The 57671-nt window shown below is 45.7% G+C and carries 44 protein-coding genes (2 of these 44 running past the window's edge); 36 read left to right on the top strand and 8 right to left on the bottom strand.

From position 1 onward, the window contains the following. The 3 genes from NAF29_RS16475 to NAF29_RS16465 form a co-directional block, all read left to right on the top strand. Positions 1-310, top strand: partial view of an AAA family ATPase gene (locus NAF29_RS16475; RefSeq protein WP_251262727.1) — the end only. Its footprint begins 2747 nt before the window's first position; the window shows 310 of its 3057 coding nt (coding positions 2748-3057); the start codon falls outside the window, past its left edge; the stop codon is at positions 308-310. A gap of 268 nt (positions 311-578) precedes the next feature. Further along, positions 579-872, top strand: coding sequence for a hypothetical protein (locus NAF29_RS16470; RefSeq protein WP_251262726.1), 294 nt, complete (start codon positions 579-581; stop codon positions 870-872). 13 nt (positions 873-885) lie between these two features. Beyond that, on the top strand, positions 886-1230 hold the full coding sequence (locus NAF29_RS16465) for a DUF6508 domain-containing protein (RefSeq protein ID WP_251262725.1): 345 nt from the start codon (positions 886-888) through the stop codon (positions 1228-1230). Positions 1231-1275: 45 nt separating this feature from the next. Here NAF29_RS16465 and NAF29_RS16460 read toward each other — a convergent pair whose 3' ends face one another. Further along, a complete protein-coding gene (locus NAF29_RS16460) occupies positions 1276-2223 on the bottom strand; it encodes a C-terminal binding protein (protein WP_251262724.1) in 948 nt (315 codons plus the stop codon). A gap of 346 nt (positions 2224-2569) precedes the next feature. Between NAF29_RS16460 and NAF29_RS16455 the strand changes: the two genes are divergently transcribed. From NAF29_RS16455 to NAF29_RS16430, 6 genes are all read left to right on the top strand, one after another. After that, on the top strand, positions 2570-3415 hold the full coding sequence (locus tag NAF29_RS16455) for an SDR family oxidoreductase (protein ID WP_251262723.1): 846 nt from the start codon (positions 2570-2572) through the stop codon (positions 3413-3415). A gap of 2 nt (positions 3416-3417) precedes the next feature. Next, positions 3418-4365, top strand: coding sequence for an SMP-30/gluconolactonase/LRE family protein (locus NAF29_RS16450; RefSeq protein ID WP_251262722.1), 948 nt, complete (start codon positions 3418-3420; stop codon positions 4363-4365). A 27-nt stretch (positions 4366-4392) separates the two neighbouring features. After that, positions 4393-5568, top strand: coding sequence for a fumarylacetoacetate hydrolase family protein (locus NAF29_RS16445; RefSeq protein ID WP_251262721.1), 1176 nt, complete (start codon positions 4393-4395; stop codon positions 5566-5568). 107 nt (positions 5569-5675) lie between these two features. Then, positions 5676-7277, top strand: coding sequence for an aldehyde dehydrogenase (NADP(+)) (locus NAF29_RS16440; RefSeq protein ID WP_251262720.1), 1602 nt, complete (start codon positions 5676-5678; stop codon positions 7275-7277). A gap of 70 nt (positions 7278-7347) precedes the next feature. Further along, positions 7348-8952 carry a glycoside hydrolase family 43 protein gene (locus NAF29_RS16435; RefSeq protein ID WP_251262719.1) on the top strand — a complete coding sequence of 535 codons (1605 nt, stop codon included), beginning with the start codon at positions 7348-7350 and terminating at the stop codon, positions 8950-8952. A gap of 101 nt (positions 8953-9053) precedes the next feature. Beyond that, positions 9054-10418, top strand: coding sequence for an MFS transporter (locus NAF29_RS16430; RefSeq protein WP_251262718.1), 1365 nt, complete (start codon positions 9054-9056; stop codon positions 10416-10418). 63 nt (positions 10419-10481) lie between these two features. Here NAF29_RS16430 and NAF29_RS16425 read toward each other — a convergent pair whose 3' ends face one another. After that, complete coding sequence (locus NAF29_RS16425) at positions 10482-10904, bottom strand: hypothetical protein (RefSeq protein ID WP_251262717.1); 423 nt, start codon at positions 10902-10904, stop codon at positions 10482-10484. 388 nt (positions 10905-11292) lie between these two features. Between NAF29_RS16425 and NAF29_RS16420 the strand changes: the two genes are divergently transcribed. The 20 genes from NAF29_RS16420 (at position 11293) to NAF29_RS16325 (ending at position 45963) form a co-directional block, all read left to right on the top strand. Then, positions 11293-12066, top strand: coding sequence for a ferredoxin--NADP reductase (locus NAF29_RS16420; RefSeq protein WP_251262716.1), 774 nt, complete (start codon positions 11293-11295; stop codon positions 12064-12066). Between the two features lie 139 nt (positions 12067-12205). Continuing rightward, positions 12206-15610 carry an exodeoxyribonuclease V subunit gamma gene (gene recC, locus NAF29_RS16415; RefSeq protein WP_251262715.1) on the top strand — a complete coding sequence of 1135 codons (3405 nt, stop codon included), beginning with the start codon at positions 12206-12208 and terminating at the stop codon, positions 15608-15610. Continuing rightward, the gene (gene recB / locus NAF29_RS16410) at positions 15607-19170 is read left to right on the top strand and encodes an exodeoxyribonuclease V subunit beta (protein WP_251262714.1); all 3564 of its coding nucleotides are present in this window, start codon (positions 15607-15609) and stop codon (positions 19168-19170) included. Before recC ends, recB begins: the two co-directional genes overlap by 4 nt. Beyond that, positions 19167-21026, top strand: a complete 1860-nt coding sequence (gene recD / locus NAF29_RS16405) for an exodeoxyribonuclease V subunit alpha (protein ID WP_251262713.1) — start codon at positions 19167-19169, stop codon at positions 21024-21026. The genes recB and recD overlap by 4 nt, the downstream gene beginning before the upstream one ends. 677 nt (positions 21027-21703) lie before the next feature. Next, positions 21704-23014 (top strand): nucleotide sugar dehydrogenase, encoded by a 1311-nt coding sequence (locus NAF29_RS16400; protein ID WP_251262712.1) that lies wholly within the window; start codon positions 21704-21706, stop codon positions 23012-23014. A 6-nt stretch (positions 23015-23020) separates the two neighbouring features. Then, positions 23021-24499 (top strand): glycosyltransferase family 2 protein, encoded by a 1479-nt coding sequence (locus NAF29_RS16395; RefSeq protein ID WP_251262711.1) that lies wholly within the window; start codon positions 23021-23023, stop codon positions 24497-24499. A 35-nt stretch (positions 24500-24534) separates the two neighbouring features. Next, positions 24535-25692, top strand: coding sequence for a PilZ domain-containing protein (locus tag NAF29_RS16390; protein WP_251262710.1), 1158 nt, complete (start codon positions 24535-24537; stop codon positions 25690-25692). 2 nt (positions 25693-25694) lie between these two features. Beyond that, the gene (locus NAF29_RS16385; protein ID WP_251262709.1) at positions 25695-27044 is read left to right on the top strand and encodes a tetratricopeptide repeat protein; all 1350 of its coding nucleotides are present in this window, start codon (positions 25695-25697) and stop codon (positions 27042-27044) included. A gap of 21 nt (positions 27045-27065) precedes the next feature. Continuing rightward, the gene (locus tag NAF29_RS16380) at positions 27066-28427 is read left to right on the top strand and encodes an alginate export family protein (RefSeq protein ID WP_251262708.1); all 1362 of its coding nucleotides are present in this window, start codon (positions 27066-27068) and stop codon (positions 28425-28427) included. Beyond that, a complete protein-coding gene (locus NAF29_RS16375; protein WP_251262707.1) occupies positions 28427-29965 on the top strand; it encodes a right-handed parallel beta-helix repeat-containing protein in 1539 nt (512 codons plus the stop codon). Before NAF29_RS16380 ends, NAF29_RS16375 begins: the two co-directional genes overlap by 1 nt. Before the next feature lies 1 nt (position 29966). Beyond that, a complete protein-coding gene (locus tag NAF29_RS16370) occupies positions 29967-31379 on the top strand; it encodes an MBOAT family O-acyltransferase (RefSeq protein ID WP_251262706.1) in 1413 nt (470 codons plus the stop codon). A 9-nt stretch (positions 31380-31388) separates the two neighbouring features. After that, the gene (locus tag NAF29_RS16365; RefSeq protein WP_251262705.1) at positions 31389-32438 is read left to right on the top strand and encodes an alginate O-acetyltransferase AlgX-related protein; all 1050 of its coding nucleotides are present in this window, start codon (positions 31389-31391) and stop codon (positions 32436-32438) included. 16 nt (positions 32439-32454) lie between these two features. Then, positions 32455-33081 (top strand): alginate O-acetyltransferase AlgF, encoded by a 627-nt coding sequence (locus NAF29_RS16360; protein ID WP_251262704.1) that lies wholly within the window; start codon positions 32455-32457, stop codon positions 33079-33081. 1 nt (position 33082) lies between these two features. Continuing rightward, entirely contained in the window at positions 33083-34498 is a 1416-nt protein-coding gene (locus NAF29_RS16355; RefSeq protein ID WP_251262703.1) for an alginate O-acetyltransferase AlgX-related protein, read from the top strand. A gap of 20 nt (positions 34499-34518) precedes the next feature. After that, positions 34519-35589, top strand: a complete 1071-nt coding sequence (locus NAF29_RS16350; RefSeq protein ID WP_251262702.1) for an alginate lyase family protein — start codon at positions 34519-34521, stop codon at positions 35587-35589. Between the two features lie 121 nt (positions 35590-35710). Continuing rightward, positions 35711-37171 (top strand): mannose-1-phosphate guanylyltransferase/mannose-6-phosphate isomerase, encoded by a 1461-nt coding sequence (locus tag NAF29_RS16345; protein WP_251262701.1) that lies wholly within the window; start codon positions 35711-35713, stop codon positions 37169-37171. A gap of 2 nt (positions 37172-37173) precedes the next feature. Then, positions 37174-38556: a phosphohexomutase domain-containing protein gene (locus tag NAF29_RS16340; protein WP_285817825.1), complete on the top strand. Its 1383-nt coding sequence runs from the start codon at positions 37174-37176 to the stop codon at positions 38554-38556. Between the two features lie 2 nt (positions 38557-38558). After that, positions 38559-39836: a mannose-6-phosphate isomerase, class I gene (gene manA / locus NAF29_RS16335; RefSeq protein ID WP_251262700.1), complete on the top strand. Its 1278-nt coding sequence runs from the start codon at positions 38559-38561 to the stop codon at positions 39834-39836. A 277-nt stretch (positions 39837-40113) separates the two neighbouring features. Continuing rightward, a complete protein-coding gene (locus tag NAF29_RS18450) occupies positions 40114-44610 on the top strand; it encodes an EAL domain-containing protein (protein ID WP_251262699.1) in 4497 nt (1498 codons plus the stop codon). A gap of 219 nt (positions 44611-44829) precedes the next feature. Next, positions 44830-45963, top strand: coding sequence for an endo-1,4-beta-xylanase (locus NAF29_RS16325; RefSeq protein ID WP_251262698.1), 1134 nt, complete (start codon positions 44830-44832; stop codon positions 45961-45963). Positions 45964-46010: 47 nt separating this feature from the next. On the opposite strand, the gene NAF29_RS16320 is transcribed toward NAF29_RS16325, so the two are convergent. From NAF29_RS16320 to NAF29_RS16305, 4 genes are all read right to left on the bottom strand, one after another. Further along, a complete protein-coding gene (locus NAF29_RS16320) occupies positions 46011-46523 on the bottom strand; it encodes a gluconokinase (protein ID WP_251262697.1) in 513 nt (170 codons plus the stop codon). A 1-nt stretch (position 46524) separates the two neighbouring features. Then, positions 46525-48924: a GH36-type glycosyl hydrolase domain-containing protein gene (locus NAF29_RS16315; RefSeq protein WP_251262696.1), complete on the bottom strand. Its 2400-nt coding sequence runs from the start codon at positions 48922-48924 to the stop codon at positions 46525-46527. Next, on the bottom strand, positions 48921-50264 hold the full coding sequence (locus NAF29_RS16310; RefSeq protein ID WP_251262695.1) for a glycoside-pentoside-hexuronide (GPH):cation symporter: 1344 nt from the start codon (positions 50262-50264) through the stop codon (positions 48921-48923). Before NAF29_RS16310 ends, NAF29_RS16315 begins: the two co-directional genes overlap by 4 nt. Positions 50265-50418: 154 nt before the next feature. Continuing rightward, positions 50419-50817, bottom strand: coding sequence for a PilZ domain-containing protein (locus NAF29_RS16305; RefSeq protein WP_251262694.1), 399 nt, complete (start codon positions 50815-50817; stop codon positions 50419-50421). A gap of 396 nt (positions 50818-51213) precedes the next feature. On the opposite strand from NAF29_RS16305, the gene NAF29_RS16300 reads away from it, so the two are divergent. From NAF29_RS16300 to moaE, 6 genes are all read left to right on the top strand, one after another. Beyond that, positions 51214-52308 carry a DUF481 domain-containing protein gene (locus NAF29_RS16300; protein ID WP_251262693.1) on the top strand — a complete coding sequence of 365 codons (1095 nt, stop codon included), beginning with the start codon at positions 51214-51216 and terminating at the stop codon, positions 52306-52308. A 202-nt stretch (positions 52309-52510) separates the two neighbouring features. Then, a complete protein-coding gene (mobA, locus tag NAF29_RS16295; protein ID WP_251262692.1) occupies positions 52511-53062 on the top strand; it encodes a molybdenum cofactor guanylyltransferase in 552 nt (183 codons plus the stop codon). A 27-nt stretch (positions 53063-53089) separates the two neighbouring features. After that, a complete protein-coding gene (gene moaB / locus NAF29_RS16290) occupies positions 53090-53614 on the top strand; it encodes a molybdenum cofactor biosynthesis protein B (protein ID WP_251262691.1) in 525 nt (174 codons plus the stop codon). Next, positions 53615-54088: a cyclic pyranopterin monophosphate synthase MoaC gene (gene moaC / locus NAF29_RS16285; protein ID WP_251262690.1), complete on the top strand. Its 474-nt coding sequence runs from the start codon at positions 53615-53617 to the stop codon at positions 54086-54088. It begins immediately after the preceding gene. Beyond that, positions 54088-54333, top strand: coding sequence for a MoaD/ThiS family protein (locus NAF29_RS16280; protein WP_251262689.1), 246 nt, complete (start codon positions 54088-54090; stop codon positions 54331-54333). The genes moaC and NAF29_RS16280 overlap by 1 nt, the downstream gene beginning before the upstream one ends. A 2-nt stretch (positions 54334-54335) precedes the next feature. Next, positions 54336-54791: a molybdopterin synthase catalytic subunit MoaE gene (gene moaE / locus NAF29_RS16275; protein WP_251262688.1), complete on the top strand. Its 456-nt coding sequence runs from the start codon at positions 54336-54338 to the stop codon at positions 54789-54791. Between the two features lie 4 nt (positions 54792-54795). Here the strand turns inward: moaE and moeA are convergent, their stop codons facing one another. Continuing rightward, positions 54796-56028, bottom strand: coding sequence for a molybdopterin molybdotransferase MoeA (gene moeA / locus NAF29_RS16270; protein WP_251262687.1), 1233 nt, complete (start codon positions 56026-56028; stop codon positions 54796-54798). Positions 56029-56188: 160 nt separating this feature from the next. Between moeA and NAF29_RS16265 the strand changes: the two genes are divergently transcribed. Next, complete coding sequence (locus NAF29_RS16265) at positions 56189-57232, top strand: GMP reductase (RefSeq protein WP_251262686.1); 1044 nt, start codon at positions 56189-56191, stop codon at positions 57230-57232. 14 nt (positions 57233-57246) lie between these two features. On the opposite strand, the gene NAF29_RS16260 is transcribed toward NAF29_RS16265, so the two are convergent. Further along, on the bottom strand, positions 57247-57671 hold the 3' portion of the coding sequence (locus NAF29_RS16260) for a tellurite resistance TerB family protein (protein WP_251262685.1). The gene runs 34 nt beyond the window's last position; only the last 425 of its 459 coding nucleotides appear in the window; its start codon lies off the right edge, out of view; it ends in the stop codon at positions 57247-57249.

The following is a 57671-nucleotide window of genomic DNA, read 5'->3' as shown; positions in this document are numbered from 1 at the left end:
TCGTTCAGTTGCGACACTCAGCGGTGGAGAGAGCTTTATGGCAGCGTTATCGATGGCACTGGGTGTTTCAGATGTGGTTCAAGCTTACGCCGGCGGTATCCGATTAGACACCTTATTTATTGATGAAGGCTTTGGTAGCTTGGATCAAGAATCACTTGATTTGGCGATTCGAACCTTGGTTGATTTGCAATCGAGCGGCCGCATGATTGGCGTGATTTCTCATGTCACCGAAATGAAAGAACAGATTGCAACCCGTGTGGATTTGCATAAAACTCCGAGCGGTAGTCGCATTTCAATTTCCCTTCCCTAAAACACTCATGCCGTGTCTTTTACTCAAATTTATGAGTGAAGGGCACGCTAGCCTACCTCTCATTAACGGACGTAGACGTTTCATTTTTTTGATCTTGTCGCCAAGACGTATTTAATTCGATTTCAAGACTTATTCAATCATGATTTTAATCAGAGAAACGCCATGACATAAAAGTGTAGATTGTCGAGAATTTGGTTACCGAGAAGGATCTTCCATCATTAATAATATGTATGAGTAGACCAATATTGGGTCTGTGTTGAGGGTATGAATGAATTTATCTAAAGATTTTATTGCAGAGCGAAGTCACTGGATTGCGCGAAAAAAGTCAGCTGGTTTTGTTGCTTTAAGCGACTTTATTCAAATTTACAATTTGGACTATAAAACCTTTTTCGAGCTTGGATTACTCACTCACAAAACAGAGCTCACTCGCGATGACTTGATTATGTATAAAGTTACTCCCAAAGGTGAAAATTATCTTCTCGATAGTGACTTTCAAGAGGTGGTCATTATTCCGAGTACACAAAAACAACTGCTGGCGTTGGTTCAGCAAGGCAATGGGTAAGGCGAGCAACCTCATGTTTACGAAAGCAGATGTTGAAGATCTCAAGATCGAATATGATCATGCAGTGAATGCACTTGCTGATGTTATTGTGCCCAAACGCGGCACTATTAATTACCCACCCAATATTGTTGAGTTTATGGCGAAACTGCTCACGCCAGTATGGAGCAATCCGTCTTACGATCCCGGTGAAACGCAACATTATATCAATCATTTGGAAAGTGCCGACGATATCGCCATTCGTTCCATCCTCACGCATATCAACATAGTCGAACGCTTTAGTGATGGCATGTGGATCGATGTGTTGAAGCAAGGGTTAGTTGAACGGGTGTTGGAACGTGCAGAGCAAATCGCTCGTTAACCTGCAAAGCCGATATAAGTGCTTAAAAAACCTGCCTGCAACTCATCAACACACCCGGCAACGCAGGTCTTCTCCAAGTAAACAACGCGCCACATCTTCAATTGCATAGCGTTGCAAGCGCACAACACTGGCCACGCTATAGTAAGCAATATGAGGAGTCAGAATTGCATTCGTGCATCGGCGAAGAGGATGACTCTGTTCCATCGGCTCCGATTCGAACACGTCAATGCCAGCAAACGCAATCTCTCCTTTTTCTAAGGCCATCGCCAGCGCTTGGGTGTCCACGAGTCCGCCACGGGAAGTGTTAATCAGGGCTGCGTTTGACTTCATTTGTTTGAGGCGCTGCGCGTTAATCACATGATGCGTCGCTTCTATTAAAGGTAAATGCAAGGACACCACATCTGCCGTTGCAAAGAGTTCATCCAGTTCGAGCTTTTTAATACCTATGTGGGCTAAATCGTTTGCACTGACAAACGGATCATATGCTACAAATTTGAATCCGAATGGGCGCATGCGCTGAACAAGCGCTTGACCAATTCTTCCTGCCCCAACAATCGCAAATGTCATATCAGAAAATGACATTAATGGGGTAGGTGTACCAGCAGGCCATTGTTGCTGCCGGATTTTATGGTCGAAATAGGGCAACTGACGACCCAAAGAAAGTGCCAGGGCAGCAGCGTGATCTGCAACCTCATCAATTCCATAGTCAGGTACATTGCACACTGCGATTCCTAATTCTTTAGCCGCTTCGATATCAATCGAATCGACTCCAATACCATAGCGAACAACGACCTTACAGTGGCACAAACGCTGGAGTACTTCACGAGTAATTGGGGCATATTGCACCAGTAACGCGTCTGCACTTTGCGCAACGGAGATAACTTCGGCAGGCGTAGAGCACTGATGCAGTTGAAGCTCAAATCCGTGTTGCTTACAAACGGTTTTTTCTTGGTCAAATGATTCAAAATTGCAATCAGTAATTACGACTTTCATAGTAGTTGTATTCCTGTGTTCGTATCCCTTCGGTATATGTGTAAGGACGCGTTTGGGCGACAATGAGGCCTCCCTCACATTGTTATTCGTTATTTCTCAGCGCCAGTTCTCAATTTTGTCGATGCATCAAAAGATTTGATGCAACCGCTTCCATATTGGATTCAAAACGCGTTAAACTCAAATTTATATGGTAACGGTAACAATTATTTAATTTAGCTTCAACAGGCTTAAAGTTATTATTATTATTAGGGTTTAACTCCACTTAACAATAGATGTAAAACAAAAAGATATCGGTAACATTTGAGTGGAGCCTGACCCCCAAAATTAAAGTGCTAAAAGAGTAAACATGGTATCGAACCGACGAGATCGAACCATTGCTTGGAGAAGAATGATGCGTGGATTAGAAGGTAAGCGAGTCATCGTTACAGGAGGCGCGCAGGGCATTGGACGCGCCTGCGTTGAGGCGCTTATACCTTACGGTTGCAAGTGTGTGATCAGTGATATTGAGAAAGACTCAGGTGAAGAGGCGGTTGAACAGTTAAGGAAAAAGGGTGCCGAGATTGAATTTGTTCACGGAGATATGGGCGAAGACGATTTTTGTAGGCAATTAGTGGACACTGCTGCGACTCATATGGGGGGCATTGATTTATTGGTAAACAACGCCTTCGCTTTTACCGCTGCCGGCTTGGATGCAAGCCGAGAGCAGTGGGTTCGTTCAATGACCGTTGGACCAATGGGCTTTGCATCAATGATCCAATATTGTGCCGCTTACATGGAGAAATCCGGTAGCGGAGCCATTGTCAATATATCAAGCATTTCAGCTCATATTGCGCAGCCGGGACGTTGGACCTACAACTCCGCCAAGGGCGCTGTCGCTCAATTGACGCGTTGTTCTGCTTTGGATTTGGCACCATTGGGCGTTCGTGTCAATAGTGTGAGCCCCGGTTGGATTTGGACGCGTGAAGTGGACAAGTCTGCCGGTTACGACCGCGAGAAGTACGGTCCTATATGGGGTAAATACCACATGCTAAGGCGTTGTGGTTTACCTGAGGAAGTGGCAAGCGCTGTACTATTTTTACTCAGCCAAGAAGCCAGCTTTATTACCGGTACTGACTTGCCAGTGGATGGCGGCTACTTAGGATTGGGCGGTGAAGGTATCGGCAATGATTCTGAATACGCTGGAAGTGACTAAATATGAGTGTGTGGTGTATGCGCGAAAGTGATGTAACGCAAGACAGTGAACTTAGTCTGGTAAAAAGTATTGACCAGACTCACGCTCTGGTTGTGGAAAGCCAACTGAATGCCGAGCTGGGCGAAGGACCTTTATGGGTCGCAGAACAACAGAGTCTCTATTGGGTTGATATTCTCCGCAAGCATGTTCACTGCTTTGATGTGATAAATCGAACCAACAAAACATGGACGTTTGAAACCGAAGTCACTGCATTAGCACAACGCGAGCAAGGTGGTTTTATAGCCACTATTCGTGACGGTTTCGCCGCCATAGATTTTAATACCTGTACTATCAAAGCAATCGATTTGGTGGAGTCTGACAAACCTGGTAACCGCTTTAATGACGGAAAAATCGATCATCACGGTAATTTCTGGGCGGGTTCTATGGATGACGGTTTAACAGCGACAACTGGGGCGCTTTATAAATTGTCACCCGATCATCAAGTTGCAAAGATGGATCACGATTACATTATTACCAATGGCCCTGCATTTAGTCCTGATGGCCATACTATGTATCACAATGATACAGGCTTAGGGGTGATTTACGCCTTTGACGTCGACCATCAAGACAACATTTCAAACAAACGTATTTTCGCCTCGCTCGATATGGGCAAAGATGGTTCCACAGACGGCATTACCGTTGATTCAGAAGGTGGTATTTGGTTGGCCCACTTTGGTGGCGCACGAGTCACGCGGTATTCGGTCAGTGGCAGTATTGATCGGGTGATCGAACTACCGTGTCCAAACATCACAAGCTGTACCTTTGGCGGGCAGAATCTCGATACCTTGTACATCACAACTGCACGCTGCGGCATGACACCCGAACAACTTAAAGCGTTCCCTTTAGCGGGTAGTTTGTTTTCTTGCAAGCCGGGCTTTACCGGGCTTCAGACTCAAAAATTCAAAGGCTAAATACTCTTCATGAAGGATGATTTAACAATGACCAATTCTATTTTGCCGCACGACGAATTTGCGGGTTCTTTGTTAGGACGCGTGTGGCTTCCAAGCGCAGTGACTGGCAGTGTGGCTGGGCCAGCTCCTGTATGGATCACCGAACATGGTGTGTACGATTTATCGCCGCTTGGCTCAACATGTGCAGAACTATTGAACAACAATTTTTCAAAGTCTGACGTTGATCTGACCAAACTTTCAAAAATTGGTGACTTTGAAGATATCGCTGCCAATTCGATTGTTATGCCTGATTTGAATAAAGCCTACTTCTTGTCGCCATTTGATGTGCAAGCGATTAAGGCCTGTGGTGTGACCTTCATATGTTCCATGCTCGAGCGTGTCATTGAAGAGCGCGCTGAAGGTGATGCTGAAAAAGCTGCTGCAGTTCGGAATAAAATCCACGCACGTATTGGCGATAACATCAATGACATTAAACCGGGGTCCGAAGAGGCTGAGACTTTAAAAGCTATCTTGCAGCAAGAGGGGTTGTGGTCTCAATATCTCGAAGTTGGAATTGGCCCTTATGCAGAGGTATTCACTAAATCTCAGCCGTTATCGTCAGTTGGCATTGGAGCTGAGGTCGGTCTGCACCCCATTTCAAACTGGAATAATCCTGAGCCCGAAGTCGTTTTAGCAGTGAACAGACACGCGGAAGTTTTAGGGGCCACGTTGGGCAATGACGTCAATCTAAGAGATGTTGAAGGACGGAGTGCTTTGTTGTTAGGCAAAGCGAAAGACAACAATGCATCATGTTCACTCGGCCCGTTTATTCGTCTATTTGACGAAACATTTAGTATTGAAGATGTTCGTAGCGCTGAAGTAAAACTCACAATTGATGGGCCGGAAGATCAATATTCACTGCAAGACGGTAGTGACATGAGCAAGATTAGTCGGGACGTGTTGGATTTAGTCGCACAAACAATTTCAGACAATCACCAATATCCAGACGGCCTTGCTTTGTTCACCGGAACCTTATTCGCGCCCACTCAAGACCGGGGCGGTGAAGGCCAAGGTTTTACCCATAAAATGGACGATGTTGTTCGCATTTCTTCGGCCAAACTCGGCACACTCACCAATACCGTGACTTTGTCTAACAAGGCTGCTCCTTGGGAGTTTGGTATCACAGCATTAATGAAAAACTTAGCGCAACGTGGCCTTTTATAAATACATGATCAACGGAGCAGCCACACAGGCTCAGATCTGGTCAAAATAATTTTAAAACTTATTCGTAGTGACGTTTGGGTTAAACGATACAAATGGAGAACGCCACAATGGTGAAATTGAATCAAAAGTCTTACATTGCTGGAAGTTGGATAATACCATCAAGTGAGGTGTTTCAGTCCAAAAGTCCAGTGACTGGCAAAGCCTTAGCAACCTATAACAGTTGTGGTCTAGCAGAATTAGAGGCCGCAGCATCTGCAGCGCAAACTGCGTTTGCTGAGTACCGGGTATGTTCACATATTCAAATTTCAGAGTTTTTAAATACGATTGCTGAGGAAATAGAGTCGTTGGGCGATCAACTGCTCGAAACAGCCGATGCTGAATCGGGATTGGGCATCCCTCGTATGACAGGGGAGCGGGCTCGCACCTGTGGTCAACTAAGAGCGTTTGCCGATATCGTGGCACAAGGTCAATGGGTTCAAGCCAGTATCGATACCGCTATCCCGGATCGTAAGCCCGTGCCTAAGCCAGACTTGCGCCGCATGATGCGCCCGTTGGGCCCTGTTGCCGTGTTCGGAGCGTCTAACTTTCCTTTCGCATATGGCAGTGTTGGGGGCGATACTGCGTCGGCGTTGGCCGCCGGTAACCCAGTGATCGTCAAAGGTCATCCTTCTCATCCTGCAACCAATGAATTGTTTTGCCATGCACTCGATGCAGCGATCACGCGATGCAACATGCCCCGCGGCGTGTTTTCAATGTTGCAAGGCGCAACACATGAACTCGGCGGCGAACTTGTTAAACATCCAGTGGTTCAAGCTGTAGGGTTTACGGGCTCACTCGGTGGTGGCCGAGCGTTCATGGATATTGCTGCATCGCGTCCAACACCAATTCCGGTATTTGCTGAAATGGGCAGTGTTAATCCAATTTTTGTTGCTACTGATGCAATGAGCACGCGCGGTGAAGCGATTGGAACCACGTTGGCCGCTTCTGTGGCAATGGGAACCGGTCAGTTTTGTACCTCGCCAGGTGTCGTTGTTACAACCGGCAATGCCGATTTTAACACTGCAGTAGCCAAAGGTTTAAGCGAGACTCCGCGAGGCCTGTTACTGAATGACAATATCGGCAATGCACTTGTTCGCGCAGTGAAGGAAATCACTGCTCGCTCAGACGTGAAATGGCTGAATCAAGTCGAACTTTCAGATTCCGACACATCAACACCGCCCAATATTGTATTAAAAACTTCGGCTCAAGATTTTCTTGTGGATAAGACACTTCAAGAAGAAATATTCGGTCCTGTGACCATGATTGTTGAATGCGACAACGAGCAGCAAATGCTCCAAGTTGCTGACAGTTTTGAAGGTAACCTAACCGCCACAGTACATGCGACCGACAAAGACAAGACACAAGCTAACGCGTTGTTAGAACGTTTAGAGCAGTTCGCAGGACGAGTGATATACAACGGTTTTCCAACCGGTGTGGAAGTGTGTCCTTCTCAGCAACATGGTGGTCCTTATCCAGCGTCATCTGCTGCGTCCACCACCAGTGTAGGTGCCGACGCCATGTTGCGTTTTGCTCGTTTTGTTGCCTATCAAGGCTTGCCTGATGCGTATTTGCCAAGTGCTCTGAAAAACGATAACCCTCTAAATTTGCTGCGGAAAGTGAACGGTGAGTTGACCCAATCAAAAATCCTCCCTGTATATACAGGAGTGTAGACGATGAAAACTAGCGACGTGAGTACGTCAATTCGAATAAGCAGATAATTAGAATTAAATGACAATGACGATGACGATGATAAAAAACCCAATTATCCGAGGCTTCAATCCAGATCCTAGCATCATTCGTGTGGAGGACGACTACTACGTTGTTACATCGACCTTTGAATGGTTTCCCGGATACCAAATTCACCATTCGAAAGACTTGGTTCATTGGCAACTTATCAATAGACCCTTAGATCGCGTTTCGCAACTCGACATGGCTGGCATTCCAGATTCGTGCGGCGTTTGGGCTCCGTGCTTAACACATTATGAAGGTGTGTTTTACCTTTTGTATACCAATGTGCGTCGATTCGACAGCCCATGGAAAGACACGCCCAACTATGTGGTGACGGCCACTGACATTAATGGCCCCTGGTCTGAGCCGGTATATCTGAATTCTAGCGGCTTTGACTCATCATTTTTCCATGACGATGACGGTAAAACATGGTTGGTCAACATGATTGTGGATCACCGTCACGACAAATTCTTTGGTGGAATTGTGCTTCAACAATACTGCAAAGATACGAACAAGCTTGTTGGTGATGTTGAATACATTTTTGAAGGCACTGAACGCGGCAGAACAGAGGGGCCACACCTCTACAAACGCAATGGTTACTACTATCTGCTTACTGCTGAGGGGGGGACTGGATATGAGCACTGCATGACGCTTGCACGGTCTCGTACCATCACTGGCCCCTATGAGGTTCATCCAGAAAACCCTATTATTTCGGCCTTAGAGCAACCGAGTGCGTACCTTCAACGAACCGGCCATGGCGACATTGTAGAAACACAAAATGGCGATTGGTACGCAGTATTTCTAACAGGGCGACCGCTAACGGAACGTGGCAACTGCATCACTGGTCGCGAAACGGCGATTGAAAAAATGGAATGGCGCGATGATGACTGGTTGTATTTGGCATGCGGTGGGCGTCAAGCGAGGTGCAAAGTAGAAGCCCCTAATTTACCTGAACATGCATTTCCTGAATTAGCAGAGCGCCTTGATTTTGATGACGAAACCATTGATATCAACTTCCAAGCGCCACGTATTCCAATGACCGCTGATTGGGTCAATTTAGCGCAACGTCCCGGCTTTATGCGTTTATATGGGCGTGAGTCGCTATCGTCTTGTTTTAACCAAAGCTTGGTTGCGCGACGTGTGCAAGCGCACCACATTGAAACAGCCACTTGCGTTGAGTTCGAGCCAGATAACTTTCAACAAATGGCGGGTTTAACCTGTTATTACAATACGTATTATTTCCATTATTTGTATATTCATGGCGATGATTTAGGTGGCGATAAGAGTAAGAAATTTCTCAACTTAATCAGCGTCGACCGGGTTGATTATGACCATCCGTTGGCAGAACCTATCGACATCACTGGCGCTGAACGCGTCTATTTGAAAGCCGATTTTGATGGCGCCCAGTTACAGTATTTTTATGCATTGAAGCAGGGGGAGTGGATCAAAGTAGGTCCTGTGCTTGACGGTAGCCGACTGTCAGATGAACACGCATCCAACTTTACACATCGATTCCACGCAGCCTTCACGGGCGCATTTGTGGGAATGGCTTGCCAAGACCTTTCAGGCCAAGGTATTCATGCCGACTTCGATTGGTTTGAGTACCGGGAATTTTAGATTATTTGGGCGCGAGACCTTTGTTTAGCGCTGATGTGATGCGAACTGAGAGTCGGCCTCGTTGGCTCTGTATTTGATGTGTATGGGAGTATAAGTAGCACATGAGCCAACAACACAAGTTAAGTTTTTTGGAAAAGGTCGGGTACGGTAGTGGCGACTTTGCCGCGAACTTGTTGTTCCATACTTGGAACCTATTTCTACTGAAATTCTATGTTGATGTATTTGGAATTTCAGCAACGGCAGCTGCAACCATGTTCGCGGTGACTCGTATCCTAGATATCGTGACCGACCCGTTGGTGGGTATTTTTGCCGATCGCACGCAAAGCAAGTGGGGGCGATATCGGCCTTGGGTCTTGATGGGTTCTATTCCACTCGGCATCACAGGCTACTTAATGTTCATTACGCCCGATTGGTCGAGCGAATCAAAACTGATCTATGCTTGGGTTTCGTATTCGTTGGCCATGTTATTATATACAGTGGTGCAGATTCCTTACTCAGCGCTCATGGGTGTGATGACGTCCGACTGTACCGAGCGGACGCAGCTGTCGAGTTATCGCTTCTTTTGTTCGTTCAGCGGCCAGTTAGTTGTTGGAGCCGTAACACTTTGGTTAATTGGCACATTTTCTGGTTCAGAAGGCAATATTGCTCAGGGGTATCAGCTAACCATTGGTTTGTTTATGGTGGTTGCTACTTGCCTTTATATATTCACTTTTATGACCACCAAGGAGCGGGTTTCAGGCGCAATATCTGACAAAGTCGATATTGCGGGAAACTTAAAGGCCTTGGTGACTAATATCGGTTGGATTGTACTGTTCGTGTCGGCGCTATTTAATCTCATGCATGTGGCTGTTCGCAATGGCGCATTGCTGTTTTATTTTGACTACTATGTGGGCGACCAGTCCAAAGCGGCGTTATTTTTTACGGTGGGCAGTCTTGCATTTTTAGCCGGTATTGTTTGCACTAATTATGTGTCGAAACGTTTCGAAAAACGCAATCTTCTTGTGTGTTTAACGAGTTGTGTGGCATTGGGATTATTCGGGTTCTATTTTATTCCACCGGACCAGTACCAGACTATGTTGGCTGTAAATGTAGTATCATCATTTTTTGCTGGACCGATTCCCGTGCTGGTCTATGTACTGTATGCAGATTTAGCAGATTATACCGAGTGGAAAACGGGCCGAAAAGTCATGGCGTTGATCTATTCAACGATGATGATAGGCATCAAAGCAGGTTTAGTCATAGGAGGTTCGTTGACTGGATATATGCTTGGTGCAGCGGGTTATGAAGCCAATCAACCTCAAAATAATCAAGCTCTTGAGTCAATTATTTTACTTGTGAGCATTATTCCGGGAACTTTTGCGTTGTTGTCGGGTCTTATTATTATCTTTTATCCATACACCCATGCGGTGATGGAAACAGTAGAAGAGGATTTAGCTAAACGTAGAAAGACAATACCTAATAGCTAACCTCATCGTTCGTTCCCCCGCGAATGTTTCAAAGCCAAATCGAAAGATTTGGCTTTTTTTTATCTACGACATCTCAGACATTGATAACGGTGTTGCACCAATTCTTATGCGCTTGCCATGCTTAGCTTCAATTCTGGTGTGCACGCGTTTTAGAGCGTCGTGCCCGCAAGGCGCTTGATGCAACGGGTCGCGTATGTTGTTCCACACTTCATTATCTAGCGCTGGCGCTATGTCTAAATCCTGAAGGGCTAGGGCCACTAGGTTTAGTTGCTGCAAGCGAGAGTAATTATTGAAAGTTGTTCGGATATTGCGTTGCGTGACCGAAGGCAAACCGGCAGCACGCAGAATAAACTCGAGTTGTTCCACTAACTGTTGTTTACACAAACCATCGAGTTTGGGAAGTGTATATTCGGCAAGTAGTGCATTTTCTGCTTGGTCTTTTGCTTTTGAGTGAACTAGGTAATCGAAGATGTTGAAATACTGCATTTGAACCCGCCCATAAACCGCAATGAATATTCCACACCAAGGTGTGATACATACGAATGTTACCGAGTCCCATCAGTGTAATATGCCAGCGCTTTAAGAGTGTGGTATGGCGCACTGTTTTAAAGATTCAATGCACTGAAAACGTTTTATAGTTGGTTTCAACTTCTGCTAAAAATTATTACGAAATCCGAAATAAATGTAAGTGAGGCGAGTGTCATCACTTCACCAAAAATGTTCAGTGTACTTAATGAGAGTGAAGTTCGTAGCCAGCAGTCTTGGCTTAAATTGAATGTTGCGCTCCAAGCATTGCGCATAATCACACCGTTTTGACTAAGCTTCAAACGATCGAAATAGAATTTTTAGATATTCAGTTTAGGTGGAACAGCGCATGGTAGAAATCCCAAACGGCTTGATTGAAGGCCGCGTGCTTCAACGAGAAATTTGGACAGAACAATTGTTTACGCTCACCATAGAAGCTGCAGTTGAACCTTACCAAGCGGGTCAATTTACCAAACTCGGCCTAGTGAAAAGCAACGGCGAATGGGTTAGGCGCGCATACTCCTTTGTGAATAGTCCCGAACATGCCCAAGGCTTTCAATGCATGGAGTTCCTGATCATCAAAGATGATCAGGGGGAACTTACACCACTGTTGCATGCTCTGACGCCGGGTGACAGCCTTTACGTCGCCCGAAAAGCCAGTGGATTTATGACACTGAACGAAATCCCAGAACAGAGCAAGGATTTATGGTTAATGGCCACGGGCACCGCGATTGGTCCACACCTAGCCATACTCGATACGCAGGAAGCTAAAACTCGCTTTGAAAATATTGTATTAGTGCACGGCGTTCGAACGACTGAAGACTTGGTCTATCAAGAACGAATCACCCAACTAGGCCGCCATTGGGGTCAGAAATTTCGCTATGTGCCTGTGGTCAGCCGCGAAAACAATCTCAAAGCCCTTCGTGGAAGAATCCCTGCGCTCATTGGCAATGGCGAATTAGAACGCGGCGCGGCACTATCACTCGATGTAGATCGGAGCTTTGTATATCTTTGCGGTAACCCTGCCATGGTGAAAGACACCAGCGAGGCACTTAAAGCCTTAGGTCTTACCAAGCATTTAAGACGCAAAGACGGTCAGTTCAATTCAGAGAATTACTGGTAAGCAGTTTTGCGCTGAATAGAGCGGACGCGGTGATCGAATAGGTTCTCACAATGCCTTAAACAGTGGTACAGTGATGGCCTTATAACGGCCTCTGAATGGCGTCGGTGTTCTAATGAAATTCTGGTTATAAATCAAACCAATGCTGCATATATATCAATCAAATCTTACAGAAGTTTTGCTGCATGGCCTAAGCCATGTGTTGCGGCAGCCATTGCCTACAATGTCGGTATTAGATCCGGAACACATATTGGTTCAAAACCCAGATATGGCACAGTGGTTAAAAATTGAATTGGCCCAAGCGCATGGTATTGCAGCAAATGTCGAATTTCCGTTGCCTTCATCATTCATGTGGCGGGTATTTCATGCCTTATTTAAATCCCAGATTCCTGAGCAAACGCCCTTTAGTAAAGATCAGATAACATGGCAGATTATGCAGTTGCTGCCCGGGTTTCAACACCACCCCAGCTTTACTTGGACCCATCGTTATCTCGACCAACTTGGAACACCAGAAGGGCAGTTAAAGCTCTATCAGTTGAGCGGCAGTATTGCTGATATATTTGATCAATATTTAATGTATCGGCCCGACTGGATATCTCATTGGGAAAATGGAGAAGGGCTAGACAAAATACCCGAAGCACACCATTGGCAAGCGCTGTTGTGGCAGGCCGTGGCTAATGCCATTGTGGACAACACAGGATGCAAGTTACACCGCGGTCGATTGCTACAAGAAACCATTGAAACCTTGAATGCTAGCGAGCCGCTAGATGTTTCTAGTTTACCAAAAAGGATTGTCATTTTTGGTATTAGCGCCATGCCAGAACAAACCTTACTTCTTATTAATGGGCTGGGTCGGCATATTGATGTGCATTGGTTTCAGCTCAACCCCTGTCGAGAATTCTGGCTCGATATTATAGATCCAAAAACCAAAGCAAAATTAGCGGCAGACGCAAAGTATATTCATCTCGATGAACTCGAAGAGTCGAGATACTTTCTTGTGGGTAACCCATTGCTTGCAGCGATGGGTACCCTTGGGCGCGAACATCTTTCGTTAATGTACGAACAACTCGATGCCGATCTGATTGAAGAATACCCCGATTACCCGAGTACTGGTGCATTATGTGCACTGCAAACAGAAATACTTAATTTGCATTGTCGTCAGCAATTTGAGGCGCTGAACGTTGAGCAACTGGGTTCAAATCTTGGAAAGGTTCCACTCAAATTAAGTGAACTTAACAACGTTCAGTTTCACAGTTGTTACTCGCCAATGCGCGAAGTAGAAGCGCTGAAAGATCAGTTACTGCACCTGTTTGATCAAGATCCAATGCTTACGCCTAATGATGTTCTCATCATGATGCCTGACGTTGGTTTGTATGCACCCTTTATTCATACCGTCCTTGCTGCCAAACAAAATGACGTATTTATTCCTTACAGCATCAACGATCTATCAGCCATCCAAGAGTCACCTTTACTGGATTCTTTGATCCGGCTGCTGAGTCTGCCAGACAGCCGTTTTCAAGCCAGCGAAATTATGTCTATTCTCGAAATTCCAGCCGTTCTTAAACGATTTGAAATGGACGAAGTTGATCTCGAGTCGGTCAAACATTGGTTGAATGAAGTAGGCGTGCGATGGGGACGCGATGGTAAACAACGTGCGGACCTGGGCGTGGGGCAATATTCGCAAAACAGCTGGCAGTTTGGCATCGACCGGCTCATGGCAGGGTATGCCATGCACCCTGACCAAGGCATGTTTGACCAATCACTGCCGTACATTGAAGTTGAAGGGAGCAACGGCGAATTGGTCGGAAAGCTGATGATGTTTGTGGATGCGCTAGACGTTACCCGAGAAGCCTTACAACAGCCGCGTAGCATCGGCGACTGGACAGCAACTATTGCGGCACTCATGGCGCGTTTTTATCAGGCCGACTCGGATGAACAGATCATGTTACAACGAGCGTCACGATCGCTTGAACGGTTTCATCAAGGCGCGCAAACAGCGCAATTCGAAGACGAAGTCAGTGCTTTAGTCGTGCGAGATTATCTCAAGCAAAATTTGACGGCAGCGCAATCCGGTAAACGTTTTCGAGCCGGGGCGCTAAATTTTTGTACGCTGATGCCAATGCGAACAATTCCATTCAAAGTGGTGTGCCTATTAGGGATGAACGATGGCATGTTTCCCCGTGTTGCAACACCAGTGAGTTTTGATTTGATGCAGAACGAACGTCGCCGAGGCGACCGTTCACGGCGGCTAGACGATCGTTATTTGTTCTTGGAGGCACTGTTATCAGCACGGCAGCACCTGCATATCAGTTGGGTTGGGCGTGATATTCGAGATGATAGTGAATTGCCACCGTCAATTCTTGTCTCAGAATTACGAGATTACATGGCAGAAAGCTGGTGTATTGATGGACACCAAGAATTTCCGCCTGAAACCGCCGCCAACACACTACTGAGAGAAATGACGACACATCATGCATTGCAGCCATTTCATCCGCGTTATTTTGATGAAACCAATCCGCAAAGTTACGCAGTACAATGGATGAAAGCACTCCAACACAAACCCTCTGCAGCACCATTCTGTGAACAACCGCTCTTCGTAGAAGCGTCTGATAATGTCATTGAAATGCGGCAGCTCGAAGCCATGCTGACCAAGCCATGTGAAGTGTTTTTGCAGCGCCAACTCGGCGTCTATTTTGATGAATTAAGTGATACCGATGAAGATAACGAGCCGTTTGAATTAGATGCACTCGAACGTTGGTACTTAAAAGATCGTGCGTTATCAGCCGGGTTGACGGGGGACGCTAAAAACACCCAGCGCTTTATGCAAAATTACCGTCATAGCGGTGCGTTACCAGTGGCAGAAGCAGGCGAAATGGAACTCACTAACGCTTCAGAATCAATAGCAAGTTTGTTGGTGTTACTACCTCAATTGAATGCCAACCTAAACAACTTCGAAGAATTGCGCATCCATGTGGGTCTGCAGCTCGTTGCCGGTTCTGTACCTGCAGGTCATGCTGGTAAATATTGTTACGTCAAACCAGGTTCGCTTAAAGGACGTGACGTCATGCGCGCATGGATAAGACATGTAGCGGTGTGCGCCACGCAGTCACATGCCTGTGAAACATGGGCGCTAGACAGTGAACGCGGTCGAATCTTCATGCCCATTGCTAAAGACGAAGCGAAACAATTATTGGCTGACTATGTCGGCATTTATCAACAAGGGCTGTCGCGGCCTTTGCCATTTTTTGTCGAGTCGGCACATCGTTTTATGCAACACCAAGAGGCCGCTAAGGACGCAGAGGAAATCAAAGCCTCGGTTCTCGGCAATTGGATTGCCAACTTTGGTCATATACCCGGTGAAGGCGAGAATGCTTATATTCAACGTTGCTACCCAAACCTCGACGATGTTTGGCCAGAGTTTACCGAGCTTTCGCAACGCTTACTCGGTCCCATTGCGCACTATTCTGAAACCTTTAAAGTCAGGGGCCGATATACCACCAGTCCAAAGCACGCGCAGTTAGTCGAGCGATTAGAGGCAGGCCAATGATTCAGCTAAACGCCAATAGTTTAGATCTCACGGGACGCACGCTGATAGAAGCCAGCGCTGGCACAGGAAAGACCTATACCATCGCCAGTTTGTACTTGCGTTATATTGTCGAACAGCCATTCGATAAGCCTCTGACCACCGATAAAATCTTAGTGGTTACTTTTACGCGCGCCGCCACCGCCGAGTTACGCGACAGAATTCGGCAGCGTCTACATGAAGCAGTGGCTTGTTTTCGCGGTAAAAAAGCCCAGAACGACGATGTCATCGAACATCTGCTCAGCACGTACCGCGATCAAAAAGAAGAAGTATTGAAACGTCTGTATGCGGCTGAAAAGACCATGGATGATGCTGCAATCTTTACCATTCATGGATTTTGTCACCGCGCGTTGACGCGGAACGCTTTTAGCACCGCAAGTGGTGCAGTGAACGAGCTGCTTGAGGACGAAGATTCTCTGATTAGCCAAGCCGCAGAAGATTTTTGGCGGCAATTACTGTATCCGCTCACAGGCGATGCTTACCTGGAAGTCGTGGCGGCATTAAAGAAACCGATGAAAAACGGTGCACAAGCACCCAGCCCGGCAAATTTAATGCGCCAGATAAAGGGGCTGTTATCACTTAAATCGCTGACCTCAAACCCAGCGCCCTCAAACTTATCGGTGGGTGAACTGGCAGATTCGCTGCGCCAACAACGGCTCGAACAATGGCTCGGATATGCCAAAAAATGGGCGTTATTGATTGACACCTGTAACCAAGAATTAAAGTCGATTCCCAGAGCGCGCAGCAGTTCAATTGATGGACATATCCAATCTTTATCTGATTGGCTCAGAGGCCCGACGCCTGTATCACCACCAAAAGCGTCCATCAACTATATAAAGAAGCAGGTCGTAGAAAAAGCCGATGTGGCTAAATTAGGTCTATCAACAGTCGAGCGATTGCTCCAAAGTTGGGATGAATTTGAAGCCCAACACGGTTTTCGCCCTGCTTTATTAAGTCAGGCGCTGAAGACAATTTCTGAACAAGTCATGGCAGAAAAGCAAAAATTGCAAATGCTAGCGCCTGATGATTTGATGCGTGTATTACACGAAGCACTTCATCTGGACGGGCAAGGGCAGGAGCTTGGCAAAGCACTATTGCAACAATATCCTGTGGCGATGATTGACGAGTTTCAAGATACTGACCCGTTACAATTTGGAATTTTCGAACATATTTACAAAGTGGCTGAACCTGATTCGTATTCGTGGCTGATGATCGGGGATCCAAAGCAATCGATCTATTCGTTTCGCGGTGGCGATATTCATACCTATGGTATGGCGAAAACAGGTACATCCAGCGATAGACACCTTTCATTGGATACCAACTACCGCTCCACAGAGTGCATGGTGGCGAGCATTAATCATTTGTTTGGTCAGTGCTTGGCGGACGAATTTGTCGATACGCACATTCAATATGAACCCGTGCAAAGTAAAGATAAGGGCCAAAAAGGTAATTTGATAGTCGATCACCAAAGCCAAGCAGGTTTAAATTTTTGGACGTTTGAACCCGAGTTGATGGTGGGCAACAGTGCCGCAGATATGTGTGCAGAACAAGTAGCATTACTGCTCAATGGCGGCAATCAAGGTCGTGCTTTGATGGGGAACAAGCCGGTAACACCAGGTGATATCGCCATTCTAGTGAGAGACCGATTTGAGGCTGAAGCCGTAGCACAACAATTGCGCGCGCGTCAGGTAAGAAGTGTTTTCTTAAGTCGCGATAGTGTGTTCTCAACAGGCATTGCGACCGAGCTACTGCGTGTGCTGGAAGCATTCCACGAGCCACGCAATGAACGACTGTTAATGGCTGCGCTTGCCAATTCCATCGCGTGCTTAACGGCATCAGAATTGTCGCATATTCGAAATAACGAAGCGCTATGGCAATTCCATCAAAGTCAGTTCTCAACATTTCATACGATTTGGCACAAACAAGGCGTGCTAGCGGCGATTCATCGGTGGATGGACGACTACCAAATCGCCTCGCATTTAATGGCCGACACGCTGAATGGTGAACGCCAACTTGCCGATTTGATGCATGCATCAGAACTACTGCAAGCTCAATCATTGAAGCTCGAAGGAACACAAAGCTTATTGCGTTACTTTCGGCGGACGGTTCAAGAGCCAGACAACAATAATCGTTCGCAACAGCGGCGCCTAGAAAGCGATAGCGATTTAGTTCAAATCGTGACCATCCACGCGAGCAAAGGCTTGGAATATCCTGTGGTGATGATTCCATTCGGCCTCGCTCGTCGCGATACTCGTGAGGCTATTTATCCGGACCAAGGGAAAACCATGGTTGATTTCTCCAATCCCGAAGCCGGTCTTCAACGAGCAGACAAAGAACGCTTAGCCGAGGAAATTCGGTTGTTTTATGTGGCTGTGACCAGAGCAGTATACAGCTGCTATATTGGCTTAGCGCAACAACGTAGTAGCCACTCTGCAAGCGCCTTAGGGTACCTACTAAATAGCCCTGATGCAGAACCAGAACAAATCGCGCGCTCAATACAACAACTTTGTCAGACATCGAATGGTGCGATTGCGTCAATGCCTTATACGGCATGTTCAACGTCACTTGAAAAGGGCACGCAGCCTATTGAACAAACCTTTAGCGCCAAACGCTTTACCGGTCAGCTTGAACAACAGTGGCGTCTCACCAGTTACTCAGCATTAGCTTCACATAAACATTCGTCGGTGGATATCGTACCGGGAATGAATGATGAGTTTGAAACTCCGATAACCCCCGACAGTACGAGCCAAGATCAACACGATGGGAGGGCTGACCGTTTTACTTTTGTAAAAGGAGCGCAGGCTGGCAACGCATTACATAATATGCTCGAATATCAGCAATTTAGTGATTGCACATCGCAGGAATTGTACGACATTGTGGGCGCGGAATTGCATGCATCAGGCATTGATGAAGCTCAATTTTGGCAGCCTATTGTCACCGATTGGCTAGCGGATGTGTTAGCTACCCCAATGCTTGATGGTGGCAAATCAATGCGTGACTTACACCCAGCACAGGCATTACCGGAAATGGAATTTCATATGAGCGTTGTGCATCAAGTAGATGCTCATCGATTTAATGGTCTATTGGCGCGCTACCCGGTATTAGGCTGCCCGGTAAAGCCTTTGAGTTTTGATGCTTTTCACGGCTTGATGAAAGGGTTTATCGACTTAACCTATGAATGGCAGGGCAAGTTCTATGTCTGTGACTACAAATCAAATCACCTCGGTTATCAACTTGAATGTTACAGCCAAGAGAATATGTCCAGAGCAATGGCAGAGCACCGTTATGATGCCCAGTTGGTGTTTTATACGTTGGCATTGCATCGTTTGTTAAAACAAAGAATGGGCGACAACTATCGCTATCAAGATCACATCGGCGGGGGCGTGTATTTGTTTTTGCGGGGCATGTCTGAAACCAATGGTGGCGAGACGGGGGTGATCAAACTTAGGCCCCATCAAGCGCTCATTGAACAATTAGATGAACTACTGGGCACGCGGAGCACAAACTCGGAGACGCAATTATGAGTGTCACGCTTGACGATCTTGAACGCGCAGCTTCGGCCGGGCTCATTCGAGCCATTGATTATCAATTTACACGGCATTTGTTACAAAAAGCTCATCAAGCTTCGTCATTGCTAGTCACCACTGGTTACTTACTCAGCCGTTCTCATGGCGATAATCATGTGTGCATCGATATGGCCACATTAGCTGAAACTCACGTTCTATTGTGGCCAAAGGGTCCAAGTATGACTTTGCCTGAGTTAGATGAGTGGAAACACCAACTGAATGCTGAGTCGTTTGTGCAACAAACACCGCTCATGGACGATGGTATTGCACCGCTCATTATCGACTCCAGCCGCTTATATTTAGCACGTTATTGGCATTACGAAAATAAGGTGGCAGCTGGGTTAAATCAACGTTCTGCGCATCAATATACGATTCAGCCAGAAACTGTGATTCATCAATTGAACGCGTTGTTTGATGGATCTAGTCACGATGTGGATTGGCAAAAGACCGCCTGTGTACTCGCGCTCATGAAGCAACTCGTGGTGATTACTGGAGGGCCTGGCACAGGTAAAACGACCACGGTGATCCGATTACTGGCCTTGATCTTACAGCAGCAAATCAATGCTGAAAACTTTGTGATACGCCTTGTAGCCCCCACAGGCAAGGCGGCAGTTCGCATGACTGAGTCGATTCGATCTGCAAAAGGTCATTTGGTAGTTGATGACACCATCAAAAGATTGATCCCTGAGCAAGCCAGTACAATTCATCGCCTGCTTGGCGCAATTCCGAATTCAGTGGCATTTAGGCATTCACATCAAAACAAATTACATATCGACCTGCTCGTCGTAGATGAGGCGTCAATGGTCGATTTGCCAATGATGGCAAAGCTATTAGATGCACTCCCTGAACATTGCAGGATTGTATTGTTGGGCGATAAGGACCAGTTATCATCAGTGGAAGCAGGGAGTGTACTCGGAGATATATGCAGTTCAATCAATACCCAAAAGACACCCATTCATATGCGTTATTCACCAACGGTTGGAGCGACTCTAACACAGCTCAACGGTACAGATTATGCTGAGCATATTGATCAACAATCGGCACGCCAAATCGATAATTGTTTATGCATGCTACAAAAAAGTTACCGCTTTGGTGGTGGTATTGGTGCGTTGGCAAATGCCGTCAATCAGGGAGCCGTTGATTTAGCTCAGGCAGTGCTCGAAGAACATACTCATGCAGATGTTGAGTTAATACCAAACGGGTTTTCATCACTTATTTCATTGAGTATGGCTGCCTATCAACCCTTCTTTAATGTAGTAGGGCAAGACCATCGGTTGGTTTTAAACACGTTTGACCGGTTCAGGGTTTTATGTGCAAGTCGTAATGGAGAGCTCGGAACGCATGCCATTAACGAGGCAATCGAACAGCAGTTAAGGCGCAACGGACTGATCCCCGCAGATACCGAATTCTATAGTGGCCGACCGATTATGATTCAGCGCAATGATTATAATGTAAAGCTGTTTAACGGCGACATTGGTATTGTACTGCCCGCTTCTTCAGAATCACTGGAATTAAGAGTTTATTTCCCGCAGTCCGACGGTTCAGTTCGTGCTATTTTACCCACCCGATTACCCGCACATGAAACTGCTTATGCGATGACGATTCACAAGTCTCAGGGTTCTGAATTTGAACACATTGCTATTGCGCTGCCCGATGCGCAAAGGTATGGCAAACTCCTTACTCGAGAGCTTCTCTACACAGGTATTACTCGCGCAAAATCTAAAGTGTCGCTCTCGACCAGCATGGCTTCTATCAGGTTGTCAATTATGCAGTCCATAGAAAGAATTTCAGGACTTACGTATCGGCTTAAATAGTCTATTGCACTTTAATACGTAAATACCCCACCGTTTAATAAACAAAAAACAGGGTAGAGCACTATTAGCTCCTGCCTTTTTTCGTGAGCGTTAGGTGTTGTGTTCAGTAATGCCAATATAGCGGCTTGAAACACCGAAACTGCTTTAAAAGTCAGTTTTTTGATTAAATTTTGTTCATAACCCTAATTGTCAGCGCCTATGCTTTGCTCTCCCCCTCTATAACGTATTGTTTTGCTGATCAAATTTTAATCCGCCAGAATTTGTTAACAAATAATTATCATTCGATCACAAATTATTTACATTTTTAACAACCTAAAGTTACCTTTTGGTGGTTAATGTTAGTTGATTTGAGTTGTGTGTGAAAAATAATCACTTGATTTAAATCAATTATTTTTTTTTAAAAAAAATTATTTGACAGCTTTTCAAGTCGTTACAACACTAACAATGTGATCTAAATCGCACAAAAAGTAAGACGTAAATCTCACTTTTTAGCGATTTAAATGGAGAAGCTTTTGATGGATGACAATTCAAAACTCCAATTATTGTTCGCAACTGGTTGTGATCACCAACACGTATTCAGATGCCTTACGAAACAAATTACATAATTTCGAACATGAAGCTCTTAATGCTTCACAAAACATGTTCGTACTACTGCACAAAAGACCAAGGAGCGAGCCATGCGTGTAAGTATTTTCGGAATGGGGTATGTGGGTGCCGTTTGTACGGCCTGTCTGGCCAATCGCGGTCATAAAGTAATCGGCGTTGACGTTGTTGAAAGCAAAGTTGACATGATTAACGCGGGTAAATCTCCAATTGTTGAACCAGGCCTAGGCGAGCTATTAACCGCTGGCGTTGAGTCGGGTGCAATTGAAGCAACTACGGATGCAATGCGTGCGGTTGCTGAAACTGACATTTCATTTGTTGCTGTGCCAACACCATCACAACCTAATGGAAATTTGAACCTCGAATACATTCGTTTGGTGTGTAAAGACATCGGTGAAGCGATTAAAGCCAAGGGAACTCATCACACTGTGGTGATCCGAAGCACAGTATTGCCGGGTTCAGTCATGGGAGTCGTTCGTCCGGTATTGGAAGACTACACAGGGATGCGTGCCGGTATTGATTTCGGTTTAGCAGTGAACCCCGAGTTTTTACGTGAGAGCACTGCGATTGATGATTACGATCATCCGCCTATGACAGTTGTAGGTTGTTTGGACGATGTGTCTGCGGCTCAACTTACAGAGCTTTACTCGGACTTAGATGCACCGATGTTCATTAAGAACATTGAAACAGCTGAAATGGTCAAGTACACCTGTAATGTTTGGCATGCGGTTAAAGTATCGTTTGCAAATGAAATTGGCAGTATTGCTAAAGCGTCTGGTGTTGATGGTCGTGAGGTGATGGATATTGTTTGTACCGACACTAAACTGAACATCTCGTCTTATTACATGCGTCCTGGTTTCGCCTTTGGCGGATCTTGCTTGCCCAAAGATGTGCGTGCTTTAAGTTATCGCGCGTCGCAACTGGACGTAAAAACACCACTGCTTGGTTCTGTCATGGTGAGCAACGAAAACCATGTTCGTAATGCTTATAAATTGATTGAGCGTTCAGGTCGTAAGAAAGTAGGATTGTTAGGTCTCAGCTTTAAAGCTGGCACAGACGATTTGCGTGAAGCACCACAAGTTGAGTTAGCAGAAATGTTACTCGGTAAAGGCTACGATCTGAAAATCTTTGACGCGAATGTAAGCTATGCAAAAGTTCATGGTGCGAACAAAGAACACATCGAAAAGAAAATCCCACACATTTCGTCACTTCTGCACACCGACATCAAAGAAGTGATCGACAATTCAGACTTTATTGTCTTGGGGAACGGCGACAAAGCGTTCAGCGAAGTACTCGCGTCAATCAATGGGGACCACGAAGTTCTCGATTTGACCGGCTTCATGAACGAAAAGTCGATTGGTAACAAGCAGGGCATTTGCTGGTAATTCTTTATGCGTCCAGAAAACTTGTTAAAAGCAGTTTTCGGATGGTCGCTACTGTTGTCAGCCATTGGAGGGCTGGCGTTGCTGGTCCCTCCAACAGTTTTCGATGAAGCTCATCCGGATTACTTGCTCATTATTGGTGCCATCGGTTTGTGGCGTTACGGTGTAGGAATCATGCATTACCTGCGAGGTTTGTTCTTCCTCTATGTGATGTTTCCAATTCACCGCAGACGCGGCGCTAAAGCGTTAGCTAAAAAACCACCATCTCATATCTATTTGATGGTCACTAGCTTTCGAATTGACGCCAAAACAACCGCAATGGTGTATGAATCAATTATTCGCGAGGCAATGGCATGTGGCTATCCAACAACGGTAGTTGCGTCCATTGTTGAAATGAGTGATGAGCTCATCTTCACTGCACTCTGGGAAGAGTTAAAACCAGACGAAAGTATTAAATTACGTATTGTTCGTATTCCGGGCACAGGAAAACGCGACGGTTTAGCCTACGGCTTTAGAACGATCGCTCGTGATCTTCCGGACGCCACAGCTCTTGTTGCTGTAGTAGACGGCGACACCGTGTTGGAAAAAGACGTGGTTAAAAACTGCGTGCCATATTTCTCGCTCTTTCCTAACGTAGGCGCTCTAACAACCAATGAATATTGCGATGTTTTAGGCACTTATTGGATGAGCCAGTGGCACAAGCTGAGATTTGCACAACGCCACATCAATATGTGTTCAATGAGCTTATCTAAGCGGGTTCTTACCTTAACAGGCCGTATGTCGATGTTCCGCGCTGCGGTTGTGACACAACACGACTTTATTGACGATGTTGAAAGCGACAACCTCACTCATTGGCGATTGGGACAATTCAAATTTCTCACCGGAGACGACAAATCCAGCTGGTTCTCGATGATGCGACAAGGCTGGGATACTTATTACGTACCCGACGCCATCATCAACACTGTTGAACACCCACCCGACAAAAATTTCTTACGTGCGGCGCGCCAGTTGATGTTCCGTTGGTATGGCAATTCGTTGCGCCAAAATTCCAGGGCCACGAGATTAGGTCTGAGCCGTCTTGGTGCACTCACTTACTACGTATTGTGGGACCAGCGAGTCTCTATGTGGACCAGTATTTTGGGCCTCACAGCATCCATAGTTGCGGCTTTCAAGTATGACGTGATCTATCTGATTGTGTATCTACTGTGGATTTCACTTACCCGTACTGCGATTACCTTGATGTTACTAGCGTCGGGTCACAAAGTAGGGCCCGCTTATCCAATCATGCTGTATTTCAATCAGATCTTTGGGTCATTGGTCAAAATCTACGTGTATTTCCGGTTGGACCGCCAATCGTGGACACGGCAGAAAACAAAACTCAAAGCGCATGCTGATCCGTTCCAAGCGCGCTTTAACCAAGTGTCTACACCGCTAATGACATTTGCCGCAGCTAACATATTTATCGCCGTGATTTTGCACATTGTGTAAATAAGTCGAATCAAGTTAAAAAAAGGAATTTTGTTATGTCTAAGCCAGAAGTGAATTTAGTACACGAAACCGAAGCGCAACGGCGACATGCTCGGGTCAAGATCCCGGCTCGAATTACTTACACCGACAAAAACGGTGTGGCCCACGCGCTGGAGGTGATGGATCTGTCTGCGAGTGGTTTTTCAGCCACTATCGTAGGCAATGAACTCACCAACGGCAGTCACTATAAAGGCGACTTATTATTCAAATTGAACTCCGTTGAATTTCGTCTGCCGATCAACTTTTCAGTGAAGTATTTGGTTTCAGGCGAAAACAAAGCCGGGTGCGAGTTTAGTGCATTGGGGCAAGAAGAGATTTCGTTGTTACGCTTATTTATCAGTAAATACCTTGCTGGAGATCTCACCACAACCTCTGACATTCTCACTACCGTCAGCCGCGACAACTTTACCAAATCACGTAAAAAAGGCGGTAATGACGCTTTATCGGGTTGGCGTAAAGTCAGAGCCCTTGGCGCTACGGCTGCCATGGCATGTGTTGGCCTTATGGCATTCGGTTACATCTGCACCAATCTTTATCAGCACTACTTTGTGACGCACGCGATTACAGCAATGGTCGATATCGAACGTGAACCTGTTCTTGCTCCGACCAATGGTTATTTTGAATTAGTTGCAAATCCAGCAGAAGCCATTCAACAAGGTTTGCCGCTCGCGACCATTACATCTTCAGTATATGAAGTTGTTAACCGCACCAATATGGGTGACTTGAGTGCCCAAGAGCTTGAACAAATGTTGCCTTCTGAGCTGAATAGTCTGGTAAAAAGCCCATGCGATTGTCAGATTGTTGCAGCAAACAAGCGTGACCGAGAGTTTGCCACTCAAGGCGATGTATTGTTCGATTTGGCGCGCGTAGGCACTGCCCCACACATTGCTGCAAAGTTTAACTACTCCGATGCAAAGCAGTTAGTGAAGGGCAAACAAGTGTCGCTCGAATTTCCCGGAATGAAAGGTACCTTCAGCGGAACCATTGCTACGGTAATGATGTCGCCTGATGCTGAGCGGACCAACACCGTTGTTGCAACGATTATCCCCGAGAAAACCTTACCTCTAGATACGCTGAGTCAACCGGTTAACGTCTCGATAGGTCATAGCTCAAGCTTTTCCGTTGTGAGTCAAGCCACTGCGAGCGAGGGGTGATCATGAAACGTTTGTTTTTAACTTTGGTCGGTATTTCTGTTTTGGCAGGATGCCAACTCACACAAGATGTGAAACATGCTCAATGGCTAGCAAAAACGGGCGCAACAGAAGTAGCTGAACGTGAGTTAAAAACACTCAGTGATGAAGGCTACCTTGAAGCCACGCGAGCGCTTGCGGACTTGTATACCAAAAATGAAGATCCGGTTAAGCGTCAGCAGGCGGGCACATATTATCGGCGACTAATGCAAGACGATGAGCGCGCTGCTATTGGCTACGTGCGCTGGCTATCGGCAATGAGCTATGAAGATGAGCGCTACCGCCCTAAGGCATATGACGCACTTTGGGAGCGCCAAACCCAATATGGCGACATGATTCCTTCGCTCGCTCGTTTTTACTCAAAACACCCTGATCACTATTCGACCGAAGAACTGCGGCCGTTAATGCTCAAATTGTTAGAGGATGTTGATACCAATCGTTTGACGCTGGCTAGGGTACTGAATGTGATTGAACATCCGGAACACTACCCAGATTACGTCGACCAAGTGTGCGCTCAAAGAAGTGAAGCTGAGATGGTCAACTTGTGTTTTCAGTTAGAGCTTAAGTTGGCAAAGGTCGCTTCCGATAGCGACCAAATTCAACTGATCAGCAGCGCTATTAGTGAGGGCTACAAAGCTGGCGAGATAGACGCATCGGTGGTGTACCGTACCTCAATGATCTTACTCAAAGACAGATTTGGTGAAAGCCAAATGTTGCAGGGGTTAGAACTATCTCAGTCAGCGGCCGACGATGATCAAAACTTTATGTTGAGCGCAAAATATGAGTTTCGTAGAAAATTGTTGATGCCCAATGAGGTTCTATTTGAAGGACTTGAGCGCATCGAAGCGAACGGCAATGTCACTGCCGGAATTTTGTTGGGGCGAATATATTCCGAAGGTTACCGAGTCATTGATGATCCGGTCAAAGCTGAATATTACCTAGAACGCGCAGCCGCAGTTCCCGAAGGGGAGTTCTATCTGGGACGGCTTTACCTTTCAGGAAAACTGGGTCCAGAAAAACTACAGCAAGGCGTCGATCATTTGCTGCAGGCAGCGAGAGACGGTGAACCTCGTTCTTACGCAGAACTGGCCCGGGCTTTTAATGGCACACCTGGGATCATGCTCAACCCTACTTATGTATACGTGTTTGGCTCAATGGCTCGTATTAACGCCGATATCGCTAAATCTCAATACTTAACAGACATGGTGAATGAAGCTCGGATGTCGATGCCAGACCCTGTCGCAGCACAGAAATTATTAGACCATGAACGGTCTCGAACTCAAATGGCTCGTATCGACAATAACAAAGAAATCTAAGCCAAATTTACAGGGATTGTTATGCGTAATTTACATACACTGATACTAGTACCGCTCGTTGCGCTGAGCACTACAAGCCAAGCGCAAGACGTGCTGTTTACCTATAAAGCAGGGGCAGATGCAGAGCGCTTGCCGAAACGAGTTCTTCGTGATCAATCACAAGAAGAGGGCTTATTCACTGAACTTGGTTTGAAAGTCGGTGGCGACTTTTCAGATCAATGGAAGTACTACGTGGATACCCGAGCGTTTGGTGCAACCAGTCAAATTAGCTCGTCATTCGACGACGTAGATACCGGCCGAACCGAACCTAGCTCAAGCTCCGATAGCTATGTTCAACTTCGCCAAGCTTGGGTCCGTTTTGGCGGCTTGACTGACTATCCAGATGAGCATTTAACGCTAGGTTTACAACGCATTACTGCAACTAGCCCGCTGTGGTGGGATACCGAACTAGAGTCACTGGTTTGGCGCTTTCAAACCACGCGTTTTGAGTTTCAAACCGGAGTGGGCGAACGGTTGGACACATACCGAAGTAACAATGACTTAAGTGCAATTGATGAAGATCGCCTGCGTGTATTTGCAGACGGCAGCTTCGATTGGACTGCCTATCATCAAGTTTTTCTACGTTTCATGTTTACCGACCAAGACAGCAACGATCTGCCTTCCGATGTACAAACAGGCGCACCGGATGGTGCCAATGGTCAGTGGCTTTGGTATGGCATTGGCGCTGGCTCAAATTGGATGGAGCGCCGAAGCGCGAGTTCGTGGGCCTATAACGTTGAGTGGATAGGCTTGTCGGGAGAAAGCGACTTTACCTCAGGCTCCGGCATCACGTTAGAAGATCATGACATCAGTGCATGGGCATTGGATATTGGCGCTCGTTACGACTTCAAATCTGCGCCTGCATCATTCGGTATGACCTATTCCCAAGGTAGTGGCGGATTTGATCAGGGCGAATCAAACATGTTTGTTCAAACCGGATTGCATACCAACCGTGGCCGCTTTGTGGGTAACAAACAGTACCTGTTCCGATACAACGAAGCACTTCGTGCAGATCTAACGAATTTGACCCACGCCGCGATGTTCGCATCGTACACCTTCGAACGCGACTTGATGCTGGCAGGTCAAATTTCCAAATTTGGGCGAGACGATGAAGACTTCCCGATTTACCGCCGAGCACAACCCTTAGACATGAATACCGATTCTGATGATGTGGGGTATGGCATTGACGTATCTCTTCGTCACTCACTGAACAACACGTACGCCAACGTACCGGTTCAATATTGGCGCATCAGAGGATCTGGATTCTTTCCGGGCGATGCGTTTGATAACGAAAACGATGGCAGCGTGTATCGCGTGGTCTTGGAAGTCGTAGGAGCCTTGTAATGTATAAAACACATTCTTTTACTCGTTTTTTGGGCGCGCTTATTGCGTTGAGTTGTGTGGTGAGTGTAAGCAGCTTTGCTGATTCTTACGCGGTTAAAACTGTAAACCCGAAGTCCACGCCAGTGATAGAAACCAGTTTGCCGGATATTTCTGGGTACACCCACGAATCGGTCAAACAAAAAATTACTAAAGCCCGTCAACTTCCCAAGGGGAGCGTCAGTCAGGAGTATGTGCGTGGCCAAGTTGAGCTGCGTTTGCTATACGGCGGACAAGGTTTGTTTGGTATGGCAAACAAACAATCTACGGTACCAACGTCGTTAACTATTTCAAAGGGGGTTGTGGAGTTAGAAGAGGTTAACCGCGCATTTCCTGATTTACTGATTAAGCAAAATGATGGTTCATATCTAGCGGTTGTTCCTATCGTGGTCAGTATTGGCGGAACTTTGGTCATCGAGGGCGAAATGCTTAAAATGTCCGAAGAGCGGGGTTCCTTTTTGGTCAACGGCGGTCACTTGTTTTTAAGTGAGAGTGCTTTAATAGGCTGGCGCGAAACATCAAATGTACCGGCCTTGTATACCGGTGATAAAAAGAAATTTAGACCTTACTTTGTGGGGTGGGGTGACAGTGAAACATACTTTAGCAAAGCCGATGTTCGCCACCTTGGTTATTTTTCTACCAAAGCATTTGGCGTGACTTTGTCGAGCTATCAGATCAAACACTCCGAGGAAATGTTCCAACGCGACAATTTCGATTTTCATGAGCCGCCACGCGGTTGGTTCATTGATACCGACTTTGTAGATTTATATTACGGCTTCTACTGCTTTGAGGCGGAAGACGTCGCGATTATCAACAATACCTATATCGACAACGTGGTGTATGGCATTGACCCCCATGATATTTCAAGCCACTTAATCATTGCACGTAACTTAGTGTATGGCACCAAAGAAAAACACGGAATTATTATTTCACGCCAGGTAAACGACAGCTTTATTTTCGACAACGTAAGCCATAGTAATTACCGTTCAGGCATCATGCTCGACCGTATGAGTGAGCGTAACCAAGTCGTCAACAACACGGTGTACAACAACGGTGGTGACGGCATCACAATCTACGAATCAAACTCAAACCTTATTGCTAACAACAAGGTTTACCGCAATCGTTCTCACGGCATCCGGTCACGCAATAGTCAATATATTGTGATGAAAGACAATGTTGTTTTGTCCAACAAGGGCTTCGGCATCTATCTCGATATTGGTGACTTAAGTTCTCATGTGCATCGTGATTTGGTACTCGATCCATACGAACAATTAAGTTCTGGTGATGTGAAAGGCGGCATTATTGCGCACAATTCTAGTGGCTCAATTTACATCAAGGATGGTGAATACTTTTCGCTATACGACGTGAAAATTGAGGATAACGGCGGCAAAGTTGGCCAGTTGGAGTTTGGTGGCGACTTAGCTAAATATCACAATGATGTCGTTCGCGCTCTTTGGACCGAACGAGGTGTGGCATCACTCACTCGTCAAGAGGAGTTTTGATATGGTGTTCTCATCGTCAGTCTTCTTATTTTTGTTTTTACCGCTCTTTCTTGGGTTGTATTACGTCACACCGTTTCGTTATCGGTCGGCTGTCATTCTACTTGGCAGTTACAGCTTCTATGCGTGGTGGCGAGTCGACTTCTTAGCCTTATTCATTGCGGTTACGCTTTGGAACTACATCATTGCTATCCGTATTGATGGTGCAGCTTCAGCGCTTATTAAAAAGCGTTGGCTAACACTTGGTATTGTCGGAAACCTGTCGACGTTAGGCTATTTCAAGTACGCAAACTTTGGTGTTGATTCTATCAATGCATTACTGGTGGAAATGGGCGCGAACCCACTGGCACTCGGCAACGTCATACTGCCCATTGGTATTTCGTTTTATATCTTCCAAGCCATCAGTTATTTAGTCGATGTATATCGCGAAGATACGCCTCCGACTAAGCGGTTTATCGATTTTGCAGCATTCATTGCGTTATTCCCACAGCTTATTGCTGGCCCGGTGCTTCGATACAAAGATCTGGCCGATCAGTTTGAATATCGCACACATACTTACGCCAAGTTTAGTGAAGGCGCATCGCGCTTCATGCAAGGCTTTATTAAGAAAGTGTTTATTGCCGATACCATCGCACCCATCGCCGACTTTGCGTTTGGCAGCTCCGATCCCTCCATGGCTGATGCGTGGCTCGGTGCCATTGTTTACGCCATTCAGCTCTACTTCGATTTTTCTGGGTACAGCGACATGGCGATCGGGCTTGGGCTGATGATGGGGTTCCGTTTTCCTGAAAACTTCAATCAACCCTACATTAGTCAATCTATTACCGAGTTTTGGCGCCGTTGGCACATTAGCTTGTCGTCGTGGTTGCGTGACTATTTATACATTCCACTTGGCGGTTCCAGAGGCGGAGAGCTATTCACATATCGCAATCTGTTCTTAACCATGTTGTTGGGCGGCTTATGGCATGGCGCAAACTGGACCTTTGTATTGTGGGGCGTGTGGCATGGAGGCTGGCTCGCGGTGGAGCGCGCACTGGGTATTAAGCCTGGTGGGCCATTCATATTTACACGGTGGATTTTCTGTCTATTCCTCGTGCTGATGGGCTGGGTGTTGTTCCGAGCAACCGATGTTTCTGAAGCGCTTCGCATGTATAGCGCAATGTTTGGGGCTTCTGAGATCGGTTTGTCGGTGGACATGGCCTTAAGTATTTCAACACTTCAAATCATAACGATTGGAATTGCTGTGGCGGTGATTGTGGTTCACAGCATGCGCATTCGCGTCTTTAATTTTGATCGCTTTAAAGTGTCGCGAAGAGGCGCAGCTGTTTTGCTAGCCGCACAAGTCCCGTTGTTTGTGTTGTCTGTGAGTAAGTTGATTGCATCAAGTTACTCGCCGTTTCTTTACTTTCAATTTTAGGAGCCGGTGATGAAAAGGAAGCATCTAAAAGGACTCAATGGCGTTGTGTTTGGAGTATGCGTACTGGTGGTTGGCGTGGTTTCTGTGAAAGCCATCAAGTTGCCTGACCAAGACTCGCCCGAAGTACTGGATGGCAGCCTATTTCGGGATCTTGAAGGGCATTACCAAGAGAAGTTTCCGGTCAAAGATTGGGTCACCGGTTTTTGGGCAACCGTGAATTACCAGTTGTTCAATGAAGGTCGAGATGGCGTTGTAGTGGGACACTCAGAGTGGTTATTCAGCTCAGAAGAGTATCGCCTGCCAAGCGATTATGAAGACCAATGGAACAACAAACTCGACCAGATTGTCACATACGATAAACAGCTTTCGACACAAGGCATCGAGTTGTTAGTTGTTTTAATCCCTGAAAAAGTGGATGTGTATGGCGATTTGGTGAGCAAGAAATCCATGCATGACGAAATCAACTTGTATCACCATTCTGCACTGACGTTAGAGCGAGAAGGCGTGGCATTGGTGAATTTACGTGACCCACTGATCAGGGCCAAAGATAACGGTGACAAAGTGTTCTATCGCACGGATACGCATTGGACAGTGAAAGGTGCAGAAGTCGCAGCCAGAGCTATTAAAAATTCGGGCTTAGTGCCTAGCGGTGAAGCCATTTATGAGGTAGAGCCCAAAGGTGAAATCTCGTTTAGCGGTGATTTAACAAATTATATTCCAACCGGAGACATGTTCGCTGACTTTGCGCCCGCTCCAGAAACCATTGAAACATTGGAAATTGTGAAGTCTGGACAAGGCGAATTGTCGCTATTTGATGACAGCACTCAATCGATCGCACTGGTGGGCACAAGTTACAGCGCAGATAAACGCTGGAAGTTTGTCGATTGGCTGCAACTACACACGCAACAAGAAGTGCTCGACTATTCATCGGTAGGAAAAGGCCCTTTTGTACCGATGGCCGAGTACGTCAGTACCGAACTTGAAACTGCCGAAGATATTGAAATGGTCATTTGGGAAATACCCGTTCGTTACTTAATTGCCGAACCAACTAAAGCTTAAAAACAAGGGAATGATTATGAAAAAGTTATTGTTAGTGTCCGCGACTCTAGTGGCCATGCTATTTGGATCAACTTTAGCCTTCGCTGGAGATGGCGGGCTTTATGGTAAGCAGGCTCCGGCAAACGCCGCATTTTTTCGTATTTTTAATAGTTCAGATACAAGCCCTGTCGCAGTGACGGTAGCGGGTGAAACATTGCAAAGCATTAATCCGTTGAGTGCGACTGCTTATGGCTTTACTGAATCTGCATCATTAAAGCTTAGCTTCAATGGCTCTCCATTCATCGTTGCTGCAGCGCCTAAATCTGTTCATACCATTATTTGGGATGGTCAATCTGCATATGCAATCAAGGAAGAAGCTTTCAGCAACAAAAAGAAAGCGCGATTAAAGCTGTTCAATCTCACCGGTAAAGATGTGTCATTGAAAACCGCAGATGGCAAAACTCCGGTCATCAAAGATGTGAAAAGTGCAGATTATGGGTTCCGTGACATCAATGCTCTCAATATGCCGTTTGGCTTTTTTGAAGGCGACAGTAGCATGCTGACATCAGAGAAGTTGGCACTTAAAAAGGGCCAAGCCACGTCACTATTCCTTGTGAAAAATGGTGGTGCAGCACTTTATGTTAAGGCCGATGAGGAGCGTTAATATGCGTCGAACAGCGAAACTTATTTATTTACTACTATGCACCAGTATCGCCTCTGCCAGTGCATTTGCAGAAGAGGATGTTGTTGCATCGCCGGAATATAAAGTTGAACACTTTGAACAGCTATGTGTGGCGGCGGAAAATGAAGAAAACTACAACACCGAACTGCTTAAATCCTTGCGTTATTTGGTGCAGGGCGACAATGGTTGGGTTTACCGAACGTCTTCAGACTTTATCGAGGATTTTGACACCGATGGAAACTACGACGATCTGAAACGTTTCCGCGATTACTTAGCAATTCATGGCACATCTTTAATGATGCTATACGTGCCAACGCGTGGCCTCATGAATCCGAAAGACGTGCCAGAAGGGTTGTATGACTACCCTAAAGCAATAGCCTCCTATGAAGCAAAATTGCACATGTTTCGTGAAATGGGAATTTTGGTTCCTGATCTCGAAGGCATGATCAAAGAGTATCAAAGTACGCCATTTTTCTTCTTGCGCGATATTCACTGGGAGCCTGAAGGTGCCAAAAAATCGGCCGAATACGTTGCTCGCGCTATCAAAGAAAGTGAGCTCATCGACACTGATCTCGATTTTGATGTGAACATAGTAGAAGAGGGCAGCTACACGGTGACGGGAGGCTTGGCCGACGGAATAAAACAACTTTGCGATGAACAGTACGTACTGGAATATGTGAAGGGTTATGGCTTTGAAGAAGTTGTGAGCAGTTCCGAGGATAGCCTGTTTTCTGATGATGTTGCAGAGCCTGAAGTGGTGCTTTTGGGGACAAGTTTCTCTCGACTCCCACGCATGAACTTTCATGGTTTTTTACAGAAAGAACTCGGAGCCCCTGTGACTAACTATGCCATTAGTGGCGGCGGTGATGATGGCGCTTGGCTGAAATACTTTAAGTCAGGCGAGTTTTTGGAAAACCCACCCAAATTAATCGTTTGGGAAGTTTCCGCTTATTACGACCTGAATGACAAAGGCATGTTTGCACAGCTTATACCTTCGGCAGAAATGGGGTGTAGTGAAGAGTCAGCGTTACTCACCCAAAGCCTGCCATTGCAAGAATTGTCGGATGATGTGAATAGCGTGTTCTTTGGGGATCAATTCAAAGATCTTAATTTGAACGACATCGTTTTAGACGTGTCATTTTCAGAGCCCGATGTGAACCGCATGGAATTCAAACTTTGGTACACCGACGGTCAAGTTAAATCTGCACGAATTTCTAAACCGTCGCGGGCAGAAACGGGTGGCGAATTTACCTTTAAATTGTTTTCTCACCTGTTGAAGCCTAAAGGTGGATTAATGGCCATGCAGTTGGTTTCGGTCGAAGGGGAAACGGTGTCGGAATATATCGATTCTAAGAATGAACTCAACCCAGAACTCAATGTACGAGTCTGTACGATATAAACCAAAAGGCGGGTGAGAGCATGAAAAATATATATCGATTTGTGAGCGTTCTAAGCATGTTATACGTCACACATGCGGCTGCTGTGGCGCAGCCAGAAGGCTATTTGCGCGTCCAGCAAAAAGTAAATTTGAACGATAAACATCTCTCTAAAAAGTGCGATGCGCCATCACCTTACCGAGGAGATTTGGTATTTCGGAGTCGATATGAAGGCAGCGGAAAAGCACGCGATCAGGTTAATCTAAAAGCCACACAGGCGTATGAAAATCAATCTCAGTCGATCACTGATTTTCAAAAATTTGTGGCAAAAAAAGTTGACTTGATTGTGGCAAGAGGGCGTGGCAAGGCAACGATGAATTGCTTGCTATCAAACTTGGACGACTGGGCAGAAAATAGTGATCTATTAAGGCCAACCGACAACCACACAGGCAAAGCCGTGCGCAAGTGGACGTTGGCTTCTGTGTCTTCCAGTTTGCTCAAAATCGACCAACTCGCATCCGACTATGATTCAAAGAAATACACAAAGGTGAAAACCTGGGTGGGCCAAATGGCAGACCAGGTCGTGATTGATTACAGCGATCGACCACTGAAAAAAATCAACAATCATGACTATTGGGCAGCGTGGGGAGTGATCACGACCGCTGCGCTTCTCAATCGAGAAGATTTGTACGTTTGGTCACGTAATGTATTCAACACGGCTATGGGACAGGTCGATAGTGAAGGCTTTTTAGCGAACGAGCTTCGTCGTGCAAGCCGTGCGGCCATGTACCACAACTACGCCGTAACGCCTTTAGTTGGGATTGCGGCCTTCCTAAAGGTCAATGGCGATGACCCTGCCAGTTACCACGAAGACGCATTAGACCGCTTAGTCAATACGGTGGTTGTAGGTGTGACAAACCCAAAAGTATTTCGGCAAAAAACAGGCGTGAGTCAAATTGACTATGACTATTTAAAGAATGGTCGAATGAGCTGGCTGGCCATTTATCCGGATGTTTCTCCGAACACCAGTAATGCTGATTTGGTAATGCTGAAGAAAAATGCCAAACCTCTTGCTTCTACGCGTATGGGAGGAGACTTAACCATTATTTACTGAATACAAACGTATATGTTCGATCACCATTTTCTGAGTTGAATTGGATAGAGCGGTACTAATTTTAACTGTTTTCATTATTTATGAGCTCATTTAGAGACCATCGAGTCAAGGAACTAGAGTTATGATTCCAGTCATTTTATCAGGCGGAAGTGGGTCAAGGTTGTGGCCACTTTCACGCAAATTGCAGCCAAAGCAATTTATTAATCTCGTATCTGATTCTTCACTTATGCAGGATACGCTTTCGCGGTTACCTCAGGACAATTTGTCTGCCCCAGTGATTGTGTGCAACGAAGCGCACCGATTCATGGTCAGAGAGCAATTGCAAGACATGGGGGTCACTGCGAATTCGGTTATCTTAGAACCCTATGGCAGAAACACAGCCCCAGCTGTTGCGATTGCCGCTTTTCAAGTACTTGAAAGCGTGGGTGACGAGACAATGTTGGTATTACCAGCGGATCACGTGATACGTGAACACGAAGAATTCCATGCCGCATTGCAACTTGCTGAAACAGCGGCAGAAAAAGGCCAGCTTGTACTCTTTGGCATTACACCGAACGCCCCGGAAACGGGTTATGGTTACGTCAAATCTGATTCTAACGAAATCATGCAAAGCGTATTCGGTGTTGATCGTTTTGTTGAAAAACCGGATAAGGAAACAGCGCAAGGTTACCTTGAGTCGGGCGACTACTTTTGGAATAGCGGCATGTTTATGTTCCGCCCAAGCGTCTTTCTAGAGCAGCTTGCGCTCCATGCCCCCGACATATACGACACCTCCAAACTAGCCTTTGAGCGTAAAGCTAAAGACTTAGAATTTTGGCGAATCGATGAAGGTACATTTGCATTCTGCCCTGATGAATCGATTGATATCGCGGTGATGGAACAAACAGATAAAGCAGTGGTTGTGCCGCTTGATGCAGGTTGGAACGACGTGGGTAGCTGGTCTTCGTTGTGGGCTGAGCGAGACAAAGATGACAACGGTAATGTGGCCATTGGCGATACCCAAATCATCGACACACACAACTGCTATGCCCATTCCACCAACCGTTTAGTCTCTATGATTGGGGTGGAAGATGTGGTTGTAGTTGAAACTAAAGATGCTGTGATGGTGTTGAACAAAAACAAAGTTCAAGACGTCAAAAAGGCAGTGAAATCACTAGAAGCACAGCATCGTAAAGAGTTCTCCCAACACCGTACGGTTTATCAGCCTTGGGGCAACTATGATGATGTGGACAAGGGCGAACACTTCCGCGTTCGTAAGTTAACTGTGGAACCTAACCAATGCAGTTCATTGCACCGCCATTTTCACCGTTCAGAGCACTGGATTGTGGTGCGTGGCTGTGCGGAAGTGACCATTGAGAATGACACATATTTGTTGTCTGAAAATGAAAGTACGTACATCGCTGTGGGTCAATATCACCGCATATCTAATCCTGGATCAATTCCTTTGGAAATGATCGAAGTGCAGTCCGGTAGTGCTTTAACCGAACAAGATATTCAACGTATTGATGATCGCTATGGCCGTGTTTCCACCCCAGCAGAAACGCCTAACACTCAACTTTTAAATCATAAAGTGGAGAACTAATTATGGAAACCATAGAGAAATTAGCCTGTTTTAAGGCTTACGATATTCGTGGAAAGTTGGGTGAAGAGCTTAATGGTGACATCGCTTATCGTATCGGTCGCGCATATGCTCAATTTTTGAAGCCTCAAAAAGTAGTGGTGGGCGGTGATGTCCGTGTGACATCCGAGGCATTAAAAATGGCCTTGGTTCAAGGCTTATTGGATGAAGGATGTCATGTTGTTGATCTAGGCTTAGCAGGTACTGAAGAAGTGTACTTTGCCACCTTCTATTTAGAGTTAGATGGCGGTATAGAAGTCACAGCATCACACAATCCAATTGACTACAACGGCATGAAATTAGTTCGCGAGGGCAGCCGACCTGTCAGTGGTGATACAGGTTTGCGCGAGATTCAATCTTTAGTTGAAGAAAATGAGTTTGGTGATCCGCTGCAAACTCGCGGGACTTACCAAAAAATTTCAGTGCTTGATGACTACATTGATCACCTGCTCAGTTATGTGGACCTTACCAAGTGGAGGCCCGCAAAAATGGTCATGAACTCAGGTAACGGTGCTGCTGGACACGTGGTTGATGCGCTAGAGCATCGCCTTATCGCCATGGGGGTGCCTATCTCATTTGTGAAAGTTCACAATGAACCAGATGGCGGATTTCCAAACGGCATTCCAAACCCATTGCTACCCGAAAACCGAAAAGATACAAGTGATGCCGTTATCGTCAATAAAGCGAGCATGGGGGTTGCTTGGGATGGTGATTTTGACCGCTGTTTCTTATTTGATGAAACCGGCCAATTCATTGAGGGATACTACATTGTGGCGATGTTGGCCAAAGGATTTCTCAACGCTCACCCAGGTTCCAAAATAATTTATGACCCGCGCTTGACTTGGAACACCGAAGAAGAAGTCTCTCGCCACCAAGGCATTGCCGTTAAATCTAAAACTGGCCATGCATTTATAAAAGAGCGCATGCGTTCAGAAGATGCAATTTATGGAGGCGAAATGAGTGCTCATCATTACTTCCGTGACTTTGCATATTGCGACAGTGGCATGATCCCATGGTTAATGGTTATGGATTTGCTCATGCAAAAGGGCGCATCTTTGGGGGAAGAAGTCGCACAAATGATGAGTAATTTCCCATCGTCTGGCGAAATCAATCGTCGTGTTCAAAATGCCGATGTCACGATCGAAACAATATTCAATCATTTCGTGAATGAAGCCATTGCGATTGACCACACGGACGGCATTGGCTTGGACTTTGAACAGTGGCGTTTCAACCTTCGTAAAAGCAATACTGAACCTGTGATCCGACTGAATGTTGAATCGCGCGGGAACGCCGATTTGATGAAGGCAAAAACAGCTGAAATCCTCGATTTAATCGAAAAAGGAGAGTGATCATGACACCCTTTTTTGCTTCAACCGCAGCGGAGCGTTTGGGCGAAGGTAGTCCACTCGCGAACACCCTGGTGTCGGCACAAATGTTACATTGGCGAATGCAAAATTACTCATGGGGCACCATTGATGTATTGCCTCATTTGCTGAATGTGCCAAATCCGAACCTAGAAACACAAGCTGAGCTCTGGATGGGAGCTCACCCTAAAGCAATGTCCGAAGTTGAGTTTGCTACCGGCGAGGCGCTGGGCCTAGATGAGTGGGTTAACTCAGATCCTCAAGGAACCATTGGGCTGGCAAGCTTTAACCGATTTGGGGGGAAAGTCCCTTATCTGATGAAGTTGCTTTCAGCCGCACAACCTTTGTCGATTCAGGTTCACCCTGACAAAAAACAAGCAGAACAAGGCTTTGCTCGAGAAAATGCGCAGGGCATCGACATTGGTGCTAAACATCGTAATTATAGGGATGACAACCATAAGCCTGAACTCATTTGTGCAGTCACTCCATTTGCCGCAATGGTTGGGTTTAGACCCCAATATGATGCCGCCAAACTATTACTTCAGCTTGGCATCGATATGATGGCACCTTGGTATGCACTGAATGAAGATCAACGAGAGCGTATTAATCCGCTCATGGCCTTTTTTATGTTTTTACTCAACATGACAAAGCAACAAGCGCGGGCGCTAATCAAAGAAAGTGTTGTCAACGCAAGAGCCAATAAGTGCCCTGAGTTTGTCGAATTTATAAAGCTCGCAAAAATTAATCCAGACGATGTGGGTGTGTTTGCACCTATTTATCTAAATTTAGTGTACTTGAATCCGGGTGAAGCACTCTATCTTCCACCCGGCGTCATGCACGCATATTTAAGAGGAACAGGCATCGAAATCATGGCATGTTCTGACAACGTGTTGCGCTGTGGTTTAACCCATAAACATATGGATCGTGATGAACTGATTTGCGTGGCAAACTTTAATCAATTTCAAGTTGAGGTTCTCAAGCCGGAGCAAACTCAATATAAAGGATGCTCTCAGTTCAAAGTGCCTATTGAAGACTTTGTGTTACAGCGCTTTGAAGTCGCCGATGAAATCAGTGATCGATATCCAGTATTTGGCCTCGAGATTGGCTTTGTCACCGAAGGAAATGTCACGGTATCAACCATAGACGGTGAGCCGCAAACATTTGGTGTGGGTGAATCATTTGTTCTGCCGGCAGCTTCGGATTATTTCTGGCTACAAGGCAAGGGGACGGTATTTATTGGTAAAACAAATTTAAGCCACTATTAAGGCGTCAGGTCCATCGCAGTTAGAAGTCGCGATGGTGTTTTTAGTTCCTTCCAGCCGTTCTGCGCTCATTCAATGCCCCCTTAAATTGACGAAAAATGTAGCTTAATTGTAAATAATTTGTTGATGCATTTGTTTTCACTCAATGGTTTGGTCATTTTTTAACACTTTAGGTCTTCAACGCAAGCTTACCCAACTTAGTCTAAGGTATTATCTACACAATTGATTGTTGAGTTGGCTGTATTCAATGGGAGGAGTTTTGGTTTTACGGGGTTTCCGAGTGAAAGTGCTCTTCACCATAATCGGGCTGCTATCTAGCTTGTATGCCCACGCGATACCTTTATTACAGGTTTCAACCGAGCAAGGTTTGTCGCAAGCAAGTATAGAAAACCTTATCATCGATCGCCATGGCATGCTTTGGATTGGTACTGCTGTAGGCTTAAATCGCTATGACGGCGAAACCATCACCAAAGTAGGTGGTGTCAATGACCTAGTAGGCAGCGCCTACATTAACGATGTTGCAATTCACTCTGACGGGTCCATATGGGTAGCGACTTATTCAAACGGCCTGTTTCGAATAAATAACAATTCGGATGATGTTCAACAAATTCTACTCCATACCATTTCCGAGAAATTTGGCCCCAGTTCTATTGAAGAGATTCATTGGCTGTCAGACAACACTCTTCTTTTAGGATTAGAAGAAAGGGTTATCGAATTTAATATCGAGACCCAAACGCTAACTGAGATTTTTGCCTTACCCGATGTATTCACCGATGGAAATTTCGTTCGTGCTCTGAACCATGATGAACAATCTATATACATTGCTACATCGGCAGGGTTTTACGCCTATGACCGTCAAACTCAACAGTCTCGCCAACTCCTTCATAGCGGTCGCGATATTTATCATGATAGCCAAAATACCAAATCTATTTATGTCACAGACGATGATGTTTGGGTAGGCGCGGTACTCGGGCTTTATCGAATCGCTAAAGATAGCTTTCAAGACATTGTGAGCGACGAAGTACCTGATATCGAAATAGAAGAGCACTTATCGACGACCAACGTTTGGACCATAACCCCCGATGGTGATAATTTTTACTTGGGGACAGAACAAGGACTCGTTTGGTATTCGCCTCACACTAAAAGCTTTGAAGTACAACTCGACTATGGTGACATGCCTTACGGCGTAAATGACTCCACTGTGACCGCTGCGGTTCAAGATTCTCGAGGTAACCTGTGGCTTGGTTCTCGTTATAACGGTGCTTTTTACTGGAACCAAGACTCAAAACTTTTCCAAAACATAGGACCGCGCCAAGGGCTGAGCCACAATATGGTGTGGGGCATGGTTGAGTCAGCAGATAGAGAATCTGTGTGGGTGGCTACAGAAAATGGTTTAAATAAGGTAGATCAAAAAACGGGAAAGGTTGAAGCTTTTCTTCAAAATGAAGGTAAGTATGCTGGCATAGACAACTATATCGTTAATGTGGTCAGCGACGATAAAGGTACTCTCTATTTGTTTTCTGATTATGGCATATCAGCTTTTGATACTGCGAGTAATCAATTGGTCCCCATTCAACTCAATTCTAATACATCGATATTCGAGAAAGCCATCTGGGGAGCAGCCTCCGACCATCAAGGAAACCTTTGGTGGTTAATGGAGGATGGGGTCTACCAATTTGTTCCTTCGCTCGGTATTGTTCAAAAAAATGAAGTGATCAGTAATAAGCTTGAGTCGAGTTGGAGCGGCACCATTCTTCCGGGACGCGATGGCATCAATGAGATTTTTATTGCTTTACCGCGAGGCATATGGCGTTACGATCTAGATCTTCACCAAATTAAACTCATTTTAGAACTTGAAACTCGTTATCAAAATGAGCTCAATACCAGCTCAGCCTATGCATTAGATCGAAATGGTTTGATGTGGTTTACTTTTGGCAACTACGGCGTTGTTGCGGTCGACACGGACGACTGGCGAATTAGAAACAAGCTTCGCGCAGGGCAGGAGATTGACGCCAGCTTTTATGTAGGCGCTGAGTCCGATGTTTTGGGAGACCACATATGGTTTACAAGCCACTCTGGCATCTATCGTTATGACGTCTCGACCGGCCGGTTCTCTAATTTCACGGTAGAAGATGGAACGCCGGCTAACGAATTCAATACCCATGCTACCTTACGTCTATCCGATGGTAGGTTGGTGTTTGGTTCAACCAATGGCCTGACCTTAATCAACCCTAGGTTGTTTAATAAAACTGACGATATAGAACAAAATGTTCATATCACCGGAGTGAGCTTGTTATCTCGTAATTTCGATGACAAAACTCGAATATACGACGGCCACACACTGACATTTAATCATGACGACATCGGATATCGATTCGATTTCTCTTCAATGGCATCTCACAAACATAAGTCGACGGTTTTTATAGTCAATTTGATGGGCCCTGAAAGCGTTTACTACCCGAATATGACACAAAACTATGTGACATTTTCAACGCTAGATCCGGGAGATTATACATTTAAAGTAGCGTCCATAGATTTAGTTACAGGCAACATGAGCCCTGAGCGTGAATTGAGATTTGTTGTAGCACATGCGCCTTGGCGCTCACCTTTAGCCTATTTAATTTATGTGTTTCTGACATGTGTTCTGGTTGGGGTTTGGATTCGATTTCGTTATAAAACACAGAATAAATTGAGAGCTGAGCACTTCAAAGCGCTCAAGAATGAGGAGCGTTTACAACTTGCTCTAAAAGGCAGCAATAGTGAGGTGTGGGACTGGGACTCAAGTAGCAATGAGATATACCAAAAGCGGCTATGTGACGCTTTAGGTTACGCTAACCGTGGGTTACATGTCCGTTTTGAAACGCATTGCGGTTTAATTCACCCGGATGACTTAGACGGATTCGTTGTTGAATGGGAATCATTTATTTCTGGCGGCGCCGCGCGTTTTCAATGCCAGTACCGCATGCAGGGATTTGATGGAAAGTACTTATGGTTTAGCGATTTAGCGACTGCTTCCAAGGTCAATGATGACGGTTCAGTATCTCGCATTACCGGAACATATCGCAATGTTACTCAGTTGTATATACAAGAGCAGAATGCCAAAGTGTTTGGCGAAGTCTTTGAACAAACAAAAGACGCGGTGTTAATTTTTGATGGCAACAGCCGAGTCATTACCGCCAATGGTGCGTGCCTTACAATGTTCGATATGGTCTTGGAGTGTATTGTTGGTCAATCGATAACGGAGATTGCGCATGCTGTGAGCTTTGAAATAAAAGCTGAAAAGATTAATAAAAAACTTTTTGTCGACGGTGTTTGGCGGTCAGAAACCGTACTCCAAACGCGTACAGGAAAGGTGCCTTTCTTAATCAATGCAAGCCAAGTATTTGACGCCTCTAAAGCCCCATTTTTTGTCGTTACACTCACCGATATAACCGTTCAGAAAGAAGCCGAAACTAACTTAAGAAAGCTGGCAAACTTCGATCACCTAACAGGCCTGCCAAACCGTACACTACTCATGGACCGCCTAAACCATGCGGTCAAAATAGCCGACAGAATGCCTCACCAAATAGCGCTGTGCTTTATCGACTTAGACCGCTTTAAACCCATTAATGACTCGCTCGGGCATAGTAAAGGCGACCAGTTATTGATTGAAATTGGTCAGCGACTGCAACACTTGATGCGCCCATATGACACCGTAGGCCGATTGGGAGGCGACGAATTTGTACTTATTATTGAGTCACTGACCAGTGTTGACGTGATTGCTAAGATCGTAACAAAAGTAATTGATACGATCTCAGAACCCGTCAATCTAGATATAGCAACGGTTCAAGTGACACCAAGCGTGGGCATCGCAGTTTACCCAGACGATGCCAGAAATGTCACAGAGTTACTGAAAGCTGCCGATATTGCCATGTACCACGCCAAAGATTCTGGCAGAAGCTGCTATCGGTACTACACGCCTGAACTCACGGAACACGCTCAAAGACGATTGGTGCTTGAGAACCAAATTAAAGAAGCCCAGGCCAATGATTGTTTTATTAACTATTACCAACCCATTGTCGACGTCATGGCTTGCAAACTTGTCGCGGTTGAAGTTCTAATGCGCTGGGAACGCGATGGCGTTATTGCAGCACCTTCTGATTTTATAGATGTAGCAGAAGAAATTGGTTGTCTTGAAGAAATGACTCGCGGGGCAATGGATCGGGCTCTGGCTGACTTAAAGCTCTGGCAAAATGTTATTCCTGATTTGTACATCAGCGTCAATCTATCAGCACGACATTTTGAAAAGAGTTCTTTATTGTACGACATTGAATCGTCTTTGAAACGCCACAAAATTTCGGCCAAATCAATTTCTTTAGAAGTGACCGAATCGGTATTGCTAAGAGACTCTGATGCCGCTCGTATTATTATGGAGCGCCTACAATCGATGGGGCTCCGTATTGTTCTTGATGATTTTGGTACAGGGTACTCTTCATTATCGTATGTGCACCAATTGCCATTGGATGGAATTAAAATTGACAAGGGCTTTGTCAAACATGTCGGCGAAGACAGCAGAACCACCGCCATCATCGATACAATTTTAAGGTTAAGCCGTCAACTTGGTATCGACAGCATCGCGGAAGGTATAGAAACGCTCGATCAAGCCAAAATACTAATGGCTTTGGGTTGCCGTCTTCATCAAGGCTACCTGTTCAGTGAGCCCGTAGATGCAGCTCAATTCAATACCTTTCTCGAATCCAGCCCAGAAGAAATTGGACGCATATTACGAAGCTCCTAACAGCTAAATTTCAAACATATATTTAGATTTTGGTATTTTGCCTTATCAAATTTAATTTTAATGATAAGTTGTGAGCACTGTCATTAGTTCTGGGAATTGCAGTTGTCAATATGACTATAAGTGTCGTATCGTTCTATTTGAGCGGGCGATAGGATGTGATTTCATTGCGTACCTTTGAAATTCTCGCCCATAAAATAATTACACTCGGAACTTAAGCTTATGCAATTCAAAGCAACTATTATTTCAACTGTGGCTGTGCTCGGCCTCGCATCATGCAGCGTTTCTCAGCAAGAAACGGGCAACGTCCAGCCAACCCTGAAAGATGCCTATAAAGATAGCTTTATGATGGGTGCAGCACTGAGTAAAAATCAAGTTCTTGGAAACGAACCCAAAAGCCTTAAAGTAGTTGCGCGTGAGTTCAACACTGTGACAGCTGAAAATGAAATGAAATGGGAAGCCATCCAGCCAACTGAAGGAACATTTACGTTCGAAAGCGCTGATGCGCTTGCTCAGTTTAGCGAGGACTACGACCAGTTTTTTGTGGGTCACACTTTGGTTTGGCATCACCAAACTCCAGATTGGGTTTTTGAAGATGAGCACGGTAATCCAGCGAGCAAAGAACTTGTCCTAAAACGAATGGAAGCGCACATCAATAAAGTAGCAAGTCGTTATGCGGGTCAAGTTGACGGTTGGGATGTCGTCAACGAGTCGCTCAATGATGACGGAACTTGGCGTGAGTCCAAGTGGTATCAGATACTTGGTGATCAATACATTGTTTATGCCTTTGAAATGGCGCAAAAAGCAGCTCCTGATACTGAACTTTACTACAACGACTACAACCTGTTTAAACCTGAAAAGCGTGCCGGTGCGGTTAAGATCGTGAAGTCGTTGCAAGCAAAGGGAGTTCGTATTGACGGTGTTGGCATACAGGGCCACTACGGTATTGGTTACCCGGATCTGAATGAGTTGGAAAAATCAATTCAAGCATTTGGAGATCTTGGCGTAAAAGTGATGATCACTGAGCTTGATATATCGGTATTGCCGTTTCCTGACACAGAAAGCCAAGGTGCTGATGTGTCCATTGATCTTGAGCTGCAAGCAACGTTAAATCCATTCGAAAATGGGTTATCTCCACAAATGGACCAACAACTCGCCGACGCATACCAAGAAATTTTCGAACTGTTGTTACGTCATGACGATACAATTTCACGTGTGACCTTCTGGGGCGTGAATGATAATCAGACATGGCGAAATGACTGGCCAATGAAAGGGCGTTCTGACTATCCTTTGTTGTTTGATCGCCAAAACGAGCCTAAAGCTGCCTACCAAAGTGTTTTGAAACTGAAGCAGTAACAACACGTTAACCGAGTTATAATAGGGGAGCACAATGTGCTCCCTTATTATTCAATCCAGTGATTTAACATATCGAAAGTTTGTGCGAGCAGGGCATCAACTGATGCATCGCCATTGATGACTTGAATATAGGGTTCATTGTCAGTGGGCATATCAAGTGCTTCAAACTGGCTTTCAAGTAATGAGGTAGGCATGAAGTGGTTTTTGCGCTGAGTTAAACGTTGTTTAATGACGTCAAACCCAAGGTTCAACATAATGAACTTGCAGCCCTTGCAATGTTCTTTAAACAAATCTCTATGTGATTTTCTAAGCCCGGAATAGGACATTACAAAACCTTGCTGATTTTGGGTAAGATCGCTCACACGATCAATGAGCGCATGAATCCAAGGTATTCTCATCTCATCGGTCAGTGCTTTTCCAGAATTCATGTGAGCAACATTTTGTGCAGGATGAAAATCATCGGCTTCGATAAATTCCACCTTCATATGAGCCGCAAGCTTTTGCGCTAACGATGTTTTACCGCTGCCACTGACGCCCATAATAATGATGCAATGAGTCAACTTAGGATTCCTTCTTTAAGTAGACGTGAATATGATAGTGATGATCGGGTAAAATATTGACCACGGTGTTGCCCGCTATGTTTGCATCTAATGATTGCAGCACAACGGCTTGAGTTTGCTCACGGCGTTCGTACTTTACGGTTAGTATCGCCCCCCTAAAGCTACGAACCATTTGAGCATCTTGCCAATGAGAAGGGAGCATTGGACTTATCTGCAGGCCGCTTTGGGTTCCCACCAACCCAAATAGACATTCCACTACAATGCGATACATCCAAGCAGCGGTGCCAGTGTTAAACAACTGGCTTGAACGTCCCGCACGATCAGGAAATTGTTGATATGCGCCTCGATAGTAATTTGGAACGTACAGTGGCAGCTGTCCCCGCTGTATGAGATCTTCTTGCGCTGAAGCGGGAATCATTTGTCGTAAATACTTGAATGCTAATTCGGCTTCATTCTTTTGATACAAGGCATAAATGTAAAAGGCGGCAGCATGGTTATACACCGAACCATTTTCTGCGCTGCCCGGAAACTTCTGCGTCACACGCCCCACGTGCTCATGCATGCGAGTATAAGCAGGCGCAAGCATTTGCAAACCATATGGTGTTTCCAAATAAGTGGAAACGGCCTCTAACATTTTTGCCGATTTTTCATCACAGCTTGCACCAGAAAGCAGCGCAAATGTTTGGGGGTTTAAGAAAATGCGTCCTTCACCATCGGTTGGCGTACCGAATGCTATACCGTCATCGCTGATGCCTCGATGATACCAATCACCAGTCCAGCAATGGGTGTTAAAAGCTGCGTTAAAATCATCGCTATGGGCACGATATTTCTCTGCCAGGTCTGTATGACCTGTCTGTAAACAGATATTTGCCCAAGTTGCACATGCGTAGGCACTGGCAACGGTTAGCCACGACGATACCCCGACACCTTTATATCCGACCATGTTCATAGGGTCACACCAATCGCCTTGCGCAATATAACTTAAATGTCGATGGTCAGTTTGCGCCACAAGCCAATCCATAGCACGAGATACATGTTCCAACACGGTCACTGATTGATCAGAGTCTGAATATGGAATTTCAAGATTCAAAAATTCAAAGTCATTATGCTCGGTAAAGTAGGGCTTCAAACAAAGTGGCAACCACACACAATGATCGGTATGCGGCACTTGGTTGATATATTTCAGTGTGGCTGTATCGTTCAGCAAAATTCCATCTGGCATTGCGCCGCTTGAATGCTGTTGAGACAAAGCTAACACAAAATTATCACGGGCTTTTGCGCCGTTAAGCCAACAAAGCCCCATGGTGTCTTGTAAAAAGTTTCGAGTTTGAGGATCAGTGGTGAGGCGGTTTACATCACCATGATAATGCACCTGTCGACTCAACCAATGATTGACAAAACTGCTCATTAGCGGATCTGGGCAACTTAAGTGATTTGTGGCAGCTAGCTGCTGATAATCCAATGCATCTGAAAGTCTATGTTGGAAATGATCCGGTGCTTGGAAATGTTTAATTAAGGTTTGTATGTGCCGCTTACTTTTAGCCGGCCCAAATATAAACCGATAGTCCTCCGTTTGTTGTTTCGGCTCCAGCGTGACTTTGTATTGCATAATTGCAACCGGAGTTTCATAGCGTGCATCATCACAATCGAGTTTGGGCTTGGAGAGTGCTGAAGGGTTATGTAAGCCACCTTCACCCTCAAAGTTATGCTGATGAACTTGCCAAGCATCGGGTTTTCGACTTGCCCATAAAAATGTAGTGTCTAATAACTCTTTATTGTCGAAGTATTGAGAGACCTTTTGGTATGGCGTCACAGATTCACAGACAATGCTATTGAGCTGTACGTCAAAATGGGCAGATTGATTCATCCATGACATATAGCCTACCGAGAAGTAGGGTGTGACCAAAAGTTTTCGTTTACCATCGGAATGATTGACGATACGAAGCGTCCAATATTCAGCGGCTAAATCTGTGGCCAAAAACAACGTCCAAACCACTTCAATTTCGTCAAGTGAGATGCGCCATGTAATGCAATGGGCTTCGCTTTCCATTGAATATTCTGCCCCCTCATGACGACAAGGTTCATATGGCACAGACCATAATTTGTCGCGTTCTAAATCTTTTATGTAAACGAAACGACCAGGGTGATGGGCATAGTAGGGTTGCTCCGGCTGCATAAACGTTTTGGCTTCGAGGTTTGGCGCATGAGAATACGCGGTCGGTTCTGGCTGCATAAATCGAGACACGATGTAGCCACGGCAGTTAACTTGCATCATCATGTGTTTATTCCACAAATAGCTGCTGGCCAGAGGCATTGCTGTTGGCGACTTCAAACGGCATACAGCACCGTTGGCATCAAAATCAACCAACGAAGACGAAGAATTAGAAGAAGAATGATTCATGAGCGAGCGACAAGTTCCTTCTGAATGTGAACAAGCTGAGTGTTACTCAGGCTGTATCTCGTGGCGATTAGAGCTGCCACAGCAGCAAAAAATGCGGGGATTGCGGTAACAAGCAACACAATACTGTTGGTGGCCTCGATGGTTTGCACTTGATTTGCTTCGTAACCCATAGATGCCAGCATCCAACCAATGGTTGCGGACGCTAAAGCGCCGCCTAACTTGAGTGCAAATGTGGCCGCAGAGAACACAAGCCCTGTTGCTCGGCGTCCCGTTTTCCATTCTGAGTAATCTGCCGTGTCAGCATACATACTCCATACCAGTGGAGATTTCGGCCCCAAAGCCAGCGAAATTAAGACGCCGAATACAAACACCAAAGTGACAGAATCAGGCGGTACAAAATACATAGCCGCAGAGAGCAAAGCGACCAAACTCATCAAAACAATGAATAACGACTTTTTATCCATCAGACGCGTAAGCATGGGAGTTGCGGCAGCGCCAATGGCATACGCAATCATGGTCGCTGTAAGAAATGCCCCCATGAGTTCAGCTTGATTCAAGTAATATTTAAAATAATAAGCAGAAGCAGCATTTCTCAAGGAGATCGTCATAATCACAACCAAGCCTAGGGCGAATAAAACCAACCATGGACGATTAGACAGTAAATCTTTGAGATCTTGCAGTGGCGTATTATTAGTAGATTTTACTTGTACAACTCTTTCTTTAGTATTTAAAAAGCTCCATACGAAAAGAGCCGCAGCGGCCACCCCATAACAAGCCATTGCAAGCTGCCATCCAAGTTTTTCGTTTCCCTGGCCCAACAAGTCAACGAGCTTAGGAGTACACCAAGTCACAACAATGCCGCCAGTAAATGCAGCAACAAATCGATAACTCGTTAAAACAGTTCGTTGTTGAGTGTTGCCAGTGATCACACCCAGCATTGCAGAATATGGAATATTGACAAACGTGTAGGCCAGCATCATGAAAATATAGGTACAGTACGCCCAGATCAATTTGCCGTCATCACCAAGATTGGGAGTTGTATAGGTCAAAACACCAGCAGCAGCCAAAGGTAAAGCTCCCCAGAGCAGGTAAGGGCGGAAACGTCCAAGCTTTGATTGGGTTCGGTCAGCAAGCATACCCATCATGGGGTCAGTAAACGCATCAATCAATTTAGTGACTAAAAACATTGTGCCAGCAGCAGCAGCTGAGATGCCGAAAACATCGGTATAAAAAAACATCAAGTACACTTCGATGTTTTTCCAAAAGAAGTTAAAGCCAGTATCGCCAACGGCATAACTGATTTTTTCACGAAGGCTTAATTGGCTATCGCGTGATTCCATGTCTTATCTCTCCATCACTGCCCTGATAATGAGTTCCATTACCAATGAAAGCGCTTGCAATTTCACCTTAGAAAACGTTTTCATTCAATGATGAAGATCTCAAAACAATTAACGTGACCAAAAAGCCCCTATGCATAGAGGCTTTGCTAGCTCACTAAATCGCTTTTTGAAAAACGACTTGAGAAGAGGTGTAGGAAGGGCGTTTTGGGGGGGTTAATGCCTCAATTAGACGCGACAATGAAGGCGTAATTGCATCAAAAGAAACCCCGTAATAATAGCCAGTTAAGGTGCGTTTTCGGTGTCGGACTGCACCTGAAACGAGCTGACTATGGCCATTTAAATCTTTAATTCTAATGGTTATTTGGTCACTTAAAGGCTTGGGTGCCTCAATACCTAAACCCGACTTAGAAAAATTCAGAATGGCAACTTCAGAAATATCAGTAAACCAATTCCAAACAGCTGGGGGGGGAAGGGTTGCTTTGATCACGCCTTTGGCAATGGATACGCGATCTGAACTTCTGGACTCCACTGCCTGAGAAGTAAAGCTTTCCATTTTAATCTCCATATTAAAACCCTGACTGGTAGTTGGGCATTGTCGACAACCATGTCTTTGTTTCAGTTAGCCGCAAAGCTATTAACACTCAATGTTCTCTATATAGTGAATGAAGAGTGTGTCACAAAACTGAGACAAGTGTAGCAAACAATATTGAAATCTGCCTAAGTTTGAAAAGAGAAAGTTAGCATGTGTATGTTTCATTTTTAATTAAAATTAAACTTAATAAAAACAGTTATATAATAGACAGCAAAAGTTTAATCCTGTGATATTAAACTTAATAAACCTAGATAAATAAGCAGCATTCTTGACTGCAAGTTATTTTACTAAAAAAAATAACATTCAGAGTTAAACTCATAAATATCATCTCTCTATTTCTGTTTTTGGTGCGTGTTGATGACTGTTCCGATTAAACACAAAGCGATTCGCGTTTTATCTTTCCTTCTGGTATTGACTATGTACTTTGCTGCGAAAGCAGAAGAATCTTGGACGCCACCAGCACCGAGTGAGCTCGATATGAGTTGGGTTCAGCTAACCTCGGGAGAGTGGCTCAAAGGCGATATTATCGGTATGTACGAAGAGCGCCTTGAATTTGATAGCGACAAACTCGGTGATTTATCGCTTAAATGGAAAGATATCAAGGTGATATACGGCAAAGGGAAATTTGGTGTATTCACTGAATCTCAAGGAATACTTGTAGGGCAACTGGTCAAAGATGGCAACAATACCATTGTTCGAACAACGAAAGGTGACGTGTCAGTGCAATCCGGAAGGGTCGTGTCGGTGGCGCCTCGAGGCAGTAAAAAACTGTCGCAATGGAGCTACAAAGCATCGTTTGGTTACACAGTCAAACAAGGTAACAGTGACGAGGCCGAGTACAATGCTACGGCAAATATCAAAAGAAGAAGTGCCAATACACGCGGTATTTTTGATTACATCGGATATGTATCCACCAAAGAGGACGAGCAAAGCGCCAACAACCATCGCTTGACGGGTACCTATGACCGATATTTAACCCGCGCTTTCTTCTTTCGACCTGTTCAGCTCGAGATCTTCAAGGACAAATTCCAAAACATTGATTATCGAGCCACTTATGGTGTTGGTGCGGGTTATACGATTATTGATGACGATGTCACTGAATGGGACGTTGCGGCCACGCTCGGCTATCAAACCACGCAATTTAATTCCGTCGAAGAAGGTAAGCAGGATAGCGAAGATACACCTGCATTTACGTTTTCAACCCATTACGATCGCGAGCTAACGGATGACCTTGATTGGGAAACCAGCTATAGCGTTACTTTTGTCAATGAGGCATCAGGGCGCTATACGCATCACTTCGTGTCTACGTTATCCGCTGAATTAACGAAATACTTAGATTTAGATTTATCATTCGTTTGGGACCGTATCGACAAGCCGCAACCCGATCAAGATGGCGAGCTACCAGATTCTGACGACTATCGAATGGTGGTAGGTGTTGGGGTGGACTACTAGAGCGCGTTAGTCTTTGCTGTTTTGATTTTAACAGCGTTCGTTGGTCAATGAGGCAAAGCAGAGGTCATGAAATTGGGGGCTCCTCAATGGTTAGCGGATAAAGTAGTATGTATTGCGACAAAACTCATACTTGAACGCTCACACGCCCTAGCCACCGAATCACGGCTAGCCTATGATGCCTGTCAAAATCGCCAGAGGAAGAATGATGTCAGAACGGGAAGTACATGGGTTAGTACTTAACGGAGGAGGTTCTGTTAGAATGGGCTCGCCCAAAAGCGAGTTGCAAATTCAAGGCATTTCGCTCAAGCAGCACATGTGCTCACTCCTTCAGCAATCAGGCGTAAAACGCGTTTGGCTCAGTGGCGAAGACATAGAAGACATCTATAGTGAACAAGGCCCTTTGGCGGGCATTCATGCTGCCTTATCTATGAATGCAAGTGTAGATTGGTTGGTAACGCCAGTGGACATGCCGCTGCTAAGCCCCAACTTACTCAAACAGCTCATTGCGCAAGGCAGAAGCGCTCAGCTTCCCTGTTATGCTAACCAATGTTGGCTTCCAATATATATTCCATCCTCTGCTCAACATATTGAAATAGCCACACATTGCTTGAATTCCGTTCAACATCGGCATTGGTCAATGAAGCATTGGTTAGCGAATCAAAAATCGCTTAGTATCGACGTACCCGATAGAATGCAGCTTAATAACGCCAATACACCCGATGAGTGGCAGCAATGTCTATCGGCTTATCGTTAATTGAAATTTGTGACAAAGGATTTTTTCATGGGCAATCATGCCAGTTCAGAGCTAAAACCACTCAATATCGCTGTTTTAACCGTATCTGATACGCGTAGCGAAGAAACGGATACATCTGGGCAATATCTTGTTCAGAGCGCCCAGGACGCAGGCCACACAATAATCGAAAAGCATATTTGTAAAGATGACGTGTATCAATTGCGCGCAATCGTCTCAAAGTGGATTGCAGATCCTAGGGTTCAAATAGTCTTATCCACAGGCGGCACTGGCTTTACGGTTCGAGACAATACACCGCAAGCACTACAACCCCTTTTTGATACAGATATTGAAGGCTTCGGTGAATTGTTTCGCCATATCTCTTATGGTGAGATTGGTACTAGCACAGTCCAGTCTCGTGCCGTTGCCGGCTTTGCCAATCAGACTGCCATTTTTTGTATGCCAGGTTCCACCAACGCCTGTAAAACAGCATGGACAAAGATTTTGCATGAACAATTGGATAGTCGCCATAAACCATGCAATTTCGCACCTCATATTAAAGTGGTAGATGTATAAATGGTTCAGTTAAGTCATCTAAATGCGCAGGGCCAAGCCAATATGGTGGACGTCACCACAAAGCAAGAAACACAAAGAACCGCCGTTGCCGAAGGCTATATCTACATGTCAGGCGATGCGCTAAATGCAGTCACTGACCAGCACAATAAAAAAGGCGATGTGTTGGCTACAGCTCGGATTGCCGGTATTCAAGCCGCTAAACAAACCTCAAACCTTATTCCGCTCTGCCATCCTTTGGCGCTCACGAAAGTTGCGATTGATCTTGCCCCTGATCCCGCCAACGGTCGCATCCGCATTGAGGCCATGTGCAAACTTTCGGGTAAAACTGGTGTCGAAATGGAAGCACTAACGGCTTGCTCGGTTGCTGCATTGACACTGTTCGATATGTGTAAAGCGGCTGACCCAGCAATGCGAATCGAAGGGATTCGTGTGCTGCGAAAAGAAGGCGGGAAAACTGGAAGCTGGAGCGTTTGATGAAAGTTTTGTTGTTTGCAAGCTTGCGAGAATCAGTCGGTGAGTCTGCTGTAGAGATAGACGTTGTTTTACCAATCACCGCTGGTGATCTGAAATTACAAGCCGGCCAGCAAAATTCGGCGATTCAAAAAGCTGTTGAAGACGTCACCTTGCTGATAGCAATTAACCAGCAAGTTGCTGGCGATGACGACATGATTCAAGACGGCGATGAAGTGGCGATGTTTCCGCCGGTCACAGGCGGTTAATCATGAATGTCAAAATTGATGTGGCAGAGTGTTGGATTGACGTTTTAGAAGCGCAGCAATGGTTGTCGGGTGACACCGCATCCGGCGCGATCGTCACTTTCATAGGGCAGGTTCGAAATCATAATTTGGATGACACTGTCACTGCGTTAACGCTTGAGCATTATCCAGCAATGACACAACGCACGTTATCCGACATTGCAGATCAAGCGAATGAGCGTTGGACGTTAGGTCGCATTTATATTTACCATCGGGTGGGACGGTTAGAACCCGGTGAGCCGATCGTATTTGTCGGTGTGAGCTCAGCTCACCGAGATGCTTCGTTTGAGGCCGCTCGCTTCATTATGGATATTTTGAAAACCAGTGCGCCGTTTTGGAAGAAAGAGCAAACAGCGCACGGAGAACGTTGGTTGGATGCAAGGGCGAGTGACGAACGTGCAGCTCATGCGTGGTCTGATTAAACCGTTATACCATTAATGCATCGAAGGGTAGGATTTCAACTTGCTCTCCTTGTTCTACACTGCCTCGCTCTTGTTCCAACACAATGTAGCAATTAGCTTCACAAAACGACGACATGACACCTGATCCTTGAGCACCTGTAGCGCTTACCAGTAATTTTCCATCGGGCCCGTTTTGATATCTACCACGTTGAAAATCAAGTCTGCCCGGTCGCTTTCTAAGCAAACCAGTGGTGGTTGCCACCAATGGAGTTGGCGCTACGTAGTGTTCGCCCGTGAGTCGGCGTAGCGCAGGTATAGCAAGCTGATGACAAGTCACCATAGCCGAAACAGGGTTCCCAGGTAATCCAAAATAATGTGCGTTACCCAGCGAGCCAAATGCAAATGGTTTCCCTGGTTTAATGGCCAATTTCCAAAAATCTATTTCGCCGAGTTCATCTAAAATGATCTTAATGTAATCGGCATCTCCGACACTCACACCACCACTGCTGATCACAGCATCAAAGCGACCTGCTTTTGTCATTGCTTCGCGCAGCGCTTCGGGCTGATCAGGAATAATGCCAAATTCTTCAACAATAATGGGTAAACGGCGGACGAGTGCAGCCAGCGCGTATCGATTACTTTCGTATATTTGTCCTGCTTTAAGTGATCGACCTGGCTCAATCAGCTCATCGCCATTGCTGATCAGTGCAACGCGAGGTTTTCTGTAAAGCGCAACCTCACCAATACCAATTGATGCGAGTAACCCCAAGTCAGCAGGGCGAAGGCGGTGACCTTGCTCAAACAGCAATTGGCCTTGCTTCAGATCTTCTCCAGCTCGTCTAATATTTTGTGCTATTTGCACTGGCCGTTTAAAGGTGATCGATTCGTCATTAGTAACCACTTGTTCTTGCATGACCACAGCGGTTGCACCTTGGGGGATGACTGCGCCGGTCATAATACGAACACATTCGCCTTGGTTTACCGTGCCATGATAAGGAACGCCTGCCATAGAACGGCCTATGAGCTGTAACTGAGTAGCTGCTTCGGGAGCGTCTACAGCCCTCAGTGCGTAGCCGTCCATTGCTGAGTTATCGGCTGGCGGAACATTCACCGGGCAAATAATAGGAGCCGAAATGATGCGCCCATCTGCAGCTTGAAGAGGAACGGTCTCAATCTCTGTGACGGCTGTAATGGCATCCGTAAGGCGTGCAAGTCCTTCAGATAAAGGCATGAGCGATGAAGTGTAGCAAGAATCCATGTGTACGAGTGTCTCCTAAAGGTGATGAATCCATAGTACCAAAGCGCCACACAAAAAGAACTTTCTGAGCTGATACTGTTCTCCGTCAATACGCGATGAGGCAGTTTCACTATATTCGCATACACTCTAATTGTTATCTGCAAATCTTCGAGGTATTTCCATGCGCATTGAATCTGATATCAAATTGGGATTCAAAGATGTTTTGATTCGACCCAAGCGATCCACACTCAGTTCACGTTCACAAGTAGATTTAGTACGAACTTACACATTCGTGAATAGCAAACGCACATGGAAGGGTGTACCTGTCATCGCCGCAAATATGGACACCGTGGGCACTTTTGAAGTGGCCAAAGCACTTGCAGAACACAAGATGCTATGCGCTGTTCACAAACACTACACACTAGAACAATGGCAGTCCTTTGTGGATGAAGCAGACGATTCAATTTTTGATCACATCATGGTCAGTTCGGGGACTTCCTCAAATGACATGGCAAAGCTTAACCAATTGATGACAGCTCACCCAAAGCTTCAATTTATCTGCATCGATGTTGCCAACGGCTACGCCGAAGCGTTTGTTGAGTTCGTACGAAAAGTACGCCAACAATACCCGGACGTGACACTCATCGCTGGGAATGTAGTGACTGGTGAGATGGTAGAAGAGCTGATTTTAGCCGGTGCAGACGTGGTTAAAGTTGGAATTGGACCGGGCTCTGTATGTACTACCCGTGTAAAAACAGGGGTCGGTTATCCTCAACTATCGGCCACAATCGAATGTGCCGATGCAGCACATGGGTTGGGCGGGCTCATCATTTCAGATGGCGGCTGTGCTATTCCGGGAGACGTTGCCAAAGCGTTTGGTGGCGGTGCTGATTTCGTCATGCTCGGCGGCATGCTTGCCGGACATGATGAGTCGGCAGGCGATTTGGTTGAGGTTGAAGGAAAGCAATACAAAACCTTTTACGGCATGAGTTCAGCAACGGCGATGTCGAAACATGCTGGAGGGGTTGCTGAATACCGCGCTTCTGAAGGCAAAACAGTGAAGGTACCTTACCGAGGTCCAATATCAGCAACGGTGTTAGATATCTTGGGCGGTATCCGCTCAACCTGCACGTATGTGGGCGCTCTGTCACTTAAAGAGCTATCTAAGCGCACCACATTCATTATGGTCCGAGAACAAGAAAATCAAGTGTTCGGTAAAGAGTAACTCTGCTCCTACCGTTAAGCGATGCCCATAATTGCTTGGGCATCGAGCTTATTCTTCACGAAGTCACTGTGGCTGACGTACAGCAGGTCTGATACTTTTCGGATGGTCGCTTCCTCATAGGGATCGAGCTGACCATCTGCGTAAGACACCTTCCATAACGCTAAAACGACTTGATGCCTAAGCTCAAGCGGTGCCTGTTTGATCACAGACGTAAATTGATGCATGCACGTCGCATTTTCTGACGATGTTTGAGCACGTTTAACCAATTGGTTGACTTCATCAGCGCCTACATCAAAGAGTTTTTGCATTAAGCTGGTGATGATGTTGATTTCCCGAGGATCAGTATTGCCATCGCTCGTTGCAACTTCCACGAGTAGCGCTGCAATGGCTAAAGGTTGGTCAATTGCTGTGTCATTGGCAGCAGTGTTCGACTCTGTGA

The sequence above is a fragment of the Echinimonas agarilytica genome (assembly GCF_023703465.1).
Lineage (GTDB): Bacteria > Pseudomonadota > Gammaproteobacteria > Enterobacterales > Neiellaceae > Echinimonas > Echinimonas agarilytica.
Note: the sequence above shows the minus strand (reverse complement) of the source record. Positions and strands in the feature narration are given on the sequence as shown.

Coding starts and splice junctions, on each gene's coding strand:
- NAF29_RS16470 (WP_251262726.1), top strand. CDS start 579: ATGAATTTATCTAAAGATTTTATTGCAGAGCGAAGTCACTGGATTGCG.
- NAF29_RS16465 (WP_251262725.1), top strand. CDS start 886: ATGTTTACGAAAGCAGATGTTGAAGATCTCAAGATCGAATATGATCAT.
- NAF29_RS16460 (WP_251262724.1), bottom strand. CDS start 2,223: ATGAAAGTCGTAATTACTGATTGCAATTTTGAATCATTTGACCAAGAA.
- NAF29_RS16455 (WP_251262723.1), top strand. CDS start 2,570: ATGGTATCGAACCGACGAGATCGAACCATTGCTTGGAGAAGAATGATG.
- NAF29_RS16450 (WP_251262722.1), top strand. CDS start 3,418: ATGAGTGTGTGGTGTATGCGCGAAAGTGATGTAACGCAAGACAGTGAA.
- NAF29_RS16445 (WP_251262721.1), top strand. CDS start 4,393: ATGACCAATTCTATTTTGCCGCACGACGAATTTGCGGGTTCTTTGTTA.
- NAF29_RS16440 (WP_251262720.1), top strand. CDS start 5,676: ATGGTGAAATTGAATCAAAAGTCTTACATTGCTGGAAGTTGGATAATA.
- NAF29_RS16435 (WP_251262719.1), top strand. CDS start 7,348: ATGACGATGATAAAAAACCCAATTATCCGAGGCTTCAATCCAGATCCT.
- NAF29_RS16430 (WP_251262718.1), top strand. CDS start 9,054: ATGAGCCAACAACACAAGTTAAGTTTTTTGGAAAAGGTCGGGTACGGT.
- NAF29_RS16425 (WP_251262717.1), bottom strand. CDS start 10,904: ATGCAGTATTTCAACATCTTCGATTACCTAGTTCACTCAAAAGCAAAA.
- NAF29_RS16420 (WP_251262716.1), top strand. CDS start 11,293: ATGGTAGAAATCCCAAACGGCTTGATTGAAGGCCGCGTGCTTCAACGA.
- recC (WP_251262715.1), top strand. CDS start 12,206: ATGCTGCATATATATCAATCAAATCTTACAGAAGTTTTGCTGCATGGC.
- recB (WP_251262714.1), top strand. CDS start 15,607: ATGATTCAGCTAAACGCCAATAGTTTAGATCTCACGGGACGCACGCTG.
- recD (WP_251262713.1), top strand. CDS start 19,167: ATGAGTGTCACGCTTGACGATCTTGAACGCGCAGCTTCGGCCGGGCTC.
- NAF29_RS16400 (WP_251262712.1), top strand. CDS start 21,704: ATGCGTGTAAGTATTTTCGGAATGGGGTATGTGGGTGCCGTTTGTACG.
- NAF29_RS16395 (WP_251262711.1), top strand. CDS start 23,021: ATGCGTCCAGAAAACTTGTTAAAAGCAGTTTTCGGATGGTCGCTACTG.
- NAF29_RS16390 (WP_251262710.1), top strand. CDS start 24,535: ATGTCTAAGCCAGAAGTGAATTTAGTACACGAAACCGAAGCGCAACGG.
- NAF29_RS16385 (WP_251262709.1), top strand. CDS start 25,695: ATGAAACGTTTGTTTTTAACTTTGGTCGGTATTTCTGTTTTGGCAGGA.
- NAF29_RS16380 (WP_251262708.1), top strand. CDS start 27,066: ATGCGTAATTTACATACACTGATACTAGTACCGCTCGTTGCGCTGAGC.
- NAF29_RS16375 (WP_251262707.1), top strand. CDS start 28,427: ATGTATAAAACACATTCTTTTACTCGTTTTTTGGGCGCGCTTATTGCG.
- NAF29_RS16370 (WP_251262706.1), top strand. CDS start 29,967: ATGGTGTTCTCATCGTCAGTCTTCTTATTTTTGTTTTTACCGCTCTTT.
- NAF29_RS16365 (WP_251262705.1), top strand. CDS start 31,389: ATGAAAAGGAAGCATCTAAAAGGACTCAATGGCGTTGTGTTTGGAGTA.
- NAF29_RS16360 (WP_251262704.1), top strand. CDS start 32,455: ATGAAAAAGTTATTGTTAGTGTCCGCGACTCTAGTGGCCATGCTATTT.
- NAF29_RS16355 (WP_251262703.1), top strand. CDS start 33,083: ATGCGTCGAACAGCGAAACTTATTTATTTACTACTATGCACCAGTATC.
- NAF29_RS16350 (WP_251262702.1), top strand. CDS start 34,519: ATGAAAAATATATATCGATTTGTGAGCGTTCTAAGCATGTTATACGTC.
- NAF29_RS16345 (WP_251262701.1), top strand. CDS start 35,711: ATGATTCCAGTCATTTTATCAGGCGGAAGTGGGTCAAGGTTGTGGCCA.
- NAF29_RS16340 (WP_285817825.1), top strand. CDS start 37,174: ATGGAAACCATAGAGAAATTAGCCTGTTTTAAGGCTTACGATATTCGT.
- manA (WP_251262700.1), top strand. CDS start 38,559: ATGACACCCTTTTTTGCTTCAACCGCAGCGGAGCGTTTGGGCGAAGGT.
- NAF29_RS16325 (WP_251262698.1), top strand. CDS start 44,830: ATGCAATTCAAAGCAACTATTATTTCAACTGTGGCTGTGCTCGGCCTC.
- NAF29_RS16315 (WP_251262696.1), bottom strand. CDS start 48,924: ATGAATCATTCTTCTTCTAATTCTTCGTCTTCGTTGGTTGATTTTGAT.
- NAF29_RS16310 (WP_251262695.1), bottom strand. CDS start 50,264: ATGGAATCACGCGATAGCCAATTAAGCCTTCGTGAAAAAATCAGTTAT.
- NAF29_RS16305 (WP_251262694.1), bottom strand. CDS start 50,817: ATGGAAAGCTTTACTTCTCAGGCAGTGGAGTCCAGAAGTTCAGATCGC.
- NAF29_RS16300 (WP_251262693.1), top strand. CDS start 51,214: ATGACTGTTCCGATTAAACACAAAGCGATTCGCGTTTTATCTTTCCTT.
- mobA (WP_251262692.1), top strand. CDS start 52,511: ATGATGTCAGAACGGGAAGTACATGGGTTAGTACTTAACGGAGGAGGT.
- moaB (WP_251262691.1), top strand. CDS start 53,090: ATGGGCAATCATGCCAGTTCAGAGCTAAAACCACTCAATATCGCTGTT.
- moaC (WP_251262690.1), top strand. CDS start 53,615: ATGGTTCAGTTAAGTCATCTAAATGCGCAGGGCCAAGCCAATATGGTG.
- NAF29_RS16280 (WP_251262689.1), top strand. CDS start 54,088: ATGAAAGTTTTGTTGTTTGCAAGCTTGCGAGAATCAGTCGGTGAGTCT.
- moaE (WP_251262688.1), top strand. CDS start 54,336: ATGAATGTCAAAATTGATGTGGCAGAGTGTTGGATTGACGTTTTAGAA.
- moeA (WP_251262687.1), bottom strand. CDS start 56,028: ATGGATTCTTGCTACACTTCATCGCTCATGCCTTTATCTGAAGGACTT.
- NAF29_RS16265 (WP_251262686.1), top strand. CDS start 56,189: ATGCGCATTGAATCTGATATCAAATTGGGATTCAAAGATGTTTTGATT.